The sequence below is a fragment of the Bordetella bronchialis genome (assembly GCF_001676705.1).
Taxonomy (GTDB): Bacteria; Pseudomonadota; Gammaproteobacteria; order Burkholderiales; family Burkholderiaceae_B; genus Bordetella_C; species Bordetella_C bronchialis.
In genome coordinates this window covers 5,810,971-5,868,641 of record NZ_CP016170.1, presented here as the reverse complement: position 1 = coordinate 5,868,641, position 57,671 = coordinate 5,810,971, and the positions used below count along the sequence as shown (strand labels likewise).

45 protein-coding genes and 4 tRNA genes (2 of these 49 only partly in view) are annotated in these 57,671 nt (G+C 65.3%); 30 read left to right on the top strand and 19 right to left on the bottom strand.

Going from position 1 to position 57,671, the window contains the following annotated elements:
* The 7 genes in view from BAU06_RS25845 to BAU06_RS25815 are tightly spaced (at most 19 nt apart) and all read right to left on the bottom strand, a layout consistent with a single transcriptional unit that may run on beyond the window.
* A protein-coding gene (locus BAU06_RS25845; RefSeq protein WP_066357530.1) for a M20 aminoacylase family protein crosses the window boundary here: on the bottom strand, window positions 1-1,197 show its 5' portion. The gene continues 6 nt to the left of window position 1, outside the view; only the first 1,197 of its 1,203 coding nucleotides appear in the window; its start codon is at window positions 1,195-1,197; the stop codon falls past the left edge of the window.
* Entirely contained in the window at window positions 1,194-2,054 is an 861-nt protein-coding gene (locus tag BAU06_RS25840; protein WP_066357529.1) for an N-formylglutamate amidohydrolase, read from the bottom strand. The genes BAU06_RS25845 and BAU06_RS25840 overlap by 4 nt, the downstream gene beginning before the upstream one ends.
* Window positions 2,055-2,059: 5 nt before the next feature.
* Window positions 2,060-3,121, bottom strand: coding sequence for an ABC transporter ATP-binding protein (locus BAU06_RS25835; protein ID WP_082988488.1), 1,062 nt, complete (start codon window positions 3,119-3,121; stop codon window positions 2,060-2,062).
* Complete coding sequence (locus BAU06_RS25830) at window positions 3,118-4,137, bottom strand: ABC transporter ATP-binding protein (protein WP_066359797.1); 1,020 nt, start codon at window positions 4,135-4,137, stop codon at window positions 3,118-3,120. The genes BAU06_RS25835 and BAU06_RS25830 overlap by 4 nt, the downstream gene beginning before the upstream one ends.
* Window positions 4,138-4,156: 19 nt before the next feature.
* Window positions 4,157-5,089, bottom strand: coding sequence for an ABC transporter permease (locus tag BAU06_RS25825; RefSeq protein ID WP_066357526.1), 933 nt, complete (start codon window positions 5,087-5,089; stop codon window positions 4,157-4,159).
* On the bottom strand, window positions 5,086-6,060 hold the full coding sequence (locus BAU06_RS25820; RefSeq protein WP_066357524.1) for an ABC transporter permease: 975 nt from the start codon (window positions 6,058-6,060) through the stop codon (window positions 5,086-5,088). Before BAU06_RS25820 ends, BAU06_RS25825 begins: the two co-directional genes overlap by 4 nt.
* Window positions 6,061-6,069: 9 nt before the next feature.
* Window positions 6,070-7,626: an ABC transporter substrate-binding protein gene (locus BAU06_RS25815; protein ID WP_415834889.1), complete on the bottom strand. Its 1,557-nt coding sequence runs from the start codon at window positions 7,624-7,626 to the stop codon at window positions 6,070-6,072.
* A gap of 151 nt (window positions 7,627-7,777) precedes the next feature.
* On the opposite strand from BAU06_RS25815, the gene mnmE reads away from it, so the two are divergent.
* Entirely contained in the window at window positions 7,778-9,145 is a 1,368-nt protein-coding gene (gene mnmE / locus BAU06_RS25810; RefSeq protein WP_066357520.1) for a tRNA uridine-5-carboxymethylaminomethyl(34) synthesis GTPase MnmE, read from the top strand.
* A gap of 20 nt (window positions 9,146-9,165) precedes the next feature.
* On the opposite strand, the gene BAU06_RS27190 is transcribed toward mnmE, so the two are convergent.
* Window positions 9,166-9,903, bottom strand: coding sequence for a FimV/HubP family polar landmark protein (locus BAU06_RS27190; RefSeq protein ID WP_066357514.1), 738 nt, complete (start codon window positions 9,901-9,903; stop codon window positions 9,166-9,168).
* 86 nt (window positions 9,904-9,989) lie between these two features.
* On the bottom strand, window positions 9,990-10,955 hold the full coding sequence (locus BAU06_RS25800) for an AraC family transcriptional regulator (RefSeq protein ID WP_415834888.1): 966 nt from the start codon (window positions 10,953-10,955) through the stop codon (window positions 9,990-9,992).
* 104 nt (window positions 10,956-11,059) lie between these two features.
* Here BAU06_RS25800 and BAU06_RS25795 point away from each other — a divergent pair, with 104 nt between their 5' ends.
* On the top strand, window positions 11,060-12,274 hold the full coding sequence (locus tag BAU06_RS25795) for an MFS transporter (protein WP_066357513.1): 1,215 nt from the start codon (window positions 11,060-11,062) through the stop codon (window positions 12,272-12,274).
* 5 nt (window positions 12,275-12,279) lie between these two features.
* Here the strand turns inward: BAU06_RS25795 and BAU06_RS25790 are convergent, their stop codons facing one another.
* From BAU06_RS25790 to BAU06_RS25780, 3 genes are all read right to left on the bottom strand, one after another.
* Window positions 12,280-12,960 carry a nitroreductase family protein gene (locus tag BAU06_RS25790; RefSeq protein ID WP_066357509.1) on the bottom strand — a complete coding sequence of 227 codons (681 nt, stop codon included), beginning with the start codon at window positions 12,958-12,960 and terminating at the stop codon, window positions 12,280-12,282.
* Between the two features lie 173 nt (window positions 12,961-13,133).
* A complete protein-coding gene (locus BAU06_RS25785; RefSeq protein ID WP_066357507.1) occupies window positions 13,134-13,670 on the bottom strand; it encodes a carboxymuconolactone decarboxylase family protein in 537 nt (178 codons plus the stop codon).
* 187 nt (window positions 13,671-13,857) lie between these two features.
* Window positions 13,858-15,237, bottom strand: a complete 1,380-nt coding sequence (locus BAU06_RS25780; protein ID WP_231933962.1) for an MATE family efflux transporter — start codon at window positions 15,235-15,237, stop codon at window positions 13,858-13,860.
* A 156-nt stretch (window positions 15,238-15,393) separates the two neighbouring features.
* On the opposite strand from BAU06_RS25780, the gene BAU06_RS25775 reads away from it, so the two are divergent.
* On the top strand, window positions 15,394-15,852 hold the full coding sequence (locus tag BAU06_RS25775) for a MarR family winged helix-turn-helix transcriptional regulator (RefSeq protein ID WP_066357498.1): 459 nt from the start codon (window positions 15,394-15,396) through the stop codon (window positions 15,850-15,852).
* 5 nt (window positions 15,853-15,857) lie between these two features.
* Here BAU06_RS25775 and BAU06_RS25770 read toward each other — a convergent pair whose 3' ends face one another.
* Together BAU06_RS25770 and BAU06_RS25765 are read right to left on the bottom strand one after the other, a co-directional pair.
* Window positions 15,858-16,367 carry a hypothetical protein gene (locus BAU06_RS25770; protein WP_156770342.1) on the bottom strand — a complete coding sequence of 170 codons (510 nt, stop codon included), beginning with the start codon at window positions 16,365-16,367 and terminating at the stop codon, window positions 15,858-15,860.
* A gap of 1,671 nt (window positions 16,368-18,038) precedes the next feature.
* Window positions 18,039-19,205 (bottom strand): pyridoxal phosphate-dependent aminotransferase, encoded by a 1,167-nt coding sequence (locus BAU06_RS25765; RefSeq protein WP_066357493.1) that lies wholly within the window; start codon window positions 19,203-19,205, stop codon window positions 18,039-18,041.
* Between the two features lie 448 nt (window positions 19,206-19,653).
* Between BAU06_RS25765 and BAU06_RS25760 the strand changes: the two genes are divergently transcribed.
* The 7 genes from BAU06_RS25760 (at window position 19,654) to BAU06_RS25730 (ending at window position 28,780) form a co-directional block, all read left to right on the top strand.
* On the top strand, window positions 19,654-19,860 hold the full coding sequence (locus tag BAU06_RS25760) for a cold-shock protein (protein WP_066357490.1): 207 nt from the start codon (window positions 19,654-19,656) through the stop codon (window positions 19,858-19,860).
* Between the two features lie 2,756 nt (window positions 19,861-22,616).
* Window positions 22,617-24,533: a tRNA uridine-5-carboxymethylaminomethyl(34) synthesis enzyme MnmG gene (gene mnmG, locus BAU06_RS25755; protein WP_066357486.1), complete on the top strand. Its 1,917-nt coding sequence runs from the start codon at window positions 22,617-22,619 to the stop codon at window positions 24,531-24,533.
* Window positions 24,530-25,222, top strand: a complete 693-nt coding sequence (rsmG, locus tag BAU06_RS25750; RefSeq protein ID WP_066357483.1) for a 16S rRNA (guanine(527)-N(7))-methyltransferase RsmG — start codon at window positions 24,530-24,532, stop codon at window positions 25,220-25,222. Before mnmG ends, rsmG begins: the two co-directional genes overlap by 4 nt.
* Window positions 25,219-26,019, top strand: a complete 801-nt coding sequence (locus BAU06_RS25745) for a ParA family protein (protein ID WP_066357479.1) — start codon at window positions 25,219-25,221, stop codon at window positions 26,017-26,019. The genes rsmG and BAU06_RS25745 overlap by 4 nt, the downstream gene beginning before the upstream one ends.
* Window positions 26,020-26,023: 4 nt before the next feature.
* On the top strand, window positions 26,024-26,836 hold the full coding sequence (locus BAU06_RS25740; protein WP_066357476.1) for a GNAT family N-acetyltransferase: 813 nt from the start codon (window positions 26,024-26,026) through the stop codon (window positions 26,834-26,836).
* Window positions 26,837-26,868: 32 nt separating this feature from the next.
* On the top strand, window positions 26,869-27,786 hold the full coding sequence (locus BAU06_RS25735) for a ParB/RepB/Spo0J family partition protein (RefSeq protein WP_066357474.1): 918 nt from the start codon (window positions 26,869-26,871) through the stop codon (window positions 27,784-27,786).
* Window positions 27,779-28,780 carry an asparaginase gene (locus BAU06_RS25730; RefSeq protein ID WP_066357471.1) on the top strand — a complete coding sequence of 334 codons (1,002 nt, stop codon included), beginning with the start codon at window positions 27,779-27,781 and terminating at the stop codon, window positions 28,778-28,780. The genes BAU06_RS25735 and BAU06_RS25730 overlap by 8 nt, the downstream gene beginning before the upstream one ends.
* A gap of 10 nt (window positions 28,781-28,790) precedes the next feature.
* On the opposite strand, the gene BAU06_RS25725 is transcribed toward BAU06_RS25730, so the two are convergent.
* Window positions 28,791-29,525 (bottom strand): DeoR/GlpR family DNA-binding transcription regulator, encoded by a 735-nt coding sequence (locus tag BAU06_RS25725; RefSeq protein WP_231933961.1) that lies wholly within the window; start codon window positions 29,523-29,525, stop codon window positions 28,791-28,793.
* Window positions 29,526-29,696: 171 nt separating this feature from the next.
* On the opposite strand from BAU06_RS25725, the gene BAU06_RS25720 reads away from it, so the two are divergent.
* The 16 genes from BAU06_RS25720 (at window position 29,697) to rpoC (ending at window position 48,259) form a co-directional block, all read left to right on the top strand.
* Window positions 29,697-31,082, top strand: coding sequence for a glutamine synthetase family protein (locus tag BAU06_RS25720; protein WP_066357463.1), 1,386 nt, complete (start codon window positions 29,697-29,699; stop codon window positions 31,080-31,082).
* A gap of 83 nt (window positions 31,083-31,165) precedes the next feature.
* Window positions 31,166-32,554, top strand: a complete 1,389-nt coding sequence (locus BAU06_RS25715) for an aldehyde dehydrogenase family protein (RefSeq protein WP_066357461.1) — start codon at window positions 31,166-31,168, stop codon at window positions 32,552-32,554.
* A gap of 57 nt (window positions 32,555-32,611) precedes the next feature.
* A complete protein-coding gene (locus BAU06_RS25710) occupies window positions 32,612-33,802 on the top strand; it encodes an iron-containing alcohol dehydrogenase (protein ID WP_066357458.1) in 1,191 nt (396 codons plus the stop codon).
* A gap of 92 nt (window positions 33,803-33,894) precedes the next feature.
* Window positions 33,895-33,981 (top strand) — tRNA-Tyr (locus BAU06_RS25705).
* 328 nt (window positions 33,982-34,309) lie between these two features.
* A tRNA-Gly gene (locus tag BAU06_RS25700) sits at window positions 34,310-34,383 on the top strand.
* Between the two features lie 67 nt (window positions 34,384-34,450).
* Window positions 34,451-34,525 (top strand) — tRNA-Thr (locus BAU06_RS25695).
* A 51-nt stretch (window positions 34,526-34,576) separates the two neighbouring features.
* Complete coding sequence (gene tuf, locus BAU06_RS25690; protein ID WP_066357411.1) at window positions 34,577-35,767, top strand: elongation factor Tu; 1,191 nt, start codon at window positions 34,577-34,579, stop codon at window positions 35,765-35,767.
* A gap of 405 nt (window positions 35,768-36,172) precedes the next feature.
* A tRNA-Trp gene (locus tag BAU06_RS25685) sits at window positions 36,173-36,248 on the top strand.
* A gap of 72 nt (window positions 36,249-36,320) precedes the next feature.
* A complete protein-coding gene (gene secE / locus BAU06_RS25680) occupies window positions 36,321-36,701 on the top strand; it encodes a preprotein translocase subunit SecE (protein ID WP_066359792.1) in 381 nt (126 codons plus the stop codon).
* Window positions 36,702-36,711: 10 nt separating this feature from the next.
* Window positions 36,712-37,245 carry a transcription termination/antitermination protein NusG gene (gene nusG / locus BAU06_RS25675; RefSeq protein WP_066357456.1) on the top strand — a complete coding sequence of 178 codons (534 nt, stop codon included), beginning with the start codon at window positions 36,712-36,714 and terminating at the stop codon, window positions 37,243-37,245.
* Between the two features lie 76 nt (window positions 37,246-37,321).
* Window positions 37,322-37,753 (top strand): 50S ribosomal protein L11, encoded by a 432-nt coding sequence (gene rplK / locus BAU06_RS25670; RefSeq protein WP_066357453.1) that lies wholly within the window; start codon window positions 37,322-37,324, stop codon window positions 37,751-37,753.
* A 2-nt stretch (window positions 37,754-37,755) separates the two neighbouring features.
* Window positions 37,756-38,460 carry a 50S ribosomal protein L1 gene (gene rplA / locus BAU06_RS25665; RefSeq protein ID WP_066357450.1) on the top strand — a complete coding sequence of 235 codons (705 nt, stop codon included), beginning with the start codon at window positions 37,756-37,758 and terminating at the stop codon, window positions 38,458-38,460.
* 282 nt (window positions 38,461-38,742) lie between these two features.
* The gene (gene rplJ / locus BAU06_RS25660; RefSeq protein ID WP_066357449.1) at window positions 38,743-39,267 is read left to right on the top strand and encodes a 50S ribosomal protein L10; all 525 of its coding nucleotides are present in this window, start codon (window positions 38,743-38,745) and stop codon (window positions 39,265-39,267) included.
* 78 nt (window positions 39,268-39,345) lie between these two features.
* Window positions 39,346-39,729 (top strand): 50S ribosomal protein L7/L12, encoded by a 384-nt coding sequence (gene rplL, locus BAU06_RS25655; protein ID WP_066357446.1) that lies wholly within the window; start codon window positions 39,346-39,348, stop codon window positions 39,727-39,729.
* A gap of 170 nt (window positions 39,730-39,899) precedes the next feature.
* Entirely contained in the window at window positions 39,900-44,012 is a 4,113-nt protein-coding gene (rpoB, locus tag BAU06_RS25650) for a DNA-directed RNA polymerase subunit beta (RefSeq protein ID WP_066357444.1), read from the top strand.
* The gene (gene rpoC, locus BAU06_RS25645; RefSeq protein ID WP_066357442.1) at window positions 44,012-48,259 is read left to right on the top strand and encodes a DNA-directed RNA polymerase subunit beta'; all 4,248 of its coding nucleotides are present in this window, start codon (window positions 44,012-44,014) and stop codon (window positions 48,257-48,259) included. The genes rpoB and rpoC overlap by 1 nt, the downstream gene beginning before the upstream one ends.
* 116 nt (window positions 48,260-48,375) lie before the next feature.
* Here rpoC and BAU06_RS25640 read toward each other — a convergent pair whose 3' ends face one another.
* The 3 genes from BAU06_RS25640 to BAU06_RS25630 form a co-directional block, all read right to left on the bottom strand.
* Window positions 48,376-50,097: a hypothetical protein gene (locus BAU06_RS25640; protein ID WP_156770341.1), complete on the bottom strand. Its 1,722-nt coding sequence runs from the start codon at window positions 50,095-50,097 to the stop codon at window positions 48,376-48,378.
* A gap of 223 nt (window positions 50,098-50,320) precedes the next feature.
* Complete coding sequence (locus BAU06_RS25635) at window positions 50,321-50,800, bottom strand: MEKHLA domain-containing protein (RefSeq protein ID WP_066357436.1); 480 nt, start codon at window positions 50,798-50,800, stop codon at window positions 50,321-50,323.
* Between the two features lie 13 nt (window positions 50,801-50,813).
* Window positions 50,814-51,212, bottom strand: a complete 399-nt coding sequence (locus BAU06_RS25630; protein WP_066357434.1) for a TssQ family T6SS-associated lipoprotein — start codon at window positions 51,210-51,212, stop codon at window positions 50,814-50,816.
* A 287-nt stretch (window positions 51,213-51,499) separates the two neighbouring features.
* Here BAU06_RS25630 and BAU06_RS25625 point away from each other — a divergent pair, with 287 nt between their 5' ends.
* From BAU06_RS25625 to BAU06_RS25610, 4 genes are read left to right on the top strand one after another with little or no spacing between them, the layout of a single operon-like run.
* On the top strand, window positions 51,500-53,869 hold the full coding sequence (locus BAU06_RS25625) for a type VI secretion system Vgr family protein (RefSeq protein ID WP_066357431.1): 2,370 nt from the start codon (window positions 51,500-51,502) through the stop codon (window positions 53,867-53,869).
* Between the two features lie 28 nt (window positions 53,870-53,897).
* Window positions 53,898-54,296, top strand: coding sequence for a hypothetical protein (locus BAU06_RS26425; protein WP_082993824.1), 399 nt, complete (start codon window positions 53,898-53,900; stop codon window positions 54,294-54,296).
* 40 nt (window positions 54,297-54,336) lie between these two features.
* The gene (locus BAU06_RS25615; protein ID WP_066357426.1) at window positions 54,337-56,946 is read left to right on the top strand and encodes a DUF2169 family type VI secretion system accessory protein; all 2,610 of its coding nucleotides are present in this window, start codon (window positions 54,337-54,339) and stop codon (window positions 56,944-56,946) included.
* A gap of 13 nt (window positions 56,947-56,959) precedes the next feature.
* Window positions 56,960-57,352, top strand: a complete 393-nt coding sequence (locus tag BAU06_RS25610) for a DUF4150 domain-containing protein (protein WP_066357420.1) — start codon at window positions 56,960-56,962, stop codon at window positions 57,350-57,352.
* A 22-nt stretch (window positions 57,353-57,374) separates the two neighbouring features.
* Here BAU06_RS25610 and BAU06_RS25605 read toward each other — a convergent pair whose 3' ends face one another.
* A protein-coding gene (locus BAU06_RS25605; RefSeq protein ID WP_066357419.1) for an FHA domain-containing protein crosses the window boundary here: on the bottom strand, window positions 57,375-57,671 show its 3' portion. Its footprint extends 423 nt past the window's final position; only the last 297 of its 720 coding nucleotides appear in the window; its start codon lies off the right edge, out of view; its stop codon occupies window positions 57,375-57,377.

The window sequence follows — 57,671 nt, the reverse complement described above, 5'->3', positions numbered from 1 at the left end:
CTGTGCCAGGAAAGTCTGGACCAGCTTCACCCAGTACGTCGCACCCACCGGCAGCAGCGCGTCGTTGAAGTCGTAGTTGGGGTTGTGCAAGGTGCAGGGGCCCATGCCGTGATATGACTCCAGGCGGTGTTCGCCTTCGCCATTGCCCAGGAAGATATAGCAGCCGGGCACCTTCTCCAGGAAGAAAGAGAAATCTTCCGCGCCCATGAAAGGTGGCACCGCACGGTTGACGGCCTCTTTGCCGAACGCCGACTCCGCCACCTGGGCGGCGAAATCCGCCTCTTTTTCCCAGTTCACCAGCGGCGGGTAGGCACGCACGAAATCCAGTTCGCCAGACCCGCCATAGACTTGCGGCAGCGTCGTGGCGATGCGGCGGATCGCGTCCTCGATCATGTCCAGGACTTCGGTGGTGTAGGTGCGCACCGTGCCGCGGATAACGGCTTCGGCCGGAATCACGTTGAAGGAATCGCCGGCGTGGATCTGCGTGACCGTCAGCACCGCGGTGTCCAGCGGGTTCCGGTTGCGCGACACCACGCTCTGCAGCACGCCGACCATCTCCGAAGCGATGACAATGGTGTCCACCGTCTTGTGCGGCTGGGCCGCATGGCCGCCCACGCCCTTGATCGTGATGGTGAAACGGTTGCTGGAGGCCATGGTCGGGCCGGGGCGGATGCCGAACTGGTTCACCGGCATGCCCGGCATATTGTGGATGCCGAAGACCGCATCGCACGGGAATTTGTCGAACAGGCCGTCCTGCATCATTGCCCGCGCGCCGGCATTGCCGTTCTCTTCGGCGGGCTGGAAGATGAACACGACCGTGCCCTTGAAATCGCGGTGCGCGGCCAGGTACTGCGCGGCGCCCAGCAGCATGGTGGTATGGCCGTCATGGCCACAGCCGTGCATGCGGCCGGAGATGGTCGACTTGTGCGCGAAGCGGTTGTTCTCGGGCATGGGCAGGGCGTCCATGTCGGCGCGCAAACCTATGGTCCTGCCCTTGCCGCCGGCGCCGTGCAACACGCCCACGATGCCGGTCTTGCCGAAGCCGGTGTGCACCTCGATGCCCCAGCCGCGCAATTTTTCCGCCACCAGCGCGGAGGTCCGGGTTTCTTCGAAGGCCAGTTCGGGATGCGCGTGGATGTCACGGCGTATCGCCGTGAGCTCGCCGTGCGCGCGTTCGATTTCGTCCAGGGTTTTCATAGCTGCCTTTGAATGTATAGCGCGACGTCTTGCGCCGCCTTGGTCAGTGCGGCCTGCATGGCCGGGAATTTCTCGTTCTTTTCGAACGTCCGTTCATTCATGTACTGCCCGCGATGGATTTCGATCTGCAGGCTATGGCGCCGCTGCGCGGGCTTGCCCAGCCGGGCGATGAGCGCCACGCCCTTGAAGGGATCGTTGCGCGCGACCGTATAGCCGCTGGCGCGCAAGGAGTTTTCCACCACGTCCACGAGTTCGGGCTCGCACGTGGTGCCGTCGCGGTCGCCGAGCACGAAATCGGCGAGCTGGCCGCCGCCGGGGACCTGCAGGACCTCGTAGGAATCCGAGGGCATGGAGTGCAGATTCAAGTGCCAGACGGCGCCGAACTGCTTGTAGGCCGCCTCGATGTCGCGGTTCAGGGCGGCGTGGTAAGGCTGGTGGTAGGCCTCGATGCGATGGCGCACTTCCTCCACCGACAACTTGCGATCGTAGATGCGGCGGCCACCCGCCTTGCCCCAGATCAGTCCATGCCCGATGCGGCTTTTTTCGGAGGGATTGATCGCGCCGGGCCAGGCTTCGGCCAGCAGGCGCGGATCGATATCGTCCGGCTCGCGGTTGGGATCGATATAGGTGCGCGGGAATTCGGCCAGGATCAATGTCCCGCCGACGTCGGGTATGGCCTGCCACAACTCGTCGACGTGCGTGTCTTCGCCGGTGCGCAGCACATCCGGCTCGATGGCATAGCCGAAGTCCGCGGGATAGGTGACGCCGCTGTGCGGCGAATCGCAGATCAGCGGCAGCGGCGTGCCACGCGGCCCGATGCGTGTATAGGGAGCGAAGGGCGTATCGGCGGTGCGCATGGTTTTCAGCTCTGCGTGGCGACGGAACTCGCGTGGAAGGCAACCGGCCGCGGCGCGGCGGCGGGCAGATCGTTCAGATGGCAGGCGCTGAGCTGGCCCGGCGCGACTTCGCGCAGGGCCGGCCTTTCCTGCCGGCACCGGTCCATCGCATGCGGACAGCGCGGATGGAAGGTACAGCCCGGCGGGGGCGCCAGCGGCGACGGCAGCTCGCCCTGTATGGGGCGGAAGTTGCGCCGCTCGGGATTCAAGGTCGGCAGCTCTTTCAGCAAGGCCTGGGTATAGGGATGATTGGCGTGCTTGAAGACCTGTTCCGTGGACGCGAGCTCGACGATGCGTCCCAGGTACATGATGGCGACGCGATCCGAAATATGGCTGACCACGCCCAGGTTGTGGCTGATGAACAGATAGGTCAGGTCCAGTTCGCGACGCAGTTTGCCGAACAGGTTCAGCACCTGCGCCTGGATCGAGACATCGAGCGCCGCCACGGCCTCGTCGCAGACGATGACCCTGGGCTTCAGGGCCAGGGCGCGCGCGATGCCGATGCGCTGTCGCTGTCCGCCGGAAAACTGGTGCGGATAGCGTTGCGCGTAGGCCGGGTCCAGGCCGACCTGTCGCATCAATCCGGCTACATATTCCTTGCGTTCGCGGCGGCCCACCAGGCCGTGGACCATGGGCGCTTCGCCGATGATTTCTTCCACCCGCATGCGCGGATTCAGCGATGCATAGGGATCCTGGAAGATCATCTGCACGCCCAGCTCATACGCGCGGCGCTGCCGGTCGTCCATGCCGGCCACGGGCTGGCCGGCGTAGGCAATGCTGCCCGAGGTAGGCGGCAGGATGCCGCTGATCATCCTGCCCAGCGTGGACTTGCCGCATCCGGATTCGCCGACCACGCCGATCACTTCACCGGGCATCACGTCCAGGTCCACGCCCGCCACGGCATGCACCACGGTCTTGCGCAGCCCGGCGCCGAACAGGTTGGCGATGCGGCCGGCCAGGTCGACCGGCTGCACGAAGCGCATCTCCGCGCCGCGCAGCGCCAGGATAGGAGTCGTCTGCCCGTTCATCGTGCCTCCGGTTCGCCGGCATGCCAGCAGCGTACCCAATGCCCGGGGCGGAACTCGACGGAGCCGGGCTCGCGCAGACAGGTGTCGGTGGCGCGCGGACAGCGGGTGCGGAAGGCACAGCCCTCCGGCAGTTTGAGCAGCGATGGCGTCATGCCCGGAATCGAAGCCAGTTCGTGGCCGCGCGTCTCCGGCGTGGGGATGGACATCATCAGGCCATGCGTATAGGGATGCAGCGGACGGCCGATGACCTCGGCCGTGGTGCCGGTTTCGACGACGCGGCCGGCGTACATCACCGCGATGCGGTCGGCCAGTCCCGATACGACGGCCAGGTCGTGCGTGATCCACAGGAGCGCCGTCCCGGTATCGCGGCACAGCTTCTGCACTTCGTACAGGATCTGGCCCTGGATGGTCACGTCCAGCGCCGTGGTGGGCTCGTCGGCGATGATCACGCGTGGCGCGTTCAGCAGCGCGATGGCGATCGCCACGCGCTGGCGCATGCCCCCGGACAGCTGGTGCGGATAGGCGCGCAGCCGCTCGTCGGGCGCGGGGATGCCCACCATCGCCAGCACGTCGCGGGCGCGCTGCCGGGCCGCCGCCCTGTCCATCCGGCGATGCGCCTGGATGGCCTCTATCATCTGGGTATCCACGCGCAGGACCGGATTCAGCGTCATCATCGGATCCTGGAAGATCATGGCGATGTCGTTGCCGCGCAGCGCGCGCATCTGGGCCGGCGATGCGCCGCGCAGCTCCCGGCCATCGAAGCGGATGGAGCCATCCACGATGCGGCCGGGTTCGTCGATCAGGCCGATCAGCGAAAAACCCGTGATGCTCTTGCCGGACCCGGATTCGCCCACCAGCCCCAGGATTTCGCCTTCGCCCAGGCTCAGGTCCACGCCGTCCACGGCCTTGACCACGCCGGCCCGCGTGAAGAAATGGGTGCGCAATCCGGACACGTCCAGTACGCGCGCCCCCTGGCGCGCCGCCGCGTCCGGCGCGCTGGAAGAGGCGCTAGTCATCGTCGTCATCGCGGCCTCCTTACGACGCGTTGCGCGGATTCAGTACATCGCGCAGATGGTCGCCGACCAGATTGATGGCGATGATGGCGATGGCCAGGGCCACGCCGGGGAAAAACGAGATCCAGTAGCGTCCGGACATCAGGAATTCGAAGCCGTTGGAGATCAGCATGCCCAGCGAAGGCTCCGTCACGGGGACGCCCACGCCCAGGAAAGACAGGGTGGCTTCCAGCGCGATGGCGTGTGCCAGGTCTATGGTGGCGACCACGATCAAGGGCGGCATGCAGTTGGGCAGCAGGTGGCGCCGCAATATGCGCCACGAGCCCAGCGACATGCACCGCGCGGCTTCGACGTATTCCTTGCCGCGCTCCACCAGCGCCGCGCCGCGCGCGGTGCGGGCGAAATACGCCCACTGCACGACGATCAAGGCGATGATTACCTTGTCCACGCCCGAGCCCAGGATGGAAAGCAGGATCAGGGCGACTAGGATGGACGGAAACGACAGCTGGATATCGGCGATGCGCATCAACAGCGCGTCCACGCGCCCGCCGAAATACGCGGCCACCAGGCCCACCGTGGCGCCGATGACAAAGGCGAAGAACACCGAAATACAGCCCACCATCAAGCTGGTGCGCAAGCCGTAGAGAATTGCGGACAACATGTCGCGCGCCTGGCCGTCGGTGCCCAGCCAATAGGTCATGTCGCCGGCAACGTTCTCGCTGCCCGGCGGCAGCTTGGCGTCCATGATGTCCAGGCTGCCGATGTCATACGGATTCTGCGGCGCGATCCAGGGCGCCAGCAGCACCGCCAGGATCATCGCCACCAGGACCACCAGGCCCAGCGTGGCCAGCTTGCTGGCGAAGAAGTCCTCCAGGAAGCGGCGCCAGGGGCCGGCTTCCTTCGCGACGGGCGCGGGCGGCGTGGCCGCCGTCCGGGGAGTAGCGGTCGTTGTCATCGTCGTCCGTCCAATCGTACGCGGGGGTCCAGCACGGTGTAGACGATGTCCACCACGAGGTTAAGCATGACCAGGAAAAACACAATCAGCAGCAGATAGGCGACCACCACGGGCCGGTCCAGGTTGATGATGGAATCGATCAGCAGCTTGCCCATGCCAGGCCAGGAAAACACCGACTCCGTCACCACCGCGAAGGCCACCACCTGGCCGAATTCCAGGCCGGCGACGGTGACGATAGGGATCAGGATGTTCTTGAGCAGGTGCACGCGCAATACGCGCGATTCCGACAGGCCCTTGGCGCGGGCGAACTTGATGTAATCCATCGGCAGGGCCTCGCGCGTGGCGGCGCGCGTGATCCGTATGATGGTCGCGCACTTGGCCAGCGCGATGGTGGCCGCGGGCAGGATCAGATTGGCCCAGCCGCCCGGCGTCAGTACGCTCAGGCGCAAGCCTCCCAGCGATGCGGTAGGGCCGCGTCCGCTGGCGGGCAGCCAGCCCAGCGTGACCGCGAACACCATGATCAGCATCAGGCCCACCCAGAAATTGGGCAGGGAAAATCCCAGCACCGAGCCCGTCATGATCGCGCGCGAGGCGGGCGCGTTCGGCTTGAGCCCGGCGCGGATGCCCAGCGGTATGCCGATCAGCAACGACAGCAACATGGCCACCACCGCCAGCTCCATGGTCGCCGGCATGCGGTCCAGGATGAGCCGCATGGCCGGTTCGCCGGTCAGGAAGCTATTGCCGAAATCGCCGTGGATGGCCTTGCCGATGAAGATCAGGTACTGGTGCCACAAGGGCTGGTCCAGTCCCAGCGACTGCCGGATGGCGGCACGTTCGATTTCGGTGGCATCCGGACTGGCCATCATGGAGACCGGATCGCCCACCAGGTAGATGCCGCCGAAGACCAGCGCCGACATGACGAGCATGACGACGATGGTCTGCAGCAGCCTGCGGATAATGGTGGCTAGCACAGAACACCTTTACTGCTTCAGCGTGACATCCTGTGCTTCGGTCATCTGGTCGGAACGGCCCGCGTAACGGATGTCCTTCTTCATGGCCCACACGGACAGCTCGAAATGAATGGGCAGCAGGCCGTAGTCGGCCATCAGCAGGTCCGCCGCCTTGGACAGCAGTTCGGCCCGCTTGGCGTCGTCCATGGTGGTGGCGGCCTCCATGTAGAGCTTGTCCATTTCCGGGTTGGAATAGCGGCCGCGGTTCGTGGTGCCCAGGCCCTTGGAAGGATCGGAGGTCACCGCGAGCGATCCCAGGGCATTGGACATTTCACCGCTGGTCACCGACCAGCCCGCCAGATATGCGCTGTACTTGTACGAGTCGCGGTTCTTGAAGAACACCGGCGGGGCCGAGGCTTCGACATTGGTCTTGACGCCGATGCGGCTCCACATGGACGCGATCGCCTGCGCCACCTTGGAGTCATTGATGTAGCGGCCCGAGGGCGCGCCCAGCGTGATGTCGAAACCCTTGGGATAGCCTGCATCGGCCAGCAGCTTCTTGGCCTTGTTGACGTCGGCCCTGGGCGCCTCCGCATAGGTCTTGGACGCGCCGAACATGGGATAGGGCAGCAGGTTGCCGGCGGGCTTGGACACGCCGCCCATGACGCGATCCTCGATGGCCTTGCGGTCGATGGCCAGCGACAGCGCCTCGCGCACGCGCTTGTCCTTCAGCGGGTTCTTGGCCAGCGGCTTGCCGTCCGCGTCGGTGATGCCGGGGCTGACTTCGTTGTACTGGTCCATGGCCACGTACATCACGCGCACCGAAGGCGTCTGCTGTATGTACAGGTTCTTGTCGGCCTTGAGTTTGGGCAGGTCGTCGGTCGGGGGATCCTCGATCATGTCGACGTCACCCGCCAGGAGGGCCGCCACGCGGCTGGCCGCGTTGGTCATGGGCTTGTAGACGACTTTGTCCCAGACCGGCTTCTTGCCCCAGTAGTTGTCGTTGCGGGCCAGCACGAGCTCGGCGCCGCGCTTCCACGAGACAAACTTATAGGGACCGGTGCCTACCAGGCCATCGCCCGCATTCAGCTCGGTGGTCGTCTTGCCTTCCGGCGCGGCGCCGGACGCGGCCTTCTTGGAAAGGATGGGCAGCTGGCCCAGGTTGGGCAGCAGCAGGGGGGAGGGACCCTTGGTGGTGATGCGCACCGTCAGGGGATCCACGGCCTCGGTCTTGGCCACGTCCTTCAGATAGAGCGTGAAGGGCGAGGGACTGTTGGGCACCTTGGGCACGCGCTCGAAAGTGAACACCACGTCGTCCGCCGTGAACGGCGAGCCGTCGGAGAACTTCACATTGGGCCGCAGCTTGAAGGTCCAGACATTGCCATCCACCGTCCAGGACTCGGCCAGCGCGGGGCGCGGCTTCAACTGGTCATCGGCCCGCACCAGCGGATCGAAAATGGTCAACGCAATCTGCGTATTCGGGGTCAGCGAATGATATTGGGGATCGAGCGAGCTGGGCTCGGTCTTCAGACCGATCACCAGGTCCCTGGCCGCGGCGGTGCCGTGCGCGCCGAGGGCGATCGCCATGGCGGTGAATCCGCCCACGACGGCGCGGGTAAACCAACGAGACATGAAAGACTCCTGATCAAGTTGTACTTGAACTCCACGGCGCAACATACCGAGCAAATATGCCAGGCGCAACGGTTATATTCCCTTATTGCCTAGTCGATCCGGTTATATGTCCCCCTTACCGTCAGTGCCCATCGCGGCGATCGCCACGGCGCCCGGCCGCGGCGGCGTGGGCATCGTGCGCGTTTCCGGTGCATCGCTTGCCAATATGGTGCGTCGCCTTTTTCAGCGCGAGCTGATCCCCCGCCACGCGCATCTCCTGCCTTTCACGACCGACGCTGGCGAAGTGCTGGACGAGGGCATCGTGCTGTTTTTTCCGGGGCCACATTCCTATACCGGCGAGGACGTGCTCGAACTACAGGGACATGGCGGCCCGGCCGTACTGCGGCGCGTGCTGCAGCTGTGCCTGGACGCTGGCCGCGATATGGGCCTGCGCATCGCGGAGCCCGGCGAGTTCACGCAGCGGGCCTTCCTGAATGGCCGTATCGACCTGGCGCAGGCCGAAGCCGTGGCCGACCTGATCGAGGCTACCTCCGACGCGGCGGCGCGCGGCGCGATGGCGTCGCTGTCCGGGGTCTTCTCGCATAAGGTGAACGCCCTGGCCGACCGCATCGTGCATCTGCGCATGCTGGTCGAGGCGACGCTGGATTTCCCCGAGGAAGAGATCGACTTCCTGGAGAAATACCAGGCCAGGCCCATGCTGGACGCGCTTTCCGCGGACCTGCGCGCCATCATCGCCCAGACGCGGCAGGGCGTGATCCTGCGCGAAGGCCTGCATGTGGTGCTGGCCGGCCGGCCGAATGTGGGGAAGTCCAGTCTATTGAACGCACTGGCCGGCGACGAGGTCGCCATCGTCACCCCCATCGCCGGCACCACGCGCGACAAAGTGGTGCAGGAAATCCACCTGGACGGCGTGCCGCTTCACATCGTGGACACCGCGGGCTTGCGCGAGACGGACGATCCCGTGGAACAGATAGGCATCGCCAGGACGTGGAAGGAAATCGAAAGGGCCGACGTCATCCTGCACTTGCAGGACGCCACGGCGGGCGATGAAGAAACGCTGGATGCGGGGATCGCCGCGCGGTTGCCGGCGGGGACACCGGTCCTGAAAGTCATGAACAAGGTGGACCTGCCGGACGCGAAGAAGGCGTACGACCCGCCAGCGGGTGTGTTGCATATCTCCGCCCGCACCGGCGAAGGCCTGGATACGCTGCGCAAGGCGCTGCTGGACATCGCCGGCTGGAACCCGGGAGCGGAGTCCCCCTGGCTGGCCCGCGAACGCCATCTGCGCGCCCTGCAGCAAGCCCAGGAACACCTGTCCATCGCCGCCCAGCACGCCGCGCAGGATGACCGCGTGCTGGACCTTTTCGCCGAGGAACTACGCCTGGCGCATGAAAGCCTGGCGTCCATCACCGGGGTGTTCACCAGCGACGATCTGCTGGGGGAAATATTTTCGCGGTTCTGCATCGGGAAGTGATGCACATCGCGTAAGACCCCTCAGCACTTCATGGCCGGGCGCGTGTAGCCCTGATACTCGCGCCACTGCCGGCCGACTTCCGCTTTCGCGCTTTCCGCATCCATGGCCAGCACCTGCGCGTCCGTGGGCATGCGAAGCAATACCCCCGTGCGCAGAGCGTTCATATTGCCGTTCCGGAAGGCATCGGGATTGGCCGTGGCCATGGCGACCAGCTTCTGGTGCAGCGTCGCGCCGGGGACATGGAAGCGCTGCGCGATCGCGCCCAGCGTATCGCGGAAGTACACCAGTTCCCGCTCACCCTGGCGCAGCGTGCGCTGATCTTCGTAACTGGCGCGGACGGTCACCCCCACGGTGCCGTGGCGCTTTTGCGTGTCCGGATCGATATGCGCGGCGCACAGCCGTGCCGCCTCTTGCGCGGGTATCGCACGTATCGTCTCGGCCGCCGGCAACTCGATCCGCACGCCAGCCTTCAGGCGGTTCATATCGTTCTGCTGGAATGCCTGAGGATTGTGCCGCCACAATGCCGCGGCGATCTGGCAGATCCCGGCATCGATGGCATCGCGATGGCGCTGCGCGATGCCGAATACCGTGTCATCGGCGGCCACGACGATGTGTACCGGTGCCGAAGATCGCGGTGCAGCGGGGCCGGCAGTATCGGCCTGCGTCTCCTGCTGAGCGCCTGGCGCGGACGTGGCGTTCCGCGCGGGCAGCGCGGTGGAGGGAAACGGCGTGGATGCGGATTGGGAAGAAACATGCATGGCAGCGGCTCCGTGAAATGGATGGGAAATGCGGTGCATCAGTACCGCGCCCGCCGCCACGGTTGCGTACACGTCCACGGTTGCGCTCAGTCGCGCACGGCCCCCGGCGGATGGCCAACGATGCGCTTGAACGCACGGCTGAATGCCGCCTGGGAACCGTAGCCCAGCTCATACGCCGCGCCTTCGATGGATGTGCGTCCATCGCGTATCCATTGCGCCGCCAGCCGCATGCGCAATTCGGTCAGGTAGCGCAGCGGCGTCATGCCGGTCACGGCCAGGAAGCGCTCCGCGAAGACGGACCGCGAACTGCCCATGCGCTCCGCGAGTTCGGCCACCGTCCAATCGCGGCCGGGCTCGCGATGCATGGCCACGATCGCCCGCCCCAGGCGTGGGTCGCGCAGTGCTTCGACCCAGCCGCTGGCATCGCCACAGCCGCATTCGGCCCAACCGCGCACGATAAACGCCGAGACCACATCGGCCAGCCGCGCCAGGATGCCCGCATAGCCGGCGCGCTCCTCGCGTGACTCGCGCGCCATGGCTTCGAGCATGGGCAGGATCTCGGGGTAGCGCTCCAATAGCGTATCCACCCGCATGACCTCCGGCATGGCGGCCACCAGCGGTTGCATGCCGCCCAGGTCGAACGCCATGCAACCGCTGAATATCAGCGCATCGCCGACGTGGTCCCCCGTGCGGTCGCCGGCCACGACGGCGCATACCGTCTCGCATAGCTTCAGTGTGTCGAAGGTGGCGATATCGCGCGTGCGCAGATCCGGTTCGGAAAGTACTTCATGCGCGCGGCCATGCGGCAGCAGCACGGCATCGCCCGTCTTCAGGGGATGCACCGCTCCGCTGTCCGTGCGCAGGAATACCGCGCCACGCGCGATGAAATGAAACTGTGCCCGGCCGGTCGCGGCGCCGAAGCCGATACCGAAAGGCGGCGCGAATTGCATGCGGCGGTACTGGATGCCGTACAGCCGCATGCCCAGCAGCAGCTCGCTGACCAGATCCCCGGCGCCGCGGCTGTCGGCCTTGGCGGGGGCGGGGGCTAAAATCGCGCCTTCGGACTTTTGATCAAACATCTCGGATTCCATGGCATGGATCGTCCGGAAACTCTAGCTTATCCTGCACGGCATTGAAAGTTTCTTGGGAAGTCGACATGCAAGCAGGGGATGTAAAGGCAGCGGGATCGTCAGGGCAATGGCAGGCCCCGGAACGGCCCGCGTGGCAGGCCGTGTTTTCGATGACGCTGGGGGTTTTCGGGCTGGTGACTGCGGAATTCCTGCCCGCCAGCCTGTTGACGCCCATGGCGGCCGATCTGCGCATCAGCGAAGGCCTGGCCGGCCAGGCCGTGACGGCCACCGCCGCGGTGGCCCTGGTCACCAGCCTGCTGATCGCCACGGCCACGCGCCGCATCGACCGGCGGCATGTGCTCCTGGCGTTTTCCGTACTGCTGATCGTTTCCAACCTGCTGGTCGCCTTCGCCTCGAATCTGCCGGCGCTGCTGCTGGGGCGCGTGCTTCTGGGCGTGGCTATCGGCGGCTTCTGGACCATGTCCGCGGCAACCGCCATGCGGCTGGTACCGGAGGACATGATCCCCCGTGCCTTGTCCCTGATGTTCAGCGGCGTCTCGGCGGCCACCATCGTCGCCGCGCCCGTCGGCAGCTACCTGGGCGGCCTGATAGGCTGGCGCAACGTATTCCTGGCGGCGACCGGCCTGGGCGTCCTGGCGCTGGCCTGGCAGCTGGCTACGCTGCCGCGCATGGCGCCCACGGGACACACCCGGCTGGGCACCCTGGCAGAGGTCCTGAAGCGCCCCGGCATCGGCATGGGAATGCTGGCCGTCATCCTGGTGTTCACGGGCCACTTCGCCTTCTTCACGTATCTGCGTCCCTTCCTGGAAACCGTGACCGGGGTGGGCCTGAATGGACTGTCGGCGATCCTGCTGGGCTTCGGCGTGGCCAACTTCATCGGGACGTCGGTGGCCGGCTTCATGCTGGAACGGAATCTACGCCTGACGCTCGCCTTGATGCCGCTGCTGATGGGGACGCTGGGACTCCTCCTGGCGGCTTCGGGCAGCGCCCCCTTCGCGGATTCGGCCATGGTGGCACTGTGGGGCTTCGCATTCGGCACCGTGCCGGTGGGATGGTCCACCTGGATCACCCGCCGGGTACCGGATGAAGCCGAGAGCGCGGGCGGCCTGATCGTCGCGGCGGTACAGCTTGCGATCACGCTGGGCGCGGCGGTGGGCGGGGCCGTCTTCGACATGGCCGGCGCGCTGGGCGTCTTCACGGGAAGCGGACTGGCGCTGCTGGTGGCGACGCTGCTGGTGCTGCTGGGTATGCGCCCGCGGCATGCCACGGCGGCCGCCTGACCGCGTCAATCGTGGTAGGTGACGAAGTCTTCCAATCCTATGCGCGGCGGCCGGAAGCGGTTCGCCACGCAATCCGGATCCTCGTACCCCATGGACAGCCCGCACACCAGCGTCTGCTCCGGGCCTATGCCCAGCATGGGCTTGACGATATCCGGGTAGTTCGCCAATGCGGCCTGCGGGCAGCTGTGCAAGCCGCGGCCGCGCGCCGCCACCATGATGTTCTGCAGGAACATGCCGAAATCCAGCCAGCTGCCTTTTTCCAGGTCCTTGTCGATGCAGAAGATAAAGACCACGGGCGCGCCGAAGAAGGCATAGTTGCGCCCATGCTGCCGGGCCGATCCTTCCCGGTCGCCCTTGGCGACACCGACAGTGGAATAAAGACCCCATCCGGTCTGGCGACGCCGTTCGATATAGGGGCTGCGCCACGCCGTCGGGTAGTAATGGTATTCGCGCGATTCCGGCAACTGCCTGGCGTGCGCGTCCAATAGCGCGACCGACATCGCATCGCGCGTGCGGCCGGTGATCACATGCACCTGCCATGGCTGGATGTTGCTGCCGCTGGGCGCATACGACGCCACCGTCAGGATCTCGCGGACGGTCTCCATGGGCACCGGTGTGGGAAGGAATCCACGGACGCTGCGGCGCGAACGGATGGCTTCGTCGACGATGTCATGCGGTGCATTCATGGCGCGGTGCTCTCCTGGCGGGCGGTGTCCATGCGTGGCGCGGATATCTCCACGCATGGATCGATACCGGGGCATTATGCGCCCGATAACGCGTCTTCAGCCACCGCCCCGCAAGCGCCCTGCAAACCGTTCGCGCCGGCCGGCACGCCCGGGCCACGGTCGGCACACGGTGGTCATTCCACAGCGGGAAAATCCACATCGGTGTCGTTGAAGCGGTTGAACACGTTGGTGAACGTGATCAGCGCGATCGCCAGCGCCACGTCGACCAGCTGCGCATCGCTGTATCCGGCCGCCTTGACGGCTTCCAGTTCGGCGGCCGGTATCGTTCCACGCGTCGTTTGCAGGACGCGCACGAATCGCACGAGCGCGTCGCGCTTGGCATCGCCGGTGGACTCGCCCGCCCGGATCTGCCTGATGGCCTCCGGCTTCAGTCCCACCATCTTGCCGACCGCGGCATGCGCCGCCACGCAATAGTCGCAGCCGGCAATCTCGCTGACCACGATCTTGATCGTTTCTTCGTCCTGTTTGCTCAGGCTGCCGGCGGACAGCACGGCCCCGGCCTGCAACGTGGACGCCAGCGCCGCCGGATTGATCGCACCGATGGCGGCGTAGGCGTTGGGCACACGGCCCACCGCCTTGCGGATCTTGGCGTAGATGTCGGCGGTGGCGCCCGTAGCGGTTTCGACGGCGGGAGTAGCGATGCGGCTCATGATGCGGTTCCTTGTATGAGTGGTTGACGGCTTCCACTCTACGCGCCGTGCCACCGCGCGTGGAGATCTTGCGGGATCGACTTGATGCTCATTCGTCTCATCCCGCGCAGCACCGCGGTATCACGGCTATGCCGCTACCTCTTCACGCACATAAGTCTTGCGATCCGCGCATGAATCCATGCAGCCTTCATGACCGCGAAAACCAGGTACGCGCCGCCACGGACCACATCACCAGCGAACCATAGGCGATCATGGCGATGGCGCCCAGGATGTAGAACGCCGTGAGCGAATGGGTGACGGCAAGCACGGCGCCGCCGACACCCACGTACAGGCCGAGCCGGATCGCTCCCGCGGTCAAGGGCCATTTCAATCTACCGGCTCCTTGCGAAGCAAAGTACAGCGAGAATCCCAGCGCGAAGAAGCCATAGAACGGCCCCACGATGCGCAGGTAGGCCGCACCCGCCTCCAGCAGATGTTCATCGCTGCCGAACAGGCGCAACCATGCGTTGGGATACGCGGCGGCGATCAGGCCGACCACCTCGGCCAGCGCAAAGGCCATGGCGCCGCCCACCAAGGCAATGCGCCGCGCTCTTTCGTGTTGTCCCGCGCCGATGTTGGACCCCACCATCGCGACCATGGGCGCGCCCAACCCGAATGCGATGGGCATCAACAGATACTCCAGGCGGGCCGCGGTGGCATAACCGGCCAAGGCGGCCGTCCCGGCGAAGGCGCCGACCAGCGCGCCCGTCCCCGCGATGATGGTATTGGTCAGGACGGGATTCAGGCAGGCCAGGCCCCCGACGGCAAGAATGCCGCGCATCATCGGCCATTGCAGGCGCCCGCCGACGAGCCGTGCCGCGTTTCGCCCGCTCAGGCAGTAGGCGCCAAGGATAAGCACGCCGGCAAGGTAGTAGAGAACCAGCGCCCAGGCGCCGCCTGCCACGCCCAAGGACGGCAAGGGTCCGAGCCCGAATATCAGGCACGGGGAAAGCGGTATCAGCATCAGTGCACCGCCACAGATCACGGCACCCGGGACCATCATATTGCCCGTCCCGCGTATCGCGCTGGCCAAAGCATTCATGATCCACATGAGCGGCAGCGCGGCGAACACCACCTGTCCATAGGTTACCGCGGCGTCCAGCGCGTGGCCCTCCGCACCCAGCAAATGGAACAAGGGCCGTCCGAAGGCCAGCAGCAGGACAGTGAAGACCACGCCGATGCCGGCGTTCAGCGCGACGGCATGCCGCACCAGATGATTGGCATCCTCTCGGCGGCCAGCGCCCAGCGCGCGGGCGATCGCGGAAGAGATTCCGCCACCCATGGCCCCCTGCGACATGTTCTGCATCAGCATGAGTACCGGGACCACGACGGCCACGCCCGCCAGCACGTCGGTACCCAGCTTGGCCAGGAACCAGGTTTCGATCAATCCGGTGGAAGACTGCGCCAACATCATCAGCATGTTGGGCCAGCTCAGGCGGACGAGCGTTCTGGCGACCGGCGCATGCAGCATGGCCTGCAAGCGTGGATTCGCGGCGGGTATCGTCGCGCTGGTAGTGGCGGATGTCATGGCGGAGTAGGCTTCCGGGAATGGCGTTGTATTGGCATATGCAACTATATACGCAATCTATTTGCATGTGCACCTAACGTCAACCGGAATAAAATCGCGGAAAGCGACTCCGTCCGCGCCACCGCGCGGCCAGCCGTAACGCCAACCTCCACAGCCATGCCTACACTAGACTCGAAAGACCCGGGCGTCTGCAACGGCGCGGCCCTGCGCAAGGCAAACCGGCGCGTCACCCAGCTATACGATGCGGTGCTCGCGCCATGTGGATTGAAGGCGTCGCAGCGATCCATTCTGCTGCACGTCGAACGTGCGGGAACGCCCACCATGTCGGAGCTCGCCCACGCAATCGTGCTGGACCGCTCGGCGCTCGCGCACAATCTCAAGCCGCTGGAGCGCGATGGCTATCTGGTGCAGATCCGCGACGAACATGATGGCCGCAGCCGCCGCGTACACCTCACGCCGGAAGGCCGGCGCAAATTGGCCGAAGCCAACCGCTTGTGGCGGCAGGCACAGAATCGCTTCGAGCGAGCCTACGGCGCGGAGCGGGCGGCGGCATTGCGCCTGGCGCTGGCCGATATCTTCTCGGACGAATTTGCCGAGGCTTTCAATCGAGCCTGACAGGCTCAGGCCAATTGGGTAGTACCGTCCTCGGGACCGGCGGCCAGCATGGTGCGGCCGGCATCGTCGGGGTCGCTGCCGGTGGCCAACATCGTCTGCCCGGCATCGCCGGAATCGCCGCCGTTGGCCAACATCGTTTGCCCGGTATCGCCGGAGCCGCCGCCGGTGGCCAGCATGGTCGAACCCTTGCCTTCCGGCTCTTCCACACCGGCCAACAGAATCTGGCCGCTCTCGTCCGAGCCGCCGCCCTGGGCAAGCAGGGTCTGCCCGTCTTCGCCATTGCCACCATCGGCAAGCAGGATCCGTCCGACGTCAGGGGAGTCGCCGTCGTCCGCGAGGGTGATGGGCATCGCTCCTCGCGCCACTGCGGCCGGGTTCCCGGCGAGCATGTGGCCAGGCGCTTGTGCGCCGGACCGCGAGATAGGCGCCGGTTGGCCGGACGCCAGGGGATCCGCGTGCGCGACGCCGGCGGCGAGGGCAAGCGCGGCAAACAGGGAAGTCGCAAGGGTTCTCATGACACACTCCAAAGAACAGGGGCCGACGAAAGCCGTCAAGGCCCTGCGGCAGGGCCGCTGGAATGGTGAGATTGTTGCGCTGCAATGATCTAGGGTAAACCCTTATCCAGGAAAACTTATTTCCATTTAGAGCGGCAATGAATAGTCATGCGGTTTATTGCCGCGCGCTGAGCCCGTATCACTACGACATCGTACGACTCTATCCTCGCCACGAGGGAAGCTGGGCCAGCCGGAACGTCGCGGAGGCACGGCGTCGTAGCGCCTCCAGTACAGCGCCATCCCGACCATGACCGGCTTGCGTATCGCCGCCGCCCCTGGGTCCTGGCTCCGGCGCACCAGGCCTTTACCGCTCAGCCGATATACGAACGAACCGCCAGTCCATGGCGCCGCAGCCTGTGGACATCGTCTAAGTCGCGCCCATGTGCAAACCTTGTGGACGCGTTGGGAATAAGGCTCGCCCAGTCGCTCCTCTCGAAAGTTGCTCATGTTTTCCCGAGGCGGCAAACAGAACTGCTGCACAGGGCGAAAGAAGGCCAAGCTCTTGTCGCGACAGGGTTTTTCCCGGTTGATGCAGTTATCCACAGACACCCATCACTACCAATCTTTTTATATATAAAAAAGAAGTGTGAAAACCATAAGTCCTTGCCAGCCCGGGCCGGCATCGGCCAGATGTCGCGGATGACCGCCCTGTCCCGAAGCTGCCCAGTGCGCGGATCCTTACCTGCACGTTCGGCCGGCCTTCGCGCTGTCAGGCCGTCGGTGCGCGACGCACCGCATCCAAGGCATCGTTGCGAACCCCACCCTGGGATGCGCCTTTCGCCGCATGTCGCGCCGCGAGGACATGGAGCTCGAGTCGGAACGTGGTGCCGGCTTAGGCGAGGGCGGGCACCCAGCACCACTTCGTCGACGTCGGCTGCCGCTGTGGCCACCCAGGCGCGCTCAGGCGCTGTCCAACAGGGCAGATGGTGTCCAGGCACCGCGCGGCGCGCGGCGGCGCACTGCGCGCGTCTTGACGGTCGCCATGACGCCCCGGCGCCGGAATGAAGTTGATGATGAACGCCTGCGTTCCCGAAGGCTGCGGGTAAGGACGCAGCCTCGATAGGACTCATGCCGATTGGCGCATGCCGCCGACAGGAGCGCGCTTTTGCGACAGGGGGGCTTGCACGGTGCTGCAGGACGACGACGCTGGCCCTGTGCATAACCGCTGGGACGAGGACTTGTGCAAACGTTGTGGATGAAAGGAGAACAAAGCCCTTTTTTTGTCGGCGGACGGAAGTTGTTCAACTTGAAGAGCGAGCGTAAACATGCCTAGCTCACATACCGAAAACGGCGCAATGTCCTGATTCGCCACGGGAAGTATGAGTTGTCCAGTTATCCACAGACACCCATCACTACCAATCTTTTTATATACAAGAAAAGAAGAGATAAAACACAGACCCGGCATACGGGCGGCGGATCGCAGGTCCATGGCCTTACCCCTCGACCGCCGAGTCGTGCCGATCTCACTTCGACGAGTCCCGGCGCGCGCTTTGTTGCAATGGCGGCGTCGTGGTTTGCTGGTTGTGACAGACGCGGTCGGCACCTGCGATGGAGCAGGACACCGTCGGCAGCCCCACGAGGGAAAAAAAAAGGCAGCCATAGGCTGCCCTTCGATTCAGGTTTTCGCGCCTTCTAGACGGCGCTGAGTCGCTCCAGGGCCTCGTCCAGGGTCTCATCCCGTTTCGCGAAGCAGAAGCGCACCAGCTTGTGATTCGATTCCGGCGCGTCTGGCGTACGGTAGAAGGCCGAGATCGGGATAACCGCCACGCCATACTCCGTTGTAAGCCAGCGCGCGAATTCGGCTTCAGGCAACTGCGATATCGCGCTGTAGTCCGCCATCATGAAGAAGGTCCCCGGGCTCGGCAGGGGCCGGAAGCGCGTCTTCAGCAAGCCAGCGTGCAATCGATCGCGTTTTGCTTGATAGAACGCGGGCAAGTCGCGGTACGGGGCCGGGTTCTTCATGTATTCCGCGTAGGCGAACTGCATGGGGGACGGTACGGTGAACACCATGAACTGGTGGACTTTGCGCAATTCGGCCGTCAGGTGGCGCGGCGCGCAGCAATAGCCCAGCTTCCATCCCGTCGTGTGATAGGTCTTTCCGAAAGAAGAGATCACGAAGGCGTGCTCTGCCAGCAAGGGACGGCGCGCCAGGCTGGCATGCTCGCGGCCATCGAAAACGATGTGTTCGTAGACTTCGTCAGACACCAGGAGCACGCCTGTCTCGCGCACGATGGTTTCCAAGGCGTCCAGGTCCGCGTCGTCCAGGATGGCGCCCGTGGGGTTATGGGGAAAATTGAGCATCAGCAGGCGGGTCTTGGGGGTGATCGCATCTCTGACGCGTTGCCACTCGATCCGGTAATAGGGGTCATCGGACGTCGGAGCACGCAATGGCACCGGTACCGCGGTGCCGCCCGCCAAACGTATGCCCGGTAGATAGGAGTCGTAGCAGGGTTCGATGACGACGACTTCGTCGCCGGTGTTCACCGCCGCCAGGATGGTCGCCATCAAGGCCTCGGTGGCCCCGCTCGTCACTGTGATTTCCGTCTCGGGGTCGTATGCATGGCCGTAGAGCGCCTGCGTCTTCGTGGCGATCGCTTCCCGCAGTGGCGCAACACCCGGCATATAGGGATATTGGTTATGGCCGTCAGCCATGGCTTTGCTCACCAGCTCGAGCAGCGCCGGATCCGGATTGAAATCGGGAAAGCCCTGGCCCAGGTTAATGGCCTTGTGCTCGATGGCCAGGCGGCTCATGACGGTGAAAATGGTGGTCCCGACGTCGGGCAGCTTGGAGCGGATCATGGTGCGGTATAGGTCAGCGGAAGGAGGACTGAAACGGGGAAATGTTCAGAAGTATCCCATCATCACCCGAATGGCGGGCAGTCCTGTCGCCCACGTCGCTTTACCGGCCGAGTCGTGGGCTTTTCGAGTTTCGCGAGGAATCCGGGGCACGGCGACGCATGCCGCTCGCGGCCTTCATACCGGGAAGACCGGGCGGGATGGCCTCAGGAACTTGTGAGCCAAGTTAAAAAAAAACGACATAGGGGTAAACAACTATTTGTCCCTGTCATCACGGCTGAGTATGCTCGTTTCGCCGTTGTATTCAAGTTGAATGTCTGTCCGTTCCGCTGCAGGCCTTTCCTACCGGTCATCGCGTTCCGCGGGGCTGGAGCTGGTGGTAACACGTTCGCGTCAGCGTCCTTGAATCGCATCTGCGCACAGCATTGTGTTTTTATAGGACGTTACACAAATGGTTCAGAAGGGCAAAGTGAAGTGGTTCAACGCCGACAAGGGTTATGGGTTCATCACCCCTGACGCTGGTGGTGTCGACGTCTTCGCGCATTTCTCGGCAATCCAGGGACGCGGCTATCGCAGCTTGAACGAAGGCCAGGATGTCGAGTTTGAAGTCAAGGACGGCCCCAAAGGGCCCCAGGCTGCCGACATCCGTCCGCTGTAAGCAATAGCCCCAGGCATATCCACACGCACTTAGCGACGCCGGATCCAGGCCGGCTTTTATCGCCCCAAAAGCCTCCAGGCATTGGGGCGTTATGTTTTTGCCGGGGTGGATAAGGCTGTGGACAATTCCGGGATATGTCCCAACGCGGATATTCCCGCAGTGCGGCGCTCGTCCCTTATATTGCCGCGCCCCTGCCCATAGCGCCCAGGTTATTCACAGCCGCGTCCATGGTGAAGGCGCGTGTGGGATCCCTCACAGATCCTCGGCGGGTGTAATTTCTATACGCGCACGGCGCGCCTATTCCACCGAATCTCCCGGTTTTTTGTAGTTTTCTCCTACGGCGCGGCTTCGCGCGTGGATTCACGTCCAGGCCAGCTCCCGCGTGGGGATCGGTTGTTCACATTTATATCCCCAATCCCGGTATCGTGTGCCGCGCCGGCTGCGGCCTGTGGGTACTCCTGTGGATAGCTCACGCCGGATCGGGACGTTATGGCCGGTTGTCGCGCGCCGTCGCCGTGAATAAACAACACTGTCAGGCCCGCGGCATCTCCGTTTGCCGAGCAGGCCAGTGGCCGTGGTCTATCCCAAATAGTGCCGACGTCCTAGGGCATAAGCGGGTGGGTACGTTTCACGTGGAACACCCCAGAGTAGTAGGGCAGTAGGTACCCGGGTTAGCTGTAGCCTTCGGTATCCAAGGGGTAGGGCGGAGCCGGCCCGGCAACAAAGGGACGTGCGAGGCTAGGGCCGGGATCCGTGGCTTACCGCCGGCAGTCTTGGCCGCCAGTTTTCTCCGGTGGCGCGCGATACTGTCTTCGCTGCGTGACACGCCTCCGATCAGACGCATCAAGCAGCGATCCCATCGATCATTTGGGCCGTGTCTCGCATTTTCGCGGTCGCGGCGACTGGCCTCCATCGAGCGTCAAGAGCAGGCGGTCGGCAGCGAATGCCGCTTGCCCATGGCTGCTTTCAACTGTGGGGCGGCATGGCCGGGAAACCCTCCATGTCGTCTTTGTTCGGACACTCTGCTAAGGGTGCTGCAACATGCTGAGGCGGGCGTACAGGGCCGAGCGAAGAGGCTGGCGTCCGGGGCACGTTATGACCATGGTTCGTTGGCGTCCTTTGCAGGCCGTCAACCACATAGGCGTATCCTCGGCCTGAATCCGGGGGCGTGCGGATGGTTACCCCCTTTTGGATGGGCGCAACGAAAGGGGGCGTCGAGCACGTCCCGATTCGCGGGCTATCCATGCCCCGGATTTCAGTGCGGGGAACGGTTGTCTCTTCGCCTTCGGCGAGCTGGAGAGGCATGCCCGGCAAGGGATCCGGCCTGTTGTTTCACGTGAAACATCGGCCTGGGTCGCCTGGTGGCAAGAGTGGCGGAAGCCGCTCCGTACCAAAGTGTCGGGCGACGGCGCGCGTCGACGCTATCCAGCCGGCGCATCTGTCTGCGGCCCTGGGTCGGCCGGCAGGGCGGGTACATGGACGGTGGGGTGCCGTGTCTGGTGACGGCAACGCCATCTGGCCTTCCTGGTGTCGACGTGGAGGACCGCACCCAACCCCAGTGCGGCGGGGTACGCGGACAGCAGTGGACACCTTTCGTGCAGTTCTCAAAGCGCCCAAGGCTCAGACGGCCTCACCTTTACAGGTGGACGGCGGCGGTCTCGGGTCAGCCTGGCTGGGTATGTTCGCACCCCGGAGTTGCATCCGGGTGCGTGTGGCGTCCTCAAAGGCCACACGCTCCGCCGTTCTCCTTCCAAACCGCACGGGCGTTGCCGATAGCGATACGCGTGCTGCCGAGCTGGCGAGAGCCTAAGCGCCGGTATCGCGCAGCGACCCTTTACACAGGACGACGGGACCTGACAGACCCGGGCGGAGACTTCCGCGCGGCAAGGGGCGTGTGGGCTTGCTGGGACGCAAGGTTTCAAGCCGCACGCCTACCGCGCGCCCTGCTAGGGGAGGGGACGGCAGGCAGTACGACATGCCGCCGGGCGTGATAGCACGGCGCTCATCCCGCAGTGGCAGAGCGGTTGAGATTCAGATTTGTATTGGGTCGGATGCAATATGCGGGGGGACCCAATGATCCACCGCGCCGTCCCGCGCGGCAACCCCTTTGTTGCCCGGACGGCCGCCCGCGGCCCCACGTGTGGCGGTGGCACGGTGTCGCGTCGGCGGCTCGACGAACCCACGCCACGTGAAACCAGGGTACGTCAGTCTCATGGAGCTTGGGCCGAGACGCGGCGCTACTGCGAGCGCTGGCCGAACGTGTCGTCGGTTTCCCGTGGGCCGGCATCGCGCATAGAGGCGGTCCTGCGGTACCAATAACCGCCGATGTTCTGCCGCCTTCTGGCGGTCCTCGTCCGCAGCTGCGTGCGGCAGATAATTGTGGCGGCGGAGGTCCCGCGTGTTGCTCAGCGAGACGCTTCTCCAGTCATGGCCGCTGACCGCCGGGCGATAGCCTAGGCAGGGATCTCATGGATGTGGGCGCCATGACTAACGGGATGGTCGATAGCGGCGGTTGCCTCGCGCGTGCGGGGTGGTAGTCAGGCCGCGCAGGCCGTTGCATCCCGCCCTTATCGCGACGCGGACATCCGTGCGCAAGACTGCCGGCTCAAGTACGACATACCGTCTCATGGCGGCCCAGTGTTTCACGTGGAACATCAACCCCCCAGCCTCAGGCCAGACCGTTGTTTCACGTGAAACACCAGCTCCACCCGGACCCTCTATAATCACCGTTCAAAGCTCTTTCTTCCTCACGTACCATGGATTACCCCCGCGAGTTCGACGTCATAGTGGTGGGCGGTGGCCACGCCGGCACTGAAGCTGCCTTGGCGTCGGCCCGCGCCGGCGCCCGGACCTTGTTGCTGACCCACAATATCGAAACGCTGGGCCAGATGTCTTGCAACCCGTCGATCGGGGGTATAGGCAAGGGCCACCTGGTGAAGGAAGTCGATGCCTTGGGTGGCGCGATGGCGCTCGCCACCGACGAGGCGGGGATTCAGTTTCGTATCCTGAACGGTTCCAAGGGGCCGGCAGTCCGGGCAACCCGGGCCCAGGCCGACCGGGTTCTATATCGGAAGGCCATCCGCTCGCGCCTGGAGAACCAGCCCAATCTGTGGCTGTTCCAGCAAGCCGTCGATGACTTGCTGGTTGACGGCGACCGTGTGACGGGCGCCGTCACCCAGATCGGTTTGAAGTTCCGCGCCCGCAAAGTGGTGCTGACAGCGGGTACGTTCCTGAACGGCCTGATTCATGTCGGTTTGCAGAATTACACCGCCGGCCGCGCAGGCGATCCGCCCGCCACCACCCTGGGTCAACGCCTTCGGGAACTGAAACTGCCTCAGGGACGGTTGAAGACCGGTACGCCGCCGCGCATAGACGGACGCACCATCGATTACAGCGTGCTGGAAGAACAACCGGGCGACCTGGATCCCATCCCGGTATTTTCCTTCCTTGGCCATGCGTCCATGCACCCGCGGCAACTGCCGTGCTGGATCACGCATACGAACGAACGCACCCACGACATCATCCGCGGCGGGCTCGACCGGTCGCCCATGTACAGCGGTGTCATCGAAGGGGTCGGGCCAAGATACTGCCCCTCGATCGAAGACAAGATCCACCGTTTCGCGGACAAAGCCTCGCACCAGGTTTTCCTGGAGCCCGAAGGATTGGACACGCACGAGGTATATCCCAACGGCGTGTCCACCAGCCTGCCGTTCGATGTCCAGCTGGAGCTTATCCATTCCCTGCCGGGACTTGAGAACGCACACATCCTGCGTCCGGGCTATGCCATCGAGTACGACTACTTCGATCCGCGCGGCCTGAAGTCGACCCTGGAGACGCGCGCCATATCGGGTCTGTATTTCGCTGGCCAGATCAATGGCACGACGGGCTACGAAGAAGCGGCGGCCCAAGGGCTGCTGGCCGGCCTGAATGCTGCGCTCGCCGCCCTGGACAAGGAAAGCTGGACGCCCCGGCGGGACGAGGCCTACCTGGGCGTGCTGGTCGACGATTTGATCACGCGGGGGGTAACGGAACCCTATCGCATGTTTACTTCGCGGGCGGAGTATCGCCTGAGTCTGCGCGAAGACAATGCAGATATGCGCCTGACGGAAATCGGCCGCAAGCTGGGCCTGGTGGACGATACGCGGTGGGAAGCATTCGAACGTAAGCGAGAGTCCGTCGAACGCGAGGTCCAACGCCTGCGGTCCACCTGGGTCACGCCGCGCAATCTACCGGTCGAGGTAGCGGAAACACTACTCGGGCAACAGATTGAACGTGAGTACTCACTAGCAGACCTGCTGAAACGCCCCAATGTCACCTACCAGGCCTTGATGCAGGCCGCGTTGCCGGACGGTACGCTGCTGGCGGGTCCTGGCCTGGACGTGGCCGATGCCGCCCAGCAGGTGGAAATACAGGTCAAGTACGCGGGCTACATCGCCCGCCAGCAAGACGAAGTGCAAAAGCATATGGCGCACGAAGCCCAGCGCCTGCCCGACGATCTGGACTATGACGCCGTGCTGAGCCTGTCCTTCGAAGTGCGGCAAAAGCTCAAGGCCCATCGCCCGGAAACCATAGGCCAGGCCGCGCGGATTTCCGGCGTGACGCCGGCCGCCATTTCGCTGCTGCTGATACATCTGAAGCGCCTGCATTACGGCTCGCGCAAACGCGCCGCATGACGCCGGCACGGCCCGCCCCCCACGGGAGCGACCAGGCCCGGCTGCAGCATGCCTGCGCCGCGCTCGGTCTCCCGCTTACGGATGAACAGTTGCACAAGCTGCTGGGCTACCTTCAACTTTTGCAGCGCTGGAACCGTACTTACAACCTGACGGCCATACGCGACGCCGGACAAATGCTGGTGCAGCACATCTTCGATAGCTTGTCGGTGGTGCGGCCGCTGGACTCGGTCATGCCGGCCGATGGGCGCATATTCGACATTGGGTCGGGTGCCGGCCTGCCGGGCGCGGTCCTGGCCATCATGCGGCCCGCGTGGCGAATCACCTGCATCGACGCGGTGGAAAAAAAAACCGCCTTCATCCGCCAGGTGTCCGGCGCGCTGGCGCTCGCCAACCTGGCGGCCGTGCATGACCGCGTGGAGAAACTGCCGCCCGCGGATTGCGATGTCGTCGCTTCGCGCGCCTTCGCGGCGCTGGACGACTTCGCCCGTCTGGCGGGACAGCATGTCGCCCCGGGTGGTACGCTGCTGGCCCTGAAGGGCAAAGTACCGGACGACGAAATCGCGCGGCTGCACGCGGCCGGGGAATGGCGCGTCGTCCGCGTCGATCCTGTCTCTGTCCCCGAACTCGATGCGCAACGATGCCTGATATGGATGCGCCGCGACGGCGCGCGTAGTCAAGGAAATCCATGAATCAAACTGAGTCCAGCAAAATCGCCCGGGTCTTTTGCATCGCGAACCAGAAGGGCGGTGTCGGCAAAACCACCACGGCCATCAATCTGGCGGCGGGCCTTGCCACGCACGACAAGCGCGTACTGCTGGTGGATCTGGATCCCCAAGGCAACGCCACCATGGGCAGCGGTATAGACAAGGCCGGGCTGCAATCCAATCTGTACGAAGTCCTGATCGGCGACACGACGATCGCCGCGGCCCGCGTGCGCTCGGAGGTCGGTGGCTACGATGTCCTGCCGGCCAACCGCGAACTGGCCGGCGCGGAGATCGACCTGGTGCAGATGGAAGAGCGCGAGCGGCAGCTGCGGAATGCCCTGGAGACGGTTGCGGAGGAATACGACTTCATCCTGATCGATTGCCCGCCCACGCTGTCCCTGCTCACCTTGAACGGCCTGGCCGCGGCCCATGGCGTGATCATCCCCATGCAGTGCGAATACTTCGCGTTGGAAGGGCTGTCCGACCTGGTCAATACCATCAAGCGGGTGCACCGCAACATCAATCCCCAGCTTCGCGTCATCGGCCTGTTGCGCGTCATGTTCGACCCGCGCATGACGTTGCAGCAGCAGGTGTCGGCCCAACTGGAAGCGCACTTCGGCGACAAGGTCTTCGAGACCGTGGTACCCCGCAACGTAAGGCTGGCGGAGGCGCCGAGCTATGGCATGCCGGGCGTGGTCTACGACCGCACGTCGCGAGGCGCGCAAGCCTATATCTCCTTCGGCGCCGAGATGATCGAACGGGTCAAGGTTCTGGTGGACTGATCCGGTGCGCGATCTTGCCGTCCATTCCTCGTCCGGGCAGGCGAATCTGGTATCGACACCCGTCGATACGCAGGCGATCCGCATGGAAGAAGCGGCGCTCAACGCGACCACGGTGCGCGAACAGATGCTCTACGACGGCTGGCTGGTGCGCTGGGCGCCCGCCGCCGCCAAGCGTGCGCGCAGCGTCAACGTCATCGCGGCGCCCCATCGCGACCTGGACGAAAAGCTCGCATTCTGCAGTGCCCTGTACGCGCGCGCGCAATTGCCGCCGGTTTTTCGCCTGACCTCTGTCTGCCCCGATCCGGCGCTGGATGCCCAGCTGGACGCTCGCGGTTTGCGCCGCTTTGGCGATAGCTGCGTGATGGCGGTGCCCTTGCGGGGGAGGCGAGCCGAATCGCGTGCCGTCACGCTACGATACGACCACGAACCTGCCGCGCGCTTCGCGGCCATCGCCGGCGCCCTGCGCGGACAGGCGGCCGAGCACGTAAGCGAACACGCCCGCCGGCTTGCGGCCATCGCCGTGCCCTGCATACGAATGGCGGCGCGCGATGACGACGGAAGGCCTGTCGCGACCGGCATGGTTGTCGTGGATGGGGATGTTGCCGGCATCTTCGACGTCGTGGTGCATGCCGACGTGCGGCGCCGCGGCTACGCGCGCCACCTCATGCATCGCCTGACGGACGAGGCATACCAGGCCGGCGCCCGCGCCGCCTACCTGCAGGTCGAACATGCCAACGCGGCGGCGCGGCGGCTCTATGCTTCGCTGGGTTTCTCCGACCGGTACGCCTATTGGTACCGTACGCATGAACATAAATGAGCGGCCCGACGGGCACGCTGGGAATATTTCTTATGGCCACCAAAAAACCTAAAGGACTCGGACGCGGACTGGACGCCTTGCTTGGCGCCGACATGCCCGCCATCGAAACGCTGGGTAAATCCGCGCCGGAGGCAAAAGGACCGCCCACCGTCCTGCCGGTGTCCATCATGCGGGCCGGCAAATACCAGCCGCGCACGCGCATGGACGAAGGCGCGCTGAACGAGCTGGCGGAATCGATACGCACCCAGGGCATCATGCAGCCCATCCTGGTGCGGCCGCTGGCCGATGGCGCGGTGGGCCAATATGAAATCATCGCGGGTGAACGGCGCTTCCGCGCGGCACAGTTGGCCGGCTTGAAGGAAGTACCCGTGCTGGTGCGCGAGGTCCCGGACGAGAACGCGGCCGTCATGGCGCTCATCGAGAACATCCAGCGCGAAGACCTGAACCCGCTGGAAGAAGCGCACGGCGTGCGCCGGCTGCTCGACGAGTTCGGCCTGACGCATGAGCAGGCCGCGCAGGCGATCGGCCGCTCGCGTTCCGCCACCAGCAATCTGCTGCGCCTGCTGAACCTGGCGCCGGCCGTCCAGACCATGCTGCTCGCTGGCGATATCGATATGGGCCATGCGCGCGCCCTGCTGGCCGTGGATGGTGCCACGCAGATCCAACTGGCCAACCAGGTCATCGCCAAGCGGCTTTCCGTGCGCGATGCGGAAAAGCTGGTGGCCAAGGCGGCGAAGGAAGCCGAGCCCAGCCCGCGCAAGAAGGGCGTGGCCAATTCCCGCGACGTCGCGCGCCTGGAAGAAGCCATGTCGGATCTGCTGGGCACGCGCGTCAGCCTGAAGATAGGCGCGCGCGAGCGGGGCCAGATCATCATCGATTTCCATGGCTGGGATCATCTCAACGCCCTCCTGGAAAAGCAGGGCCTTTCCGGCGTATTGGACAATGCCTGACGCCAGTCGCCTGCCCACCATCGCCGTCTTGGCGACCGGAGGCACCATCGCCGGCGCGCAATCGGCGGCGCAGGCCGTGGGCTATGTCGCCGGGGCCTTCGATATCGGCCGCCTGCTTGCCGCGGTTCCGGCCCTTGGCGGCATGGCCGTGCTGCGGCCCGAACAGATCGCCAATGTCGGCAGCCAGGATATGCGCCACGACGTCTGGCACGCATTGGCGACACGCATCCGCGCCCTGGCTGCGGATGCCTCCATCGACGGCATCGTCGTTACGCACGGTACAGATACGCTGGAGGAAACCGCCTATTTCCTCGACCTGGTCACCGCGCCCGGCAAGCCGCTGGTGCTGACGGGCGCCATGCGGCCCGCCACCGCGCTCGGTGCCGACGGTCCCGCCAATCTGTATGCCGCCGTGGCTTTGGCGGCGCACGAGCAGGCCCGCGGGCGTGGCGCTCTGGTGCTGATGAACGAGCATATCCATGACGCGCGCGGCGTGCAGAAAATCGCCGCCACCGGCCTTGCCGCCTTCGATTCCCCGGATCGTGGCACGGCCGGCGTCATGCAGGCCGGGCGGCCCCGTTTCCATCGGCCGGCAGCGGCGCGCCGCGTGGCCTGGCCGGACGCGCCGCTGCCAGATGCCGCCCAATGGCCGCGCGTGGGCATCGTGTACGCGCATGCCGATATGCAGGCCGACGTCGTCGAATACATGGCGCAGCGCTACCAGGGGCTGGTCCTGGCCGGTGTCGGCGATGGCAATGCCGGCGCGGATGCCATGCGCGTGCTGGCGGATGCCGCCTCGCGCGGCGTGGCCGTCGTGCGGGCCTCTCGCACCGGCCGCGGCCATGTGGCGCCCAACGTCGAAGTCGACGACGAGGGCCTGGGCTTTATCGCGGCCGGCGACCTGAACCCGCAAAAAGCCCGCGTACTGCTCATGCTGGCCCTGATGTCGAATACCGACCGCGCGGCCCTGCGCCGGTGCTTCGAGGCCGCCTAGCGGCATCCCGTCACGCCAGTACGACGTGGCCCACCGCGCCGGCCAGCATGTCGTAGCCTTCCTTGGCTTCCGACTTGCGGTTCGTCACCAGCACGCTCACCCGGTCCGCCGCGCAGTATGACGCGCGCGTATTGACGGCGATGCGCGCGTCGTCGGCCATCACCACGATGTCGCGCGCGTTGGCGGCCATCGCGCGGCCCAGCTCGGCGCGCGCCAAATCGGCGTGCGTGGCGCCATGCCTGGCGTCGATGCCGCTAGGGAAGAGCAGGGCGGTATCCGCCGTGTGCCGATGGATTTCCGCGATGGTGCGATCGCCCTGGGTGGCCGCGAGCGGCGGCAGTACCGCGCCTCCCAGCACGAACACGCGATTGCCGTGGGCCGCGTGATCCTCGCTGCCCGCCACGCGCGTGGCCGCGTCGAAGGAGTTGGTGATCAGGGTGATGTCGTGCAGTGCCGATAGCGCATCGGCCATGGGCACCGCCATGATGCCGGCCTCCATGAACAGCGTCTGGCCGTTGGTCAACTTGCCGGCCACCGCGCGGGCGATGGCACGCAGATGGCGCCCGTCCGCGGGCGGGCCTCCCGCCGCGTGCGGCGCGCCGTCCGGCAGCACGGCGCCGCCGTGCGAGCGGCGCAGGGCGCCCATGGCTTCCAGCGCGATCAGGTCGCGGCGCACCGTCTCGCGCGATACGCCCAGTTCGTCGACGATGCGATCGGTCGACACGCTGCGCAAGGCTTCCAGCATCTTCCTTATGCGTTGATATCGTTCTTCCTGCCACATGATCGTCCGCCGCCGTTGCGCCGCGGCTATGTTTGCAAACTTGCGCCAAGGTGTCTAGACTCGATCGCAGGACGCGCCCGGGCCCCGCGCCCGCCGACGCTTAACGGTTTTGACTCAACCCAGGGTGGTCGAACCATGCAAGCAGAAGGGGTAAGAACCGCGGACGACGCTGCCCGCCTTGTGCAGGCCAGCGCCCTGACGCACGTCAAGATAGGCCTGTCGGATATCGATGGGGTGATGCTGGGCAAATATCTGCGCAAGGAAAAATTCCTCTCCGCGCTGGAAGGCGGCCTGGCGTTCTGCGACGTGGTGTTCGGCTGGGACGTGGACGACCAGCTCTACGACAATGGCCGCTACACCGGATGGCACACCGCGTATCCCGATGCGCAGATGCGCGTCGACCCTGCAAGCTGCCGCCGCCTGCCGCTGGAAAAAGGACCGGCGGGCCAGGACATGTTGTTGTTCCTGGCCGATTTCACCGGCACGGCCGCGCAGGTGTGTCCCCGCCAACTGCTGCATCGGGTGCTGCGGCGCGCCGAAGAGATGGGCTACGACGCCTATGCCGCGCTGGAGTACGAGTTCTTCATGTTCCGGGAAACGCCGCAGTCCGCGCGCGAAAAAGGCTATCGCGACCTGCAGACCTGGACGCCCGGCAACTTCGGCTACTCCATGCTGCGCAGCACGGTGAACAGCGATTTCTATCGCCAGCTTCTCGATATGTGCGAACGCATGGATATGCCCATCGAGGGCCTGCATACGGAGACCGGCCCCGGTGTCCTGGAAGCGGCCATCGCCGTGGACCGCGCCGCCGCCGCCGCCGACAAGGGATTCCTTTTCAAGACGTTCACCAAGGCGCTGGCCCAGCAGAATGGCCTGATGGCGACCTTCATGGCAAAGTGGTCCCATCATCATTCCGGCCAAAGCGGCCACATCCATGTTTCGCTGCGCGACCGCGCCACGGGCAAATCGGCGTTCCACGACAGCACGCAGGCCCATGGCATCGGTGCGACGCAACGTGCCTTCGTCGCCGGCCTGCAGCGCCACCTGCCGGACTTCATGGCGCTGTATGCGCCGACCATCAACAGCTATTCGCGGCTGGTACCGGGCTTCTGGGCGCCGCTGGATGCCACCTGGGGGATAGAGAACCGCACGACCGCCGTGCGCGTCATCCCCGGCAGCGACAAGTCGCAACGCGTCGAGCTCCGTATCGGCGCCGCGGATGCCAATCCCTATCTGGCGCTGGCGGCCGCGCTGGCATCGGGCCTGCACGGCATCGACCGACAGCTGGAGCCGGAAGCGCCCGTGGCCGGCAATGCGTACACGCAGGACTTCCCCCAGGCCCTGAAACTGCCCACCACGTTGTGGGAGGCCGCGCAGCGCCTGAAACATTCGGCCGCCGCGCGCGAATGGTTCGGCGATGCCTTCGTCGACCATTACGCCGCCACCCGCGAATGGGAAGAGCGCATGTTCCGCAAGCATGTCACGGACTGGGAGCTCGCGCGGTATTTCGAGATCATCTAGCAGGCGACGCACCGCGGATGCGGCGTTCGCGCATTCCGCCGCGGCACCGCTGTGTCCCGCCACGATCATGGAGCGGCCCAGGCATGTCCAGCGAACTCATCACCATCAGTCCCATCGACGGCCGCGAGGTGGTATGCCGGCCTTACGCCAGCGAGGCGCAGATCCAGAGCACGCTGCGGTCGGCGCAGGCCGCGCAGGCCCAGTGGCGCGATACGGCCCTGGAGGAACGCGCGCGCCTGCTGACGCAGGCGGTGGAGCGCGTCGTCGCTGGCCGGCACGAGTTCGCGCAGTCGATCACGATGCAGATGGGGCGGCCGATACGCCATGCCCCGTCCGAGGTGGACGGCTTCGCGCAGCGCGCCCACCATATGATCGCCATCGCGGCCTCCGCGCTGCAGGCGCTGCCCGCCGTGCCTGGCAGCGATCGTGAACGCTTCATCCGCCGCGAGCCGCTCGGTGTGACCCTGACCATCGCGCCATGGAACTATCCGCTGTTGACGGCCGTGAACAGCATCGTGCCCGCGCTCATGGCGGGCAATGCGGTGGTGTTGAAGCACTCCGACCAGACGCCCTTGTGCGCCGAGCTGCTGTACCAGGCCTTTGACGGCGCCGGCCTTCCACAAGGGTTGTTCTCGTATGTCCATGCGGACCACGCCACCACGCAGCGGCTGGTGCGCGCGCCGGCGGTGCGCTTCGTGTCCTTCACGGGTTCCGTGCGGGGCGGGCGCGCCGTCGAGGAAAGCGCGAGCGGCCGCTTCATCGGCGTCGGCCTGGAGCTGGGCGGCAACGATGCGGCTTACGTGCGTGGCGACGCCGATATCGAGGCCGCCGTGGAAACACTGGTCGACGGCGCCTTCTTCAATGCCGGGCAATCCTGTTGCGGCATACAGCGCATCTACGTCGCGCGCCGCCTGTACCTGGCCTTCGTGGACCAGGCAGCCGCGCTGACCAACCGCTATGTACTGGGCGACCCGCGCGATGCGCAGACCACGCTGGGACCGGTGGTCCGGCGTGCCGCGGCGGCATCCATTCGCGACGTCGTTGCCGAGGCCGTGGCGCAGGGGGCGCGCAACGTCGTCGATGCCGCCTACTTTCCGGCCGCGCGCGACGACACCGCCTATGTCGCGCCGGCCTTGCTGACCGGTGTCGACCACACCATGCGTGTCATGCGCGAGGAATGCTTCGGTCCGGTGGCGGGCATCATGCCGGTGGATGGCGACGACGACGCCGTCGCGCTGATCAACGACAGCAACTATGGATTGACCGCGGCGGTTTTCACGCGCGACCGCGATGCGGCCGTCGCGCTGGGCGGCCGCATCCAGGCGGGCACCATCTTCATGAACCGCTGCGACTATCTCGATCCCGGGCTGGCGTGGACCGGCGTCAAGGACAGCGGGCGCGGCGTCTCCCTGTCCCGGCTCGGCTACGAGCAACTGACCCAGCCCAAGTCCTTTCATCTGCGTATCGCTTGAAGCGTGCGCGCCCAGGGCGCCGCCACGCCGGCGGGCGCCATGCAGCGGAGGTGAGCCATGGAACTGCCTCATGTGAACTGGAATTATCCGACGGCCATCAAGGTGGGACCGGGCCGCATCGCCGAACTGCCGGGTCTCTGCGCCGGGCTGGGCATGCGCAAACCGCTGGTCGTGACCGATCCCGGGATCGCGGCCCTGCCGATGCTGGAACAGGCCATCGCAATCTGCGGGAACGCGGGCCTGGACTGCGCCGTGTTCCACGAGATCAAGGGCAACCCCACCGGCCGCAATGTCGAAGCCGGCGTCCGGGCTTTTCGCGAAGGGGGCCACGATGGCGTCATCGCCTTCGGTGGCGGATCCGCCCTGGACGCGGGCAAGGCCATCGCGCTGATGGCGGGACAGGAGCGCCCGCTGTGGGACTTCGAGGACGTGGGCGACAACTACCTGCGCGCCAAGGTAGAGGGCATGGCGCCCGTCGTCGCCGTGCCCACCACGGCGGGGACCGGATCGGAGGTCGGGCGGGTGGCGGTCATCACCGATGAACAGGCCCATCTCAAGCGCCTGATCTTTCATCCGCGGCTGATGCCCGCCGCCGTCATTCTGGACGCCACGCTGACGACCGGCCTGCCGCCGAAGGTGACGGCCGCCACCGGCATGGATGCCTTATCCCATTGCCTGGAGGCCTACTGTTCTCCCGCCTACCATCCCATGGCCGCCGGTATCGCGCTGGAAGGCATGCGGCTGATCCATCACAACCTGCCGCGCGCGGTGGCCGACGGACAGGACCTGGCGGCGCGCCACCATATGCTGGTTGCATCCTGCATGGGGGCCACGGCCTTCCAGCGTGGCCTGGGCGCCATGCACGCGCTGGCGCATCCGCTCGGCGCGCTTTACGACGCCCATCACGGCATGCTCAACGCCATCCTGATGCCCTATGTGGTGCAAGCGAATGCCGCCGCCATCCGGGCGCCCCTGGCCGCCCTGGCGCGCTACCTGGCGCTGCCCGCGGCCTCGGCCGAGGGGGTGCAGGCCTGGATCCTTGGGCTGCGCGAACGGGTCGGCATCCCCCATAGCCTGGCGGACATCGGCCTGGACGCCGATGACGCGGAACGGGTAGGGCAGATGGCGCGGGCGGATCCGTCCGCGGCCACCAATCCCGTTGCCTTCGATGCCGCGCAATACGCCGCCCTATACCGCGCCGCGGTGGCGGGCCAGCTCGACGAGCGCGCGGCCCCGGCGGCCGGCTGAGGGGAGACGCCCGCCGCAGCACCTGGCGCGATTCTTGCGCGGCGCGATTTGACACCGGCACCGAAAGTCACCATAATTCCAAGTTCTCCGCTGGAGGGGTGCCCGAGTGGTTAAAGGGGGCAGACTGTAAATCTGTTGGCCTTGCGCCTACATTGGTTCGAATCCAATCCCCTCCACCAGAGACCGCGCGCAGGAATGGAGCAGGCCCAGGTCGAAACCGGGGTCGGGCCATCCGGAAGACCGGCCGATTGCCAGTCGTTCGCGTGCGACGTAGTGATGCAAGCCAGGCAAGGATGCCCTGGCGCGGCCTGCGAAAGCGGGGTGTCGCCAACCGTCCCTGCACTCGACGCCAGGCCCCGCGCCGGCATCGGGAACCACCGGAATCCAGGCGAAGTCGGCCTGGATTTGCAGTGTCTGGGGCTTGCCATCCGTCGCGCGAACCTCATCGGCATGGGCGGTGCGCGAGTCTGGTGCGACAGCGGTGAGCAGGATGGGGAACGGTACGCCGCGGGTGTAGCTCAATGGTAGAGCAGAAGCCTTCCAAGCTTACGACGAGGGTTCGATTCCCTTCACCCGCTCCAGGTTTTACTGTGCGCGGCCAGGCCCGGTTCGGGCCGCGCAATTGCAAGGCAGCAGGCCAGTTTTATCGCCCATGTGGCTCAGTGGTAGAGCACTCCCTTGGTAAGGGAGAGGTCACGCGTTCGATCCGCGTCATGGGCACCACGCATTTGTCTTCACTTTAGTCAGATCCGCACATCCAGTCAGGAGTCAGCCATGGCAAAAGGCAAGTTTGAACGTACCAAGCCGCACGTGAACGTGGGTACGATCGGTCACGTGGACCACGGCAAAACGACGTTGACGGCGGCGATCACGACGGTGCTGTCGAACAAGTTCGGCGGTGAAGCGAAGGCGTACGACCAGATCGACGCGGCGCCGGAAGAGAAGGCGCGCGGGATCACGATCAACACGGCGCACGTGGAATACGAGACGGAGTCGCGTCACTACGCGCACGTTGACTGCCCGGGCCACGCGGACTATGTGAAGAACATGATCACGGGCGCGGCGCAGATGGACGGGGCGATCCTGGTGGTGTCTGCCGCTGACGGCCCGATGCCGCAGACGCGCGAGCACATTCTGCTGAGCCGGCAGGTGGGCGTGCCGTACATCATCGTGTTCCTGAACAAGGCGGACATGGTCGATGACGCGGAGCTGCTGGAGCTGGTGGAAATGGAAGTCCGCGAGCTGCTGTCGAAGTACGATTTTCCTGGCGACGACACGCCGATCGTGAAGGGTTCGGCCAAGCTGGCGCTGGAAGGCGACAAGGGCGAGCTGGGCGAGCAGGCGATCCTGAAGCTGGCCGAGGCGCTGGACACGTACATCCCGACGCCGGAGCGCGCGGTCGACGGTACGTTCCTGATGCCGGTGGAAGACGTGTTCTCGATCTCGGGTCGGGGCACGGTGGTGACCGGTCGTATCGAGCGTGGCGTGATCAAGGTTGGCGAGGAAATCGAAATCGTCGGCATCAAGCCGACGCTGAAGACGACCTGCACGGGCGTGGAAATGTTCCGCAAGCTGCTGGATCAGGGCCAGGCCGGTGACAACGTGGGGATTCTGCTGCGCGGCACCAAGCGTGAGGAAGTCGAGCGTGGCCAGGTTCTGGCCAAGCCGGGTTCGATCACGCCGCACACGGACTTCGACGCCGAGGTGTACATCCTGTCCAAGGAAGAGGGCGGCCGTCACACGCCGTTCTTCAACGGCTATCGTCCGCAGTTCTACTTCCGCACGACGGACGTGACGGGCACGATCGAGCTGCCCAAGGACAAGGAGATGGTGCTGCCGGGCGATAACGTGTCGATGAAGGTGGCGCTGCTGGCCCCGATCGCCATGGAAGAAGGCCTGCGTTTCGCGATCCGCGAAGGCGGCCGTACCGTGGGCGCGGGCGTGGTTGCCAAGATCATCAAGTAATTCCCGACGCCGCGGCGGGGGCCCTGTCCGCAGGGCCCGAAAAACCGCTGGACAAGCCGACGAGAAAAGTAGTATTATGGATGGTTCCGCAAGGTTCCATCCTTCGTTTTTGGTCTGTTTTTTTGGCTTGTTCGGGATTTCTTTCCCGGAAAGGTCGGAAAACCGGCGTGGGCCCCCCGAGACCATCCTGGCGACGGGAACAGGGTAAGCGCCCAGGCAAGTGGCCTTCCTGCAAGTGGCCTTCCTGATGGGTTTGATTCAAGGATTCGAATTCGATTCAACGATTCGATTCAAGCGAATCCAGGCGGTGGCCCCGGTTGGGAACGAAGGTAAGGGTCTCTAGCTGGCTGTGTAGCGATCTTGCCGCGTTGTGCGGCGGGTTGATATACAGCAGTGCGTGACTAGAGGGGTATAGCTCAATTGGCAGAGCGTCGGTCTCCAAAACCGAAGGTTGTAGGTTCGATTCCTACTGCCCCTGCCAACCCGCCTTCCTCTCCCCAGCCTGCCGGAAATCATCGCGAGCCGCGCATATACGGCGGGCTTGCAGCGCAAAATGTCTAATACCAGCGTCGAAACCGTAACCAGTACCGCCGATCGGGTCAAGCTAGCCGTGGCGGTGCTCGTCATCATTGCTGGCATCGTCGGGTTTTCGGTGTTGAGCTCGCAGCCCATGGCGGCCCGTATCGGCGTTTTCGTCGGCGGGCTGGTTCTCGCGGCTGTCATTGCGTGGTTCAGCGAACCCGGACGCCGCACGCTCAGCTTCGCCAACGAATCCTACAACGAAGTCAAACGCGTCTCGTGGCCCACGCGCAAGGAAACGACCCAGATGACGGGCATCGTTTTCGCGTTCGTCGCGGTCATGGGCATTTTCATGTGGGTGCTCGACAAGGGCATCGAGTGGATCATTTACGGCCTGCTGCTGGGCTGGAAATAAGGGACGGCACATGAGCAAACGGTGGTACGTCGTCCATGTGTATTCCGGCATGGAAAAAAGCGTGCACAAGGCGCTGCTCGAACGCATCGAGCGGGCCGGACTGCAAACCTCCTTCGGCCGCATCCTGGTGCCGTCCGAAGAAGTCGTCGAAATGAAAGGCGGCCAGAAGTCGATTTCCGAGCGGCGCATCTTCCCGGGCTATGTCCTGGTCGAGATGGACCTGACCGACGAGACCTGGCATCTGGTCAAGAACACCAACCGCGTCACCGGCTTCCTGGGTGGCTCGGGCAACCGGCCCACGCCGATCTCCGAGAAAGAAGTCGAGAAGATTCTTTCGCAGATGGTCGAAGGCGTCGAAAAGCCGCGTCCCAAGGTCTTGTTCGAAGTGGGCGAGATGGTGCGCGTCAAGGAAGGCCCGTTCGCGGACTTCAACGGCAACGTCGAAGAAGTCAACTACGAGAAAAGCAAGGTGCGTGTGTCCGTCACCATTTTTGGCCGGGCCACCCCTGTTGAATTGGATTTCAGTCAGGTCGAAAAGACCTGATCCGTTGTTGTTTCAACCCTCATCCCCCGGGGAGCCCGCATCGATGGCGGGCGTTTGAACCCGCAAGGAGCAAAGCATGGCGAAGAAGATCGTCGGCTTTATCAAGCTGCAAGTGCCGGCTGGTAAGGCTAACCCCTCTCCCCCGATCGGTCCGGCGCTGGGTCAGCGCGGCCTGAACATCATGGAGTTCTGCAAGGCGTTCAACGCCAAGACGCAGGGCATGGAGCCCGGTCTGCCGATTCCGGTGGTGATCACCGCCTTCGCGGACAAGAGCTTCACCTTCATCATGAAGACCCCGCCCGCGACGGTCCTCATCAAGAAGGCGGCCGGCGTGCAGAAGGGTTCGCCCAAGCCCCACACCGACAAGGTGGGCAAGCTGACCCGTGCCCAGGCCGAGGAAATCGCCAAGACCAAGGAACCCGACCTGACGGCGGGCGATCTGGAAGCCGCGGTGCGCACCATTGCCGGCAGCGCCCGCAGCATGGGCATCACGGTTGAGGGGATCTGATCATGGCAAAACTGTCCAAGCGTACCGCCGCCCTGCGGGAAAAAATCGACCGTACCAAGCTGTACCCGGTCAACGAGGCGCTCAACCTGATCAAGGAAACCGCCACCGCCAAGTTTGACGAATCCGTCGACGTGGCCGTGCAGTTGGGCATCGACCCCAAGAAGTCCGACCAACTGGTCCGTGGCTCCGTGGTGCTGCCCGCCGGTACCGGCAAGAGCGTGCGCGTCGCCGTGTTTGCCCAGGGCGACAAGGCCGAGGCCGCCAAGGCTGCCGGCGCCGACATCGTCGGCCTGGAAGACCTGGCCGAGCGTATCAAGGGTGGCCAGATCGATTTCGACGTGGTCATCGCCTCGCCCGACACCATGCGCGTGGTCGGCGCGCTGGGCCAGATCCTGGGCCCGCGCGGCCTGATGCCGAACCCCAAGGTCGGCACGGTCACGCCCGACGTCGTCACGGCCGTGAAGAACGCCAAGGCCGGCCAGGTGCAGTACCGCACCGACAAGGCGGGTATCGTGCATGCCACGATCGGCCGCGCCTCCTTCGGCGTGGAGCAGCTGCAGACCAACCTGGCCGCGCTGGTCGACGCCCTGAACAAGGCGCGCCCGGCTGCCGCCAAGGGCGTGTATCTGCGCAAGCTGGCCGTCTCGTCCACGATGGGCGGCGGCGCTCGCGTCGAAATCGCCTCGCTGACGACGCCGGCCGCCTGAGCGCCTACCGTCGGAAAGCAGGCAATATAGAACTTTGGGCTGCGTCCGGATCCGTCCGGACGTTGCTGTCAAAGACCGCTGGAGCAAGTCGTCGCGCATCCGGCCCTTCGCAAGAAGGGTCCAAGCCGGCGCCGAGCTTAATCCCGAAGCCCGTTCGGTTCGGATCCAGCGTAGACGGCGTCCCATGGAAGATTTCTTTTCAGAAGAACTCGACCAGGTCGCCGCATTCGGTTGACGTTCCGGGCTCCCTCCCGAAACGTCTTTTGATGGAGTGTTCAAACCGTGAGTCTCAATCGCCAAGAGAAAGCGGTGGTAATCGAGGAAGTCGCGGCGCAAGTCGCCAAGGCTCAATCGATTGTTATCGCCGAGTACCGTGGTCTGGACGTCGCCTCCGTCACCGTACTGCGCAAGACTGCGCGTCAATCGGGCGTGTACCTGCGTGTTCTGAAGAACACGCTGGCTCGTCGCGCTGTGAACGGCACGGCTTTCGAGCCGCTGTCCAAGCAGCTGACCGGTCCGCTGATCTACGGTATCAGCGCCGATCCGGTCGCGCCGGCCAAGGTCCTTTCCGACTTCGCCAAAACCAACGACAAGCTGGTCATCAAGGGGGGCTCGCTGCCCAACAACCTGTTGAACCAGGAAGGCGTCAAGGCCCTGGCCACGCTGCCTTCTCGCGAGGAGTTGCTGTCGAAGTTGATGGGCACCATGCAAGCCCCGATTGCGCAATTTGCACGTACGCTCAACGAAGTTCCGACCAAGTTCGCTCGTGGCCTTGCCGCCGTGCGCGACCAGAAGGCCGCGGCCTGAGGCCCGTCTTTCCCGGAAATCGTTGTTCGACGAAGCGACACCGAACCTGGCATTACCAATATCTGGAGTTCTTGAAAAATGGCACTTAGCAAAGCTGAAATCCTTGACGCCATCGCTGGCATGACCGTGCTCGAACTGTCCGAGCTGATCAAGGATATGGAAGAGAAGTTTGGCGTGTCGGCCGCTGCCGCCGCCGTGGCCGTCGCCGCCCCCGCCGCCGGTGGTGGTGCTGCCGCCGCCGCTGAAGAGCAGACCGAGTTCACCGTCGTCCTGGCTGAAGCCGGCGCGAACAAGGTCAGCGTCATCAAGGCCGTGCGCGAACTGACCGGCCTGGGTCTGAAGGAAGCCAAGGACCTGGTCGACGGCGCGCCGAAGCCCGTCAAGGAAGGCATCGCCAAGGCTGACGCCGAAGCTGCGAAGAAGAAGCTGGAAGAAGCTGGCGCCAAGGTCGAAGTCAAGTAAGACCTTTTGCCAGTTGCCCGGGGACAGCGCAGTTTGCCGTCCCCGGGCTTTTGCGTTTCCAGGAAACCCTAGTTGGCAGTGGGGTTCAGCGGGGTTCCCTGGAGTCGTATCAGCGTCGTATCACCCCGGGCCGTGGTTGACGGCCCATGCAACCTCGAGTCGGAGTGCTCATGCCTTACTCGTACACCGAAAAAAAGCGCATCCGCAAAAGCTTCGCCAAGCGGGAGGACGTCCAGAACGTTCCCTTCCTGCTCGCGACACAGCTTCAATCCTACCTAACTTTTCTGCAGGCGGATACGCCCCCGTCGCAGAGAGCCAACGATGGTCTGCAGGCGGCGTTCACGTCCATCTTCCCCATCGTCAGCCACAACGGAATGGCGCGTCTGGAGTTCGTCAGCTATGTGCTGGGCGAGCCGGTGTTCGATGTCAAGGAATGTCAGCAGCGTGGCTTGACCTACGCGTCGCCCCTGCGCGCGAAGGTCCGCCTGGTGCTGCTGGATCGTGAAGTCAGCAAGCCGACCGTGAAGGAAGTCAAGGAACAGGAAGTCTACATGGGCGAGATTCCGCTCATGACGGGCACCGGTTCCTTCGTCATCAACGGCACCGAACGCGTGATCGTGTCGCAGCTGCATCGTTCGCCTGGCGTGTTCTTCGAGCACGACCGCGGCAAGACGCACAGCTCCGGCAAGCTGCTGTTCTCCGCGCGCGTGATCCCCTACCGCGGGTCCTGGCTGGACTTCGAATTCGATCCCAAGGACGTCCTGTTCTTCCGCGTGGACCGCCGCCGCAAGATGCCGGTGACCATCCTGCTGAAGGCCATCGGCATGACGCCGGAAAGCATCCTGGGCGAATTCTTCGATTTCGACCGCTTCGACCTGCAGCCCGAAGGCGCGATGATGGAATTCATCCCCGAGCGCTGGAAGGGCGAAATGGCGCGCTTCGACATCAATGACAAGTCGGGCAAGGTCATCGTCGAAAAAGACAAGCGCATCAACGCCAAGCACCTGCGCGACCTGGCCGCGGGCGGCATCGAGCGCATCTCGGTCCCCGAGGAATTCCTGTACGGCCGCGTGCTGGCCAAGAACATCGTCGATGGCGACACCGGCGAGGTCGTCGCGCACGCCAATGACGAGATCACGGAAAGCGTGCTGAGCGCGCTGCGCGCCGCCAACATCAAGGAATTCCAGACGCTGTACACCAACGACCTGGATCGTGGTCCGTACATCTCGCAGACCCTGCGCACCGACGAAACCGCCGACCAGATGGCGGCGCGCGTGGCCATCTATCGCATGATGCGCCCCGGCGAGCCGCCCACGGAAGAAGCCGTCGAAGCGCTGTTCCAGCGCCTGTTCTACAGCGAGGAAACCTACGATCTGTCGCGCGTGGGCCGCATGAAGGTCAACAGCCGCCTGGGTCGCGGCGACGACATCACCGGTCCCATGACGCTGACCAACGAGGACATCCTCGCGACCATCAAGGTGCTGGTCGAGCTGCGTAACGGCCGTGGCCAGATCGACGATATCGACCACCTGGGCAACCGCCGCGTGCGTTGCGTCGGCGAACTGGCGGAAAACCAGTTCCGCGCCGGCCTGGTGCGCGTCGAGCGCGCCGTCAAGGAACGCCTGGGCCAGGCCGAGACCGAAAACCTGATGCCGCACGACCTGATCAACTCCAAGCCGATTTCCGCGGCGATCAAAGAGTTCTTCGGCTCGAGCCAGCTGTCGCAGTTCATGGACCAGACCAACCCGCTGTCGGAGATCACGCACAAGCGGCGCGTATCCGCGCTGGGCCCGGGCGGCCTGACCCGCGAACGCGCCGGCTTCGAAGTGCGCGACGTGCATCCCACGCACTATGGCCGCGTCTGCCCGATCGAAACGCCGGAAGGCCCGAACATCGGCCTGATCAACTCCATGGCGCTGTACGCCCGCCTGAACGAATACGGCTTCCTGGAGACGCCGTATCGCAAGGTGATCGACGGCAAGGTCAGCGACCAGATCGACTATCTGTCGGCCATCGAGGAAAGCCACTACGTGATCGCGCAGGCGAACGCCGCGCTGGACGATGAAGGCCGTTTCGTCGACGACCTGGTGGCTTGCCGCGAAGCCGGCGAAACCATGCTGACCGCGCCGGGCAACGTGCACTACATGGACGTCGCGCCGTCGCAGATCGTGTCGGTCGCCGCGTCGCTGATTCCGTTCCTGGAGCACGACGATGCGAACCGGGCTCTGATGGGCGCCAACATGCAGCGCCAGGCCGTGCCCTGCCTGCGTCCCGAAAAGCCCCTGGTCGGCACCGGCATCGAGCGCACCGTGGCGGTCGACTCCGGCACCACCGTGCAGGCGCTGCGGGGCGGCGTGGTCGACCACGTCGATGCGGACCGCATCGTGATCCGCGTCAATGACGAGGAAAACGTCGCTGGCGAAGTCGGCGTGGACATCTACAACCTGATCAAGTACACGCGTTCCAACCAGAACACGAACATCAACCAGCGGCCCATCGTGGCCCGCGGCGACAAGGTCGCCAAGGGCGACGTCCTGGCCGATGGCGCATCGACGGACCTGGGCGAACTCGCCCTGGGCCAGAACATGCTGATCGCGTTCATGCCCTGGAACGGCTACAACTTCGAAGACTCGATCCTGATCTCCGAAAAGGTCGTGGCCGATGACCGCTACACCTCGATCCATATCGAGGAATTGACCGTGGTCGCCCGCGACACCAAGCTCGGACCCGAGGAAATCACGCGCGACATCAGCAATCTGGCCGAGACGCAGCTGAACCGCCTGGACGACTCCGGCATCACCTACATCGGCGCCGAAGTCGGCCCCGACGACGTGCTGGTCGGCAAGGTCACGCCCAAGGGCGAGACCCAGCTGACGCCGGAAGAAAAGCTGCTGCGCGCGATCTTCGGCGAAAAGGCTTCGGACGTGAAGGACACCTCGCTGCGCGTGCCGTCCGGCATGACCGGCACGGTGATCGACGTGCAGGTTTTCACCCGCGAAGGCATCGTGCGCGACAAGCGCGCCCAGTCCATCATCGACGATGAACTGCGCCGCTATCGCCAGGACCTGAACGACCAGCTGCGCATCGTCGAGAACGACCAGTTCGACCGTATCGAGAAGATGCTGGTCAACAAGACGGTCAACGGCGGTCCGCGCAAGCTGGCCAAGGGCGCCACCGTCACCAAGGCCTACCTGTCCGACCTGGACCGCTGGCAGTGGTTCGACATCCGCCTGGCCGACGAGCAGCACGCGCTGGTGCTGGAGCAGGCCAAGGAATCGCTGGAGCAGAAGCGCCACCAGTTCGACCTGGCCTTCGAGGAAAAGCGTAAGAAGCTGACGCAAGGCGACGAACTGCCGCCCGGCGTGCTGAAGATGATCAAGGTGTACCTGGCCGTCAAGCGCCGCCTGCAGCCCGGCGACAAGATGGCCGGCCGTCACGGCAACAAGGGCGTGGTCTCGCGCATTACGCCGGTCGAGGACATGCCGCACATGGCCGACGGTACGCCGGTGGACATCGTGCTGAACCCGCTGGGCGTGCCCTCGCGGATGAACGTCGGACAGGTGCTCGAAGTCCATCTGGGCTGGGCGGCCAAGGGCGTGGGCCAGCGCATCGGCGAAATGCTGCGCGACGAGCGCACGGCGCAGGCCAAGTCGCTGCGCGCCTATCTGGAGAAGGTCTACAACACGACCGGAACCGGTGCGCGCGTGGCCGACCTGACCGACGACGAAGTCATCGAAATGGCCCGCAACCTGAAGGAAGGCGTGCCCTTCGCGACCCCGGTGTTCGACGGCGCGACCGAAGAGGAAATCGGCAAGATGCTGGAGCTGGCCTATCCCGATGAGGTGGCCAAGCGCATGCAGCTGACCGATACCCGCACCCAGGCGTGGCTGTTCGACGGCCGTACCGGCGAGAAATTCGAACGTCCGGTCACCGTTGGCTATATGCATTACCTGAAGCTGCACCACCTGGTCGACGACAAGATGCACGCGCGTTCGACCGGTCCGTACTCGCTCGTTACCCAGCAGCCGCTGGGCGGCAAGGCGCAGTTCGGCGGCCAGCGTTTCGGGGAAATGGAAGTGTGGGCGCTGGAAGCCTACGGCGCTTCCTACACCCTGCAGGAAATGCTCACGGTCAAGTCGGACGACATCACCGGCCGTACCAAGGTTTACGAGAACATCGTCAAGGGCGATCACGTCATCGACGCGGGTATGCCGGAATCCTTCAACGTGCTGGTCAAGGAAATCCGCTCGCTGGCCCTGGACATGGATTTGGAGCGTAACTAATGAAAGCGCTACTCGACCTTTTCAAGCAAGTCTCGCAAGACGAGCAGTTCGATGCGATCCGCATCGGCATTGCCTCGCCCGAGAAAATCCGTTCGTGGTCTTACGGCGAAGTCCGCAAGCCCGAAACCATCAACTACCGGACGTTCAAGCCGGAGCGCGACGGCCTGTTCTGCTCGAAGATCTTCGGGCCGATCAAGGACTACGAGTGCCTGTGCGGCAAGTACAAGCGCCTGAAGCACCGTGGCGTGATCTGCGAGAAGTGCGGCGTCGAAGTCACGGTCGCCAAGGTGCGCCGCGAGCGCATGGGCCACATCGAACTGGCCAGCCCCGTCGCGCACATCTGGTTCCTGAAGAGCCTGCCGTCGCGCCTGGGCATGGTGCTGGACATGACGCTGCGCGATATCGAGCGCGTCCTGTACTTCGAAGCCTGGTGCGTGATCGAACCCGGCATGACGCCGCTCAAGCGCGGCCAGATCATGTCGGACGACGACTTCCTGGCCAAGACCGAGGAATACGGCGATGACTTCCGCGCGCTGATGGGCGCGGAAGCCGTGCGCGAACTGCTGCGCACCATCGACATCGACCGCGAAGTGGAAACGCTGCGCGGCGAATTGAAGGCCACCGGTTCGGAAGCCAAGATCAAGAAGATCTCCAAGCGCCTGAAGGTGCTGGAAGGCTTCCAGAAGTCGGGCATCAAGCCCGAGTGGATGGTCATGGAAGTGCTGCCCGTGCTGCCGCCGGACCTGCGTCCGCTGGTGCCGCTGGACGGCGGCCGCTTCGCGACCTCCGACCTGAACGACCTGTATCGCCGCGTCATCAACCGGAACAACCGCCTGAAGCGCCTGCTGGAACTGAAGGCGCCGGAAATCATTCTGCGCAACGAAAAGCGCATGCTGCAGGAAGCCGTCGACTCGCTGCTCGACAACGGCCGCCGCGGCAAGGCCATGACGGGCGCCAACAAGCGCCAGCTGAAGTCCCTGGCCGACATGATCAAGGGCAAGAGCGGTCGTTTCCGCCAGAATCTGCTGGGCAAGCGGGTGGACTACTCCGGCCGCTCGGTCATCGTGGTGGGTCCGCAGCTCAAGTTGCATCAGTGCGGCCTGCCCAAGCTGATGGCGCTGGAGCTGTTCAAGCCCTTCATCTTCAACCGCCTGGAAATGATGGGTCTGGCAACGACCATCAAGGCCGCGAAGAAGCTGGTGGAAAGCCAGGAACCCGTGGTGTGGGACATCCTGGAAGAGGTCATCCGCGAGCATCCGGTGATGCTGAACCGCGCGCCGACGCTGCACCGCCTGGGCATCCAGGCCTTCGAACCGGTGCTGATCGAAGGCAAGGCGATCCAGCTGCATCCGCTCGTCTGCGCGGCCTTCAACGCCGACTTCGACGGCGACCAGATGGCCGTGCACGTCCCGCTGTCGCTGGAAGCGCAGCTGGAAGCCCGCACGCTGATGCTGGCCTCCAACAACGTGCTGTTCCCGGCCAACGGCGAACCGTCCATCGTGCCGTCCCAGGACATCGTGCTGGGCCTGTACTACACGACGCGCGAACGCATCAACGGCCGCGGCGAAGGGATTTTCTTCACCGACGTGGCGGAAGTGCAGCGCGCCTATGACAACGGCGAAGTCGAACTCCAAAGCCGCATCACCGTGCGCCTGAAGGAATACGAGAAAGACGAGCAGGGCGAATGGCAGCCCGTCGTGCGCCGCTACGAGACCACCGTCGGCCGTGCACTGCTGTCGGAAATCCTGCCCCGCGGCCTGCCCTTCTCCGTGCTGAACAAGGCACTGAAGAAGAAGGAAATCTCGCGCCTGATCAACCAGTCCTTCCGTCGCTGCGGCCTGCGCGACACGGTGATCTTCGCCGACAAGCTGATGCAGTCGGGCTTCCGCCTGGCGACGCGCGGCGGCATCTCGATCGCCATGAACGACATGCTGATTCCTTCGGCCAAGGAAACCATCCTTGCCGAAGCCAGCCGCGAAGTGAAGGAAATCGACAAGCAGTACTCGTCGGGTCTGGTCACGTCCCAGGAACGCTACAACAACGTGGTGGACATTTGGGGCAAGGCCGGCGACAAGGTCGGCAAGGCGATGATGGAACAGCTGGCCACCGAGCCCGTGACCAACCGTCACGGTGAGGAAGTGCGCCAGGAGTCCTTCAACTCCATCTACATGATGGCCGACTCCGGCGCGCGCGGCTCCGCGGCGCAGATCCGCCAGCTGGCCGGCATGCGCGGCCTGATGGCCAAGCCGGACGGCTCCATCATCGAGACGCCCATCACCGCGAACTTCCGCGAAGGCCTGAACGTACTGCAGTACTTCATCTCGACGCACGGTGCGCGTAAGGGCCTGGCCGATACGGCGCTGAAGACCGCGAACTCGGGCTACCTGACTCGCCGCCTGGTCGACGTGACGCAGGACCTGGTCATCATCGAGGACGATTGCGGCACTTCGCAAGGCTACTCGATGAAGGCGCTGGTCGAAGGCGGTGAAGTCATCGAACCGCTGCGCGACCGCATCCTGGGCCGCGTGGCCGCGGTGGACATCGTCAACCCGGACACGCAGGAAACCGCCATCGAGGCCGGCACGCTGCTGGACGAAGACCTGGTCGACCTGATCGACCGCATCGGCGTGGACGAAGTCAAGGTCCGCACGCCGCTGACCTGCGAAACGCGTCATGGCCTGTGCGCGCATTGCTACGGCCGCGACCTGGGCCGCGGCTACATGGTCAACGTCGGCGAAGCCGTCGGTGTCATCGCCGCGCAGTCCATCGGCGAACCGGGCACGCAGCTGACCATGCGTACCTTCCACATCGGTGGCGCGGCCTCTCGTTCGGCCCTGGCCAGCGCGGTGGAGACCAAGTCCAACGGTACGGTGGGCTTCGCCAGCACGATGCGCTACGTCACCAACGCGAAGGGCGAGCGCGTGGCCATTTCGCGTTCCGGCGAAATCGTCATCCATGACGACAACGGCCGCGAACGCGAGCGCCACAAGATCCCGTACGGCGCGACGGTGCTGGTCGGCGACGGCGAAGCCGTCAAGGCCGGCGCCCGCCTTGCCAGCTGGGATCCGCTGACCCGTCCCATCGTGTCGGAATACGCCGGCCAGGTGCGCTTCGAGAACATCGAGGAAGGCGTCACGGTCGCCAAGCAGGTGGACGAAGTCACCGGCCTGTCGACGCTGGTCGTCATCACGCCCAAGACCCGCGGCGGCAAGATCGTCATGCGGCCGCAGATCAAGCTGGTCAACGAGTCCGGCGAAGAGGTCAAGATCGCCGGCACCGATCACTCGGTGAACATCTCGTTCCCGGTCGGCGCCCTGATCACGGTGCGCGACGGCCAGCAGGTCTCGGTGGGCGAGGTGCTGGCGCGTATCCCGCAGGAATCGCAGAAGACCCGCGACATTACCGGCGGCCTGCCGCGCGTGGCCGAGCTGTTCGAAGCCCGTTCGCCCAAGGACGCCGGCATGCTGGCCGACGTCACGGGTACGGTCTCGTTCGGCAAGGACACCAAGGGCAAGCAGCGCCTGGTCATCACCGACCTGGAAGGCGTCAGCCACGAGTTCCTGATTCCGAAGGAAAAGCAGGTGCTGGTGCACGACGGCCAGGTGGTGAACAAGGGCGAAATGATCGTGGACGGTCCGGCGGACCCGCACGACATCCTGCGCCTGCAGGGCATCGAGAAGCTGGCGACCTACATCGTGGACGAAGTGCAGGACGTGTACCGTCTGCAAGGCGTGAAGATCAACGACAAGCACATCGAGGTGATCGTTCGCCAGATGCTGCGTCGCGTGAACATCGTCGATGCGGGCGATACGGAGTTCATCCCTGGCGAACAGGTCGAGCGTTCGGAACTGCTGAACGAGAACGACCGCGTCGTCGCCCAGGACAAGCGTCCCGCCACGTACGAGAACGTCCTGCTGGGCATCACCAAGGCCTCGCTGTCGACGGATTCCTTCATCTCGGCCGCTTCCTTCCAGGAGACCACGCGTGTCCTGACCGAAGCCGCCATCATGGGCAAGCGGGACGATCTGCGCGGCCTGAAGGAAAACGTCATCGTGGGTCGCCTGATCCCCGCCGGTACCGGCCTGGCCTACCACCTTGCCCGCAAGGACAAGGAAGCGCTGGAAGCGGCGGAACGCGAAGCCGCGCGCCAGCTGGCGAATCCTTTCGAGGAGTCGCCGGTTACCGTCGGCTCGGATAGCGAAGGCGAATCCGCGCCGGAGAACGGCCCCGAACAGGGCGCCGAATAAGGCCCCGGGCCCGTCATACGACGGGTCTCGCCGCCCCGGCAGCGGCAAAACCCCAGGGAAAGGACGGCTGTCCGATCCCTGGGGTTTTTTTTGCCCGGTGGGTGGCCCGATCGCCGTTATCGCGTTTGCCGGAAGGACCCGTGCAAGGGCCGGAAATCGGGCGCGATGCGGCTCTTGTAGATCAGCGATACGGCGTTGTCGCCACGCTGCGGAGCCAGGTTGGCGGTGACGGAAACCTCGTAATCGCCGTTGGTGCGCGCCGTGACATCGAAAGACATGCGCGTCAGCGCATCGGGCGCCGGCTCGCGCTCCGGACCGCTACGTTCGCCCGCGGCATGGCGGCGCAGATCGAGTTGCACGCGCGCGAAAAGCCGCGCCAGGATGGGCGTGGCCTGCATGCCCACGCGGCCCATCGTGCGCGAGAACAGCTGTCCGGCGGACCGCTCGCCCGGCCGCGAAGCGGGATCGCCATCGGCGCGCTGGCGGCGCTCGTGCTCGATGATATGCAGCACCGCCTTGCGCCGCGGCGCCGGCAGGAAGGGCAAATGCCGTTCGAACACCCGCAGCGTGGCATCCGACATGCCGGCCACGTAGCGCTGCACGTCCAGGCCATCGGTGCCGACCAGTGCCTTGGCGAGCAGGGCCGTCACCTGCGCGTCGCGCTGGCTGCGGGTGAGCGGGGCATCGCCGTTCATCGCCCCGACGCCCTGCGCCAGCATGTCGAAGACCACGCGCAGCGTTTCCGATGCGCCGCGGTCGTTCTCGCAGTCCTGCTTCAGGATGAGCCGCGCGCGGATGATGAGCCGCGATCGCATGCATTGGTCCAGGGCGTTTTTCAGGACGCGGGCGCAGGTCTTTACCCCGCCGTCATAGGCCGAGATCGTCAGCCGCCCATGCGTGCCGGGAATGGACCCCGTGTCGAACGCCGCGCGCAGGGGGTTGGACGCCAGCGCGGCCGCGGCGTTTTCGAGTTCGGCGTTTCCCCGTCCGTCGGCCAGGTCGCTCAGGAAACGGATGGGGCTTTCCCCGCGCCGCTCGCGGTTGCTGACCACGGCGGCGAGATGGCGCAAGGGGCCTTCCAGGTCTTCGGGCGTAACCGCGTCCTGGCCGAGGATGCGCAACACGGTGGCGAAGGCGTGTTCGCGCGCGGCGATCTCGTGTTCGACGGCCCCGCAGGTGCGTTCGACGGTCAAGCGCGCGCAGGGCCCGGGCGCTATCCGGTCCGGCCCCGCCATGGATATCCGCGGCAGATACTCGCGCAGCAGGAGCAGTTCGGTGAACGCGTATGCCGCCAATGGGGGGGAATACGGGGTGCTCGCCTCGCCATGACCGGTGGTGTGCCCGGTGCCCGTCAGGCCGCTGGCGTACACGCTGGCGTCCGATGGCGCGGTCCGGGAATGGCCCGGCCCGCCGTGGCCCGGCCCCACGTGGCCCGGCCTGGCGTGCCCAGTGCCCGGCGCCGCCACGCGCCCGCCGGCGGCGACATAGGCGGCTTCGGTGGCCAGGGTTTCGGCCAGGGCGAAAGCCATGCGCGGCCCGTGCGGTTCGGCGCCGCCCAGTAGCGTCCTTAGCAAGGATTCGTAGGCGGCATCCAGGCCCAGGCGGGCCTGGCGCAAGGGGCTGCCGGCACGCGGCATCGAACCGTGCATCGCGGCACGCAATAGCCGCCGGACGCCGCCCAGCATGCCACCCTTGCCGGGCGGCGCCGCCAGGGCGGCGATGCGGTGCGCGGATTCGGGTTGGGCGGTGAAGCGTTTGTCGCCCACCTTGCCGATGGGGGCGGGCTGGCGTGTCGCTGGGGTACCGGCGCCACGACTCTTGGTTGGGACGTCTGTCATCGTCGGTTGCGCCGCGGCGCCATGCCGCCCGCGTCCAGCCGGCGATACGCGTCGCCAGGATCGGCGGTAGTTTGCTGGGAATAGGCCGAGTCTATGGCGTGCCTGTCGCGGGGTCTGTCGGCGTGCACCCCATTCGTGGCGGCGCCGTCGTATCGCCGCGCGTGGGAATATTCCGCCGGAGAATCGCGGCGATCCCCGCCGGCCCGTTCACCCCAGGGACGGCCTAGAGATCCGACGTGCGTGGAATGACGACCGCCTGCCCGTGGACCATGCCGGCTTCATCCCGCAATTCCCACAAGGTGGCCTGTTCGATCAGGAATCGCCTGCCCGATTTGGTAATGCGGACGCCACGATAGCCGGATTCGAAACCGCTACGGCGCACGCGCTCAAGGAAGCGCGCCCGCTCTTCCTGGTTGGGGGCCTCGGCGGACAACCGCGATGGCAGTCCTGTGATTTCGTCCCAGCTGTACTCGAAGCGCCGCTGGGCCGCCTTGTTGCCATAGATGAAACGCGGATCGGCGTCGGTGTTGTGGGCGAGGACGGCGAATGGCGCGTCCTCGTACAGCCACCGGGCCGCCTCTGCCGCGTTCGTACGGTGCGACGCGGGCACGCCCGGCAGGGGGTGTCCCAACAGTCGTTCATAGCTGTCGGCCAGCAGCTGGTAAAAGGCCGGATCGGCGTGCAGCGGCGATTCCAAAAACATATTCCTTCTGACTTCAGCCGCCTTGCGCGGCCTTCGCGCGCCGGAAGGCGGGGCCCCACTGGGGATGGCCGATCTCCGCCGGGCCCAGCTCGAAGCCCGGATCCAGCTCCAGGATGCGCTTGAAGTCATCCTCGCACAGCACGCGATAGCCTGTCACGCAATAGCTGAATGCCTGCAGTTTGAGCGATTCCACCCGTACATCCGTGGGCGCCGTGGCCAGCGCGTCGGAGGTAGCCACGGTGCGTATGACTTGCCCATACGCACCGGCCTGGTAGCTGGCGCGTACCTGGGCCAGGGTATCGAGCGCCGCCTGGCTGGGCGCCGGCGGCGGCGCGGGGGTGGACGGCGGCGCCGAACATGCGGCAAGGCTTGCCGCCAACGCCAGCGAGGCGAAACGAACAGGGTGGCTCATGTCGAAATGCCTGGTGTTTTGTTGGGCCTGCGGGCCGGTCGCATGGAATGTGTAATCCGCGACATATTGTGTCTTGATCTCGACGCAAAGGACAAGCCGTCGCAGGGATGAAACGCGCGCAGTTCGCAGCCGAAAGCCGGATGGCTCCTGGCGACGAACGCAACTCTACCGAATGCCGCCGGGCCAGATAAGCGCGGCGAAGGTAAAAAATGATAGGGAATGTTAGTGAAACATCGCGGACATTCCGGGCTTCTAGCATCTTCTCTCCCGGCCTTGCAGGAGTTCGAATGGACCGCGTCGTCACCGCGCATACCCCGTTGCCGCCCGACACCTTGCTGTTCCGTGCGATGAACGGCTCGGAAGGCGTGTCCATGCTCTTCGAATTCGAGGTCGAGCTGCTTGCCGAATCCTACGCGCTCGACCTCCGGCAACTGTTGGGCAAGCCCCTGACGCTGGAGATCGCCGCCGGACTGGGCGGCAGGCGCTACCTGAGCGGACAAATCACCCGCTTCGCCCTGGTGGGCCGGGAGAACGCCACGTCGCGCCTGTACATCTATCGCGCGACCGTGCGGCCCTGGCTGTGGTACCTGACGCAGACCTCCGACAACAAGATTTTCCAGAACAAGAACGTCCCGGACATCATCAAGGAGGTACTGGCCGACTACGCATTTCCGGTCGAATGGCGCCTGTCGGGCGTGTACCGCAATTGGGAATACGGCGTGCAGTACCAGGAAACCGACTTCGACTTCATCAGCCGCCTGATGGAGCACGAGGGCATCTACTACTGGTTCCGGCACGAGCAGGGCAGGCATACCCTGGTGCTGAGCGACGACACCGCGCAGCACGATACCTGCCCGGGGTGCGAGTCCTTGCCGTACTACGGCTCCGATCGCGTCGCGGTGCCGCGCGAGGAATACGTCAGCGCATGGGAACCCGCCGTACAGATCACACCCAGCGGCTTTGCCACCACCGATTTCGATTTCAGGCATCCGGGTACCAGCATGGATGCGCGCCGCGCCAATCCGGCGCCGTACGACGACGGCAAACTGGAAATCTACGAATGGCTGGGCGGCTATACCGATCCGGAGCAGGGCGAACACTACAGTCGCGTCCGCCTGGAAGGATTGCAATGCCGCCAGGCGCTCGTGTCGGGCGCCTGCAACGCGCCGGGATTCGCGCCCGGCTACCGCTTCACGCTGATGAACCATCCGCGTGGGGCCGAGAATCGCGATTACCTGATCATCGCCGCGCACTACCACATGCGCGAAAGCGGCTATGCCACCGGTACGCCGGAACCCATGGTCTTCGACGTCGGTTTCACCGTGCTGCCGTCCAGCGTGCAGTACCGGCCGCCGCGGGTGACGCCCCTGGCCTATACCCATGGCCCGCAAACGGCCACCGTGGTCGGCAAGGACGGCCAGCAGATATGGACCGACGCGTATGGCCGCATCAAGGTCCAGTTCCATTGGGACCGCGTCGGCCAGCGCAACGAAAACAGTTCGTGCTGGGTACGCGTATCCAGCCCCTGGGCCAGCGGCGGCTTCGGCGGCATCCAGTTGCCGCGGCGTGGCGACGAGGTGGTGGTCGACTTCATCGGCGGACACCCGGATCGGCCCATTGTGATCGGCCGCGTCTATAACGGCGCCAATATGCCGCCCTGGGACCTGCCGGCCAACGCGACGCAAAGCGGTTTCCTCTCCCGCACGCAGGATGGCACGCCGCGCACCGCGAACGCCTTCATGTTCGAGGACAAGCCTGGCCAGGAGGAAATATGGCTGCATGCGGAGCGCAATATGCGCACCGAGGTCGAGGCGGACGAGCATCGCAGTGTCGACGGTACGCGCACCACGGCCATCGGCGGCGACGATACGACGACCATCGCCGGGGCCCGAGCCATCCATGTCCAGGGGACGGACGCCCTGACTGTCGGCCGGACCCGTTCGGTCACGGTCACGGATGACGAGACCTATACGGTGAATGGCGCCCGGACCTTGCATGTGTCCGGCGGGATGGCCACGGAACAGTTCGACCAGGGACTATCCACGACGGTGGCCGCCGATGGCGAAACACGCACGATCACCGGGCTTTTCAAGGAAACGCTGAATACGGGGCAGGAGGTCCACGTGACCGCGGGCGACGCCTTGCATGACGTAAAGGCGGGCACGATGACCGCGCAGGCGCAGGGCCAGGTCACCATGCAATCCTTCACGGGCGGCATGACGCTGCTGGCCAAGGAGCCGGTGCATGTCGAGTCGCAAGCGGCGGGCATGGACGCGAAGGCCGCGCAGCAGATCACCGTGACATCGACCGGCGCCGGCATCGATATGAAGGCACCCCAGAAGATCACGCTGACCAGCGATACCGACGTGGTGCTCAACGGCAAACAGGTCAAGGACCTGTCGACCAAGAGCTGGCTGAAGGCGACGCCCTTCGGGCTGAACCTGACCGTGGCGCAGGCGACCTTCGGCCTGGGCAATGCCACGGTGTGGCGGTCGAACGTCGGGGTCGCGGTTTCCAAGGCCGATCTCAGCGCCATCAAGACGGACATCTTCGGTTTTTCAAGCAAGATCGGCGCGGCCGAATACAAGAACAACGGGCTGGCCACGGAGACCGCCGCGGCCAAGAACCTGTTGACCGGATTGTTCACGATCATCTGAGATCGCGCCGACACATGGGGGAAAAGTCATGATGGATGGCTGGGGATTGCCGGACTGGGCGGGCTGGACCTCGCTGGTACTGCTGCTTATCGTGGCGGAAGGCGGCATGGCGCTGTACATGATCAAGCGCCGCCAGCACCGCGAACTGGCGGTGACACGCACGCAGGAGACATTGCTGCGCGAGGGGCAGCCATCGACGGCGCGCATCCTGCGAACCGTGGACACCGGCACGCGGCTGGGCGCGGACCGCTACTTCGTCTGGCAGCTCAGGCTGGCCGTGCGGCACGATCCGCAAGGCCTGTTCGAAACCGACATCCGCGTACCGGTCTCGCCGGCGCGGTTCGCGGACTTCGCCGAGAGCCGCGACATCCGGGTACGCGTCGATCCGCGCACCCGCCATGTGGTCGTGGACCAGCGCACGGAATGAGCATCGCCTCGCCGCACGCATCCGCCGTGGGAAATACTTCATGCGCGTGGTGAAGCCGTCGCGCCTGAGCGTACTGACACGCCCCTACCGGTGGCAGGGCATGGACTTGCTCGGCACGGCGGTCATGGCCATGGCAACGCTGGACGATCGCTGCGCGCTGTTGTCCGAACAGGAGCTGTGGCGCGTGGGTTCGGAAGAGGCAGGCGGACTGCTCGACTTGGGCGTGCCCAAGGCCGATGCGGAATTCCTGGTCAGCGGCATGGCGTACACCGCGCATCAGGTGGACAAGACGGCGTGTGCCGTGCAGGTGCGGGTCGGCGGGCTGGAAAAATCGCTGCTGGTTTTTGGCGACCGCTATTGGGTGGACGGCCGCGCCACCGCGCCGGCGCCCTTCGACGCCATGCGGGTCGCGTGGGACCGGGCCTATGGCGGTCCCGGCCACCCTGCCAATCCCCTGGGCCGCGGCATGCAGCCCGGCCGTATCCAAGGCGTGGACGCCTTGCCGCTACCCAATGTGGAAGACCCCCGCGTCCGCGTGTCGCGGCCGGGCCAGGACGTCCCGCCTGCCGGCTTCGATGCCATTGCGCCCGACAACCCGGCGCGCTTCGCCCGCATGGGAACGCAATACGGCCAGCAATGGCTGCAGCAGGACTTTCCGGGCTTTGCCGCCGATATGGACAGTCATTACTTCAACGCGGCGCCGCCGGATCAATGGTGGCGCGGGCGCGCAGCCGTGCCGGCCGAGGCGGACTACGAGATCCGCAATATGCATCCCGATCGTCCCGTGCAGCGTGGACGGCTGCCCGCCTGGCGCGTGCGTTGCTTCGCCCGGCTGGCGGATGGCGGCGGAGCCTTGCGCGAGATACCGATGCGCTTGACGACGGCCTGGTTCTTTCCGCATCGCGAGCGCCTGCTGCTGATCTGGCACGGCGCACTGGAGATCGCGGAAAGCGATGCCGCCGATGTGCTGCAGGTCATGCCCGCCATCGAGGGCGCCGGCATGGCCCGCGCCATGGCGCATTACCGCGACGTGTTGGCACGCCGCACCGATCCCCGCGATGGCGCGCTGCACGCCTTGCGTGACGCCGATCTGGCGGATCCGGCGCTATACGACGGCGCGCCCGATACGCCCTTGCCCGACATCGCGGCGCGGCCGCTGGCACGCAATATGTACGCCGGCGCCGAGCGCCGGCGCACGGCTTACCGGCAGACGCTGGCGGCCGAAGGACTGGACCCGGATGCTTTCCTGCCGCCGCCGATCGCCCCGCAGGCGCGTGTGAAGATCGACGATTTGCCCGCACTGCTGCAACAGGCCGAGCAGGCGCGCAAGAAAGGCGAAGACTTGCTCGCCCGTGCGCGCGACGCCATGCTCCGCGATCCGGATCTGCGGCGGTTTGGTGAATCGGCGGGCGTGGACGTCGACGCCATCGCGCGTGCCGACGCCGGCGGCACGGCGGCGGCACGCTTCGATCCCACGTCGCTGAAGCGGCAGCTGCGCCAACTGGACACATCGCTTTCAGCGCCGGCGTGGGCGTCGGCCGCGGGACCGCGACGCGATGCACAGGTGGATAGCCTTTACCGGCATACCGCGCACTTCGGTGCCGCACCCGATGCCATGCCGCCGCATCGCGCGCGCCGCACCCGGCAACGCGTGGCGGCCATCCATCGGCGCGGGGGCGACTTCACCGGCATCCATCTGGCCGGCGCCGACCTGTCCGGCATGGATTTGCGCGGCAGCTGCTTTCGCGGCGCCTCGCTGGAAGGCGCGAAGCTGGATGGCAGCTGCCTGGACGATTGCGATTTCACCGAGGCGGTGCTGGCGCGTGCCACGATGTCGCGCGGCTCGCTGGCCCGCGCGCGTCTCGGCCAGGCCAATATCGCGGCCGCGCGGTTCGAGGGCGTATCCCTGGCGGCCGCCGAAGTGGACGAGGCCATGCTGGATGGCGCGCGATTCGCATCGTGTTCCTTCGCTGCCGCGCGCCTGGCGCGCACCCGCCTGGGCGAAAGCCGCTTTGTCGATTGCGATTTCGGCGGCGCCCTCCTGGAGGAAGCGGTACCGCTGAAGGCCTCTTTCGAATCCTGCCGGTTCGGCCAGGCCGTCCTGCGCCGCTGCGCGTTCATGGAATGTACGTTGTCGGGGTCTGCTTTCACTGGCGCCGGCCTGACGCGCTGCGCTTTCGTGCATACCGCCTTCGGCCAGGGCATCGATTTCACCGGCGCTCGTCTGGAGATGTGCTCCGTGTCGACGGGAACGGCCCTGTGCGGGGCCCGCCTGGATGGCGCCGAATTGCGGCAATGCGGCCTGCGCGGCGTGCGGCTGGAGGACGCCAGCCTGGCGCGTGCCAGGTTGTTTGCCAGCGATCTGTCGGAATGCCTGTTCACACGGGCCCGGATGGACGGCATGGACGCGGGCGAAAGCCTGTTCGTGCGGGCGGACTTTACCGGCGCATCCCTGCGGGGGGCGAATCTGATGCAGGCCTTGCTGGGCCGGGCCGACTTCACGCACGCCGACCTGCGCGAGGCCAACCTGTTCCGCGCGGACCTGGGCGAGGCGATCCTGGATGGGACGGCTTCATTGCGGGGCGCCTACACGCAGGGCGCCAAACTGTGGCCTCGGCGCCGCGCGGGCGCGGCCGGACCGGCCGCCTGATCCGGGAGATGACGTGTTTGCCAATTGCCAATTGATGGGGCTGGACCTGGCGTTCCCCGACTGCTGCAAAACGCCGCCGGCGGCGATGGCGCCCTTGCCTTATCCGAACACCGCCCTGGGGCCCACCGCGATACCGAACGCATGGAACGTGCTGTTCATGGCGGCGCCCGCGCATAACATGGCTACCATCACGCCCGTCACCCTGGGCGATACGCCCGGCGTGGCCGGGGGGTTGATTTCCCAGACCTTCATGAGCCAGTCGCGCCACCTGACCGGCGCATTCACGGTGCTGATCATGGGCACGCCGGCCACGCGGCTGACCAGCCTGTCCCTGCAGAACCGCATCAATGCATTGGGCATGCGCATCGTGCCCAGCCAGCCCACCGTGTTGCTGCTGGCGCCCTGATTCGCGGAGCCGGACGCGCCCTTCAGTGCTGCGGGCGCGGCGGCGTCATCGGGTTCCCGTACTCCGGGGCGTCGTCGCGCATCGTACGATGTCCCGCCGCGTCGCCGCCGGCGCGCAGTGTGTCCGCGATCGGATCGGGCGCGCGCGAAGCCAGCGGGTCGGCGGCGGGCAGCATGGCCGGCGTCGGATCGGACAGCGTGGCGGGCGCGCCGGGGTCGGGGAACAGGGCCAGGGGGTCGCGGGATTCCCCGCCGGGGCGCCAGGCGTCCCCGGGCAGCTGCGCAAGCGGATCCTCGGGATTGCGGGCCATTGCGCTGTC

Excerpts from the sequence above, each read along its gene's own strand:
- BAU06_RS25840 (WP_066357529.1), bottom strand. The coding sequence starts at position 2,054 with ATGCGCACCGCCGATACGCCCTTCGCTCCCTATACACGCATCGGGCCG.
- BAU06_RS25835 (WP_082988488.1), bottom strand. The coding sequence starts at position 3,121 with ATGAACGGGCAGACGACTCCTATCCTGGCGCTGCGCGGCGCGGAGATG.
- BAU06_RS25830 (WP_066359797.1), bottom strand. The coding sequence starts at position 4,137 with ATGACTAGCGCCTCTTCCAGCGCGCCGGACGCGGCGGCGCGCCAGGGG.
- BAU06_RS25825 (WP_066357526.1), bottom strand. The coding sequence starts at position 5,089 with ATGACAACGACCGCTACTCCCCGGACGGCGGCCACGCCGCCCGCGCCC.
- BAU06_RS25815 (WP_415834889.1), bottom strand. The coding sequence starts at position 7,626 with ATGGCGATCGCCCTCGGCGCGCACGGCACCGCCGCGGCCAGGGACCTG.
- mnmE (WP_066357520.1), top strand. The coding sequence starts at position 7,778 with ATGTCCCCCTTACCGTCAGTGCCCATCGCGGCGATCGCCACGGCGCCC.
- BAU06_RS27190 (WP_066357514.1), bottom strand. The coding sequence starts at position 9,903 with ATGCATGTTTCTTCCCAATCCGCATCCACGCCGTTTCCCTCCACCGCG.
- BAU06_RS25795 (WP_066357513.1), top strand. The coding sequence starts at position 11,060 with ATGCAAGCAGGGGATGTAAAGGCAGCGGGATCGTCAGGGCAATGGCAG.
- BAU06_RS25790 (WP_066357509.1), bottom strand. The coding sequence starts at position 12,960 with ATGAATGCACCGCATGACATCGTCGACGAAGCCATCCGTTCGCGCCGC.
- BAU06_RS25785 (WP_066357507.1), bottom strand. The coding sequence starts at position 13,670 with ATGAGCCGCATCGCTACTCCCGCCGTCGAAACCGCTACGGGCGCCACC.
- BAU06_RS25780 (WP_231933962.1), bottom strand. The coding sequence starts at position 15,237 with ATGACATCCGCCACTACCAGCGCGACGATACCCGCCGCGAATCCACGC.
- BAU06_RS25775 (WP_066357498.1), top strand. The coding sequence starts at position 15,394 with ATGCCTACACTAGACTCGAAAGACCCGGGCGTCTGCAACGGCGCGGCC.
- BAU06_RS25770 (WP_156770342.1), bottom strand. The coding sequence starts at position 16,367 with ATGAGAACCCTTGCGACTTCCCTGTTTGCCGCGCTTGCCCTCGCCGCC.
- BAU06_RS25765 (WP_066357493.1), bottom strand. The coding sequence starts at position 19,205 with ATGATCCGCTCCAAGCTGCCCGACGTCGGGACCACCATTTTCACCGTC.
- BAU06_RS25760 (WP_066357490.1), top strand. The coding sequence starts at position 19,654 with ATGGTTCAGAAGGGCAAAGTGAAGTGGTTCAACGCCGACAAGGGTTAT.
- mnmG (WP_066357486.1), top strand. The coding sequence starts at position 22,617 with ATGGATTACCCCCGCGAGTTCGACGTCATAGTGGTGGGCGGTGGCCAC.
- rsmG (WP_066357483.1), top strand. The coding sequence starts at position 24,530 with ATGACGCCGGCACGGCCCGCCCCCCACGGGAGCGACCAGGCCCGGCTG.
- BAU06_RS25745 (WP_066357479.1), top strand. The coding sequence starts at position 25,219 with ATGAATCAAACTGAGTCCAGCAAAATCGCCCGGGTCTTTTGCATCGCG.
- BAU06_RS25735 (WP_066357474.1), top strand. The coding sequence starts at position 26,869 with ATGGCCACCAAAAAACCTAAAGGACTCGGACGCGGACTGGACGCCTTG.
- BAU06_RS25730 (WP_066357471.1), top strand. The coding sequence starts at position 27,779 with ATGCCTGACGCCAGTCGCCTGCCCACCATCGCCGTCTTGGCGACCGGA.
- BAU06_RS25725 (WP_231933961.1), bottom strand. The coding sequence starts at position 29,525 with ATGCTGGAAGCCTTGCGCAGCGTGTCGACCGATCGCATCGTCGACGAA.
- BAU06_RS25720 (WP_066357463.1), top strand. The coding sequence starts at position 29,697 with ATGCAAGCAGAAGGGGTAAGAACCGCGGACGACGCTGCCCGCCTTGTG.
- BAU06_RS25715 (WP_066357461.1), top strand. The coding sequence starts at position 31,166 with ATGTCCAGCGAACTCATCACCATCAGTCCCATCGACGGCCGCGAGGTG.
- BAU06_RS25710 (WP_066357458.1), top strand. The coding sequence starts at position 32,612 with ATGGAACTGCCTCATGTGAACTGGAATTATCCGACGGCCATCAAGGTG.
- tuf (WP_066357411.1), top strand. The coding sequence starts at position 34,577 with ATGGCAAAAGGCAAGTTTGAACGTACCAAGCCGCACGTGAACGTGGGT.
- secE (WP_066359792.1), top strand. The coding sequence starts at position 36,321 with ATGTCTAATACCAGCGTCGAAACCGTAACCAGTACCGCCGATCGGGTC.
- nusG (WP_066357456.1), top strand. The coding sequence starts at position 36,712 with ATGAGCAAACGGTGGTACGTCGTCCATGTGTATTCCGGCATGGAAAAA.
- rplK (WP_066357453.1), top strand. The coding sequence starts at position 37,322 with ATGGCGAAGAAGATCGTCGGCTTTATCAAGCTGCAAGTGCCGGCTGGT.
- rplA (WP_066357450.1), top strand. The coding sequence starts at position 37,756 with ATGGCAAAACTGTCCAAGCGTACCGCCGCCCTGCGGGAAAAAATCGAC.
- rplL (WP_066357446.1), top strand. The coding sequence starts at position 39,346 with ATGGCACTTAGCAAAGCTGAAATCCTTGACGCCATCGCTGGCATGACC.
- rpoB (WP_066357444.1), top strand. The coding sequence starts at position 39,900 with ATGCCTTACTCGTACACCGAAAAAAAGCGCATCCGCAAAAGCTTCGCC.
- rpoC (WP_066357442.1), top strand. The coding sequence starts at position 44,012 with ATGAAAGCGCTACTCGACCTTTTCAAGCAAGTCTCGCAAGACGAGCAG.
- BAU06_RS25640 (WP_156770341.1), bottom strand. The coding sequence starts at position 50,097 with ATGACAGACGTCCCAACCAAGAGTCGTGGCGCCGGTACCCCAGCGACA.
- BAU06_RS25635 (WP_066357436.1), bottom strand. The coding sequence starts at position 50,800 with ATGTTTTTGGAATCGCCGCTGCACGCCGATCCGGCCTTTTACCAGCTG.
- BAU06_RS25630 (WP_066357434.1), bottom strand. The coding sequence starts at position 51,212 with ATGAGCCACCCTGTTCGTTTCGCCTCGCTGGCGTTGGCGGCAAGCCTT.
- BAU06_RS25625 (WP_066357431.1), top strand. The coding sequence starts at position 51,500 with ATGGACCGCGTCGTCACCGCGCATACCCCGTTGCCGCCCGACACCTTG.
- BAU06_RS26425 (WP_082993824.1), top strand. The coding sequence starts at position 53,898 with ATGATGGATGGCTGGGGATTGCCGGACTGGGCGGGCTGGACCTCGCTG.
- BAU06_RS25615 (WP_066357426.1), top strand. The coding sequence starts at position 54,337 with ATGCGCGTGGTGAAGCCGTCGCGCCTGAGCGTACTGACACGCCCCTAC.